Here is a 54,135-nt window from a genome sequence, read left to right as displayed (position 1 = left end):
GACGATGAGCTTCTCGCGGGAGCGGGCGAACGGCGAGTAGAGGGCCTTGAGCAGTTCGGCGGTGCGCACGTTCTCCGTGCCCACGATGACCCGGTCGGGTTTCATGAAGTCCGTGACCGCGTCGCCCTCCTTGAGGAATTCGGGGTTGGAGACCACGTCGAACTCCAGCCCCACGCCCCGCTCGTCCAGGGCCTTGCGGATGATTCCGCGTACGCGGTCCGCCGTGCCCACGGGAACCGTGGATTTGTCCACGACGATCTTGTAGTCGGTCATCCTCCGGCCGATCTCCTCGGCCACGGCGTCCACGTAGCAGAGATCGCAGGAACCGTCCGGACGGGAGGGCGTGCCGACCGTGATGAACACGAAAAGCGCGTTCTCAAGTCCCTCGCCGAGGTCCGTGGTGAAGGACAGCCTGCCCTCGGCCACGTTGCGCCGGACGAGTTCCTCCAGGCCGGGCTCGAAAATATGGACTTTCCCGGCCCGCAGCGTTTCCACGACCTGGGGATTCACGTCCACGCAGATCACATCGTTGCCCATTTCCGCGAAACAGGCCGCGCTGACAAGGCCCACGTATCCGGTGCCTACGATACAGACATTCATCTGATTGGATTCTCCATCTCTTCGGGTTGCTGCTTGCATGCCAACGCATAGAAAAAATACGGTTCGGGAAAAAAGTCAAGGCCGGGAGCGATTCTCCGCGGCTCCGAAACGCTCCGGGCAAACCCCGCCTTCCGCCCCGACGCGCAGAGCCCGCCTTGCAATGCACCGCGAACAAGCGTAGAAAACTCCTCTTCGAAATCCACCTCCGGAGGACCGCAATGCCCGTACTCTGCGTCAATATCGACCACGTCGCCACGCTTCGCAACGCCCGCATGGGCATCGAGCCCGAACCCGTCACCGCCGCGGCCATCTGCGAGCTCGCCGGAGCCGACGGCATCATCGTCCACCTGCGCGAGGACCGCCGCCACATCCGCGACCGCGACGTGCGCGTGCTGCGCGAGACGCTGAACACCCGGCTGCACCTGGAAATGGCCGCCACCGCCGAAATGCAGGCCATTGCCCTGGAAACCGAACCGGACATGGTCTGCCTCGTTCCGGAAAAGCGCCAGGAGCTGACCACGGAAGGCGGGCTCAATTGCATCGGCCGCGAAAAGGAACTGGCCGACTATCTCGCTCCTCTGCATGCGGCGGGCATCCGCTCCAGCCTGTTCGTGGACGCCGACCCCGCCCAGATCGCCGCGGCCCATGCCGCCGGAACGGAATTCATCGAAATCCACACCGGCCACTATGCCGACGCGAAAAAACACGCCGAACGCCAGGCCGAGCTGGACAAGATCCTCATGGGCATTGAAATGGCCCAGGATCTGGGGCTCAAGGTCAACCTCGGCCACGGGCTGAACTACACCAACACCCTGGCCTTCGCCTGCGTGCCAGGCATCTACGAATATTCCATCGGCCACGCCATCATGGCGCGGGCCATCTTCGTGGGTCTGGACACCGCCGTCCGGGACATGGCCGCGGTCGTGGCCTCCTTCGACGACTGAGGAACCCGGCATGGTGCGCGGACTCGGCATCGACCTCGTGGAACTCGACCGCATCCGCGCGTCCCACGCCCGATTCGGCGAACGCTTCGTGAAGCGCATCCTCACGAAACGCGAGGCCGTTCGCCTGGAAGGCAGGAGCGATCCCGCGCCCTACCTCGCGGCCCTGTTCGCGGGCAAGGAAGCGGCGGTCAAGGCGCTCGGAACGGGATTCGCCCAGGGGGTGACCCTGCACAACGTGGAAATCCTGCACCTGCCTTCCGGAAAGCCGGAGCTGCACCTGAGCGGACGAGCCCTTGAAGTGGCCAAAGCTCTTGGGGTAAGCTCCATGCACGTCTCCCTCACGCATGCGCGCGATACCGCCGGAGCCGTGGTCGTCCTCGAAGGCTGATTTCGCCCCACCCGAACCAAGGAGCCCGCCATGTTCGAGCCGCTGCCCACCCCCGTGGAAATGGCCCAATGGGACCGCGCCGCCATCGAAGGCGTGGGCATCCGTGGCGAAATCCTGATGGAGAACGCCGGGCGCGAGGCCCTGAACGTTCTCCGCGAGGCCTGCGGCCCGCTGGCGGAGGCCCGCGTGCTGGTGCTGGCCGGGCCGGGCAACAACGGCGGCGACGCCTTCGTTCTCGCGCGGCATCTTCACGATCTCGGCGCCGAGGTGCTGACGCTGCACGCCAAGCCGCGCCGCGAATACCGCGGCCACGCCGGGTACCACCTGCGGCTGGCCGCACGCACGGGCGTGCCCCTGAAACGCCTGACCCGCCTCTCCCTGGCCCGGTTCGCGGAGCCGGACCGCCAGCCGGACATCCTGGTGGACGGGCTGCTCGGCACCGGCTTCCAGGGCGAGCTGCGATCCGATTTTCACCAGTTCGTCGAGGGCGCCAACCGCATCGGCGAATCCGCCTTCGTGCTGGCCCTGGACATTCCCTCCGGCCTCAACGGCGAAACCGGCGAACCGCAACCCCTGGCGATCCGCGCCGACGCCACCGCGACCTTCGGCGCGGTCAAGCTCGGCCTGGCCCTGCCTCCGGCCGCGGCCTTCACCGGAATCGTCGCCCCCTGCGACATCGGCATCCCCAGCTCCTGCATCCAGGCCGCCATTCCTTCCCACTACCGCATCGCCCCGGAAATCATGGAACTCGTACCGCTCCCCGGTCCGGACATGCACAAGGGGCAGGCGGGCCATCTGCTCGTGGTCGGCGGCAGCCCGGGCCTTACGGGCGCGCCGCATCTCGCGGCCCTGGGCGCGCTGCGCGGCGGCTGCGGGCTCGTCACCCTGGCGGCCCCGGCGGCCCTCTGCGCCGAGGCCAAGGCGGGCCGACCGGAAATCATGACGCTGCCCCTGGGGCACGGCGAGGGCTGGACCCCGGCCCTGGCCGACGAACTGGCCGCTCTCCTCGCCGCCTCCCCGCGCCGCTTCGACGCCGTGGCCCTCGGTCCCGGCCTCGGACGCGACGACGGCGCCCGCGACTTCCTGCGTGTGCTGGGACCGAACCTGCTTTTGCCTCTGGTCTGCGATGCGGACGCGCTCTTCCACCTCTCCGGCTCGCCGGAGTTTCTGCCCGAAGGCGCGGTGATCACCCCCCACCCCGGTGAAGCCGCGCGCCTGCTCGGCAAATCCACTGCGGAAATCCAGTCCTCCCGCATCGCCTCGGCCCGGACCCTGGCCCGCCGCCACGAGGCCGTGACGGTTCTCAAGGGCGCGGGCAGCATCGTGGCCGACCCGGAAGGCCGCGCGCACCTTTGCCCGCTTTCCGCTCCGGCCCTGGCCGTGGCCGGTTCCGGCGACGTGCTCACGGGGCTGATCGGTTCCCTGCTCGCCCGCGGCCTTTCCCCGTTGCGCGCCGCCTGCCTGGGTGTATACTGGCATGGACTGGCGGGCATTCTGCTCGGCGACACATTTCCAGGGCGCGGCTGCCTTGCGGGCGAAATCGCCGACGCCCTGCCCCGTTCCCTTCACCATGACGACAAGGAGTACCCATGCTGACCGCCAAGGATATCATGACCACCAACGCCGTGACGCTCCGGCCTGAATCGGACGTGAGCGAAGCCGTCCGACTGATGCTGGAAAACAAGATCAACGGCCTGCCCGTGGTGGACGCGGACGGACGCCTCGTGGGCGTCATCTGCCAGAGCGACCTCATTGCCCAGCAGAAGAAGATCGCGCTGCCCTCCTTCTTCACCCTGCTCGACGGCCTTTTTCCCATCTCGGCCACGGAGCAGCTGGACAAGGAAGTCAGCAAGATGACCGCCCTGACCGTGGAAAAGGCCATGACCAGCGACCCTGTTTCCGTGGAAGCGTCCACTCCCCTGGATGAGATCGCCACGCTCATGGTCGAGAAGAAGCTCTATACCCTGCCCGTGCTTGAAAATGGGCGAGTCGTGGGCGTCGTGGGCAAGGAAGACGTGCTCCGCACGCTTTTCTAGAACATGACGCGATCCGGTCCCATGACGCTGCACGTCGAACTGGAGGATCTCGCCTCGACCCTGGCCTTCGGCAGGAAGCTGGCCTCGGCCTTCGCCGGCCGGTCCCGGCCTCCCGCGCTGCTGCTCACGGGGGGCCTCGGAGCGGGCAAGACCACGCTGATCCGCGCCCTGGTCGAGTCGCTGCCCGGAGCGGACCAGGCCGAAGTCACCAGCCCCAGCTTCAATATCGTAAACATCTATCCCACCAATCCGCCGGTTGCGCATTTCGACCTTTACAGACTGGCGGATGGCTGCTCCGACGACGACATATTCGAGCTTTTGGAATCGGAAACGACCTGGAACGTGGTGGAATGGGCAGATCGGCTCGCCCCGCAAGACGAGCCGCAACGCGCCGTGCACATTGCGCTCCGGCCTTCGGGCACTGGACGAACGGCCCAAATAAAGGCAAAGGAAAAAGCGGACGAGGCAACCCTCCGCTCCATCCTCGAAGTAAAAGAAGGGTAGATCATGAGCTTAGTGGTACAGAAGTTCGGCGGAACCTCCGTGGCCAACCTGGAGTGCATGCGGCAGGTTCTGGCCAAGGTCAAACGTCCGCTCTCCCAGGGCGACAAGGTCGTCGTGGTGCTCTCGGCCATGTCCGGCGAGACCAACCGCCTGCTCGCCCTGGCCAAGGAGTGGGCCTCCAATCCGGATCCCGCCGAAATGGACAGCCTGGTTTCCACCGGCGAACAGGTCTCGGTGGCGCTTTTCTCCATTCTCCTCAAATCACAGGGCATCCGCGCCCGCTCCGTGCTCGGCTTCCAGGTTCCCATCCGCACCAACTGCGCATTCGGCAAAGCCCGCATCGTGGACATCGACGGCGACAAGCTGCACGAAATGCTTGAGGATCTGGACGTGCTCGTGGTGGCCGGCTTCCAGGGCTGCGACGAACAAAACCGCATCACCACCCTGGGACGGGGAGGCTCGGACACCTCGGCGGTGGCCCTGGCCGCCGCGCTCAAGGCTGATGTCTGCGAAATCTATACTGATGTTCCGGGCGTGTTCACCACGGACCCGAACATCTGCTCCACCGCCCGCAAGATCGACCGCGTCGCCTACGACGAGATGCTGGAAATGGCCAGCATGGGAGCCAAGGTGCTCCAGATCCGGTCCGTGGAGTTCGCCAAGAAATACAACGTCGTCGTACACGTCCGGTCCACGTTCTGTGACGAGCCGGGCACCATCGTCTGTCAGGAGGATCAAATGGAAGCCGTGCTCGTATCCGGTATCGCCTACGACAAGGATCAGGCCCGCATCACGCTCGTGCACGTCGAGGACCGTCCCGGCGTCTCGGCCGAGGTCTTTTCCGCCATCGCCGAAAAGAAGATCCTCGTGGACATGATCGTCCAGAATCCGAGCAAGGACGGCAAGACCGACCTGACCTTCACCGTTCCCCGCGCCGACCTGGACCAGACGCTGCGCGTGCTGGAAGGGCTCAAATACGAGGTCGGATTCAAGGAACTGCGCTACGACAAGCACGCCGCCAAGGTTTCCGCCATCGGCGTGGGCATGCGCAACCATTCGGGCGTCGCGTCCAAGGCTTTCCGCGCCTTGGCCGAGGAAGGCATCAACATCCTGATGATCTCCACCTCCGAGATCAAGGTCACCTGCCTGATCGAGGAGAAATACACGGAACTCGCCGTGCGCACCATGCACAAAGCCTTTGGCCTGGACTCCGAAACCAATGCGCAAAGCTGCAAGAGCGCATGAACAGGGTCAAGATCTACGACACCACCCTGCGCGACGGAACGCAGGCCGAGGAACTCAACCTGACCACCGAGGACAAGATCCGGGTGGCCCGGAAGCTTGATGAACTCGGCGTGCACTACATCGAAGGCGGCTGGCCCGGCTCCAACCCGACGGACAAGAGCTTCTTCAAGGAAATCCGCAAGGAAAACTTCTCCACGGCGCGGGTGGCCGCCTTCGGCAGCACGCACTACCCCCGGACCACGGCGGACAAGGATCCCAACCTCGCGGCCCTGCTCGAAGCGGAAACCCCGGTGCTGACCATCTTCGGCAAGACCTGGGATCTGCACGCGGAAACCGCCCTCGGCGTCAGCCTTGAGCGCAACCTCGAACTGATCCGCGACAGTCTCGCCTATCTGCGGCCCCATGTGGACGAGCTGTTTTTCGACGCCGAACACTTCTTCGACGGCTTCAAGGCCAACCCGGATTTCACCCTGAACTGTCTGCGGGCGGCCTTCGAGGCCGGGGCCGACGTGCTCGTGCTCTGCGACACCAACGGCGGCACCCTGACCCATGAACTGGCCGCCATCATGACCGAGGTGCGCAAGGCCCTGCCGGACGCGCGGCTCGGCATCCACCCGCACAACGACTCGGAACTGGCCGTGGCCAATGCCCTGGAAGGAGTTCGCCAGGGCGCCGTCCAGGTCCAGGGCACCATCAACGGCTACGGCGAACGCTGCGGCAACGCCAACCTCTGCTCCATCATTCCCAACCTGGAGCTGAAGATGGGGCTGGAGTGCATCGGCGCGGACCGCCTGACGCTGCTGCGCGAAACCTCCAACTACATCGCGGAAGTGGCCAACCTGCGCCCCTTCCTGCGCCAGCCCTTCGTGGGCGGCTCGGCCTTCGCGCACAAGGGCGGCATCCATGTCTCCGCAGTGCTCAAGAATTCCGAAACATACGAGCACATCCACCCGGAAGCCGTGGGCAACCACCAGCGCGTGCTGCTCTCCGACCTCGCGGGCAAGTCGAACATCATCTTCAAGGCCCGGCAGTACGGCTACGAGCTGGACAAGAACGATCCGCGCCTGGGTGCCCTGCTCGGCTGCATCAAGGAACGCGAGTCCATCGGCTTCGAATACTCCGTGGCCGACGCCAGCTTCGAACTGCTGCTGCGCGAATTCCTGGGCGATTCCAAGGACTACTTCACCTTCCACAACTTCTTCGTGGTGGACTCCAAGCGCGAGGAGGACAACCAGCCTCTGTCCGAGGCCACGGTCATCGTCTCCGTGCAGGGCCAGAAGGAACACACCGCGGCATCGGGCAACGGCCCGGTCAACGCCTTGGACGGCGCGGTGCGCAAGGCCCTGGAACGCTTCTATCCGCGCCTCAAGGAAGTCTCCCTGAAGGACTTCAAGGTCCGCGTGGTTTCAGGGCTCATCCGCGACACCGGGGGCACGGGCTCCTTCGTGCGCGTGCTCATCGAATCCAGCGACCGCAAGAACCGCTGGACCACGGTGGGCGTATCCCACAACATCATCGAGGCTTCCTGGCAGGCCGTGGTGGACTCCATCGTCTACAAGCTCTACCTGGACGAACGCGAAGCGGCCAAAAATCTCGGCGACGCGGGCATCCCCTAGCCGAAAAGAGAAGCGGAACGGCATGCGCACGCGGTTGACCTTTCTTTGCGACAACGAGGCCGCGCCGGGCCTGGGCTCCGAATGGGGCCTGAGCGTCGCGGTGAAAACGATAGACGGATCGCTCTGGCTCTGGGACACGGGCCAGAGCGATCTTTTTCTGCGCAATGCGCAAGCTCTCGGAGTGGACCCGGCCCTGGCGACGGGACTCGCCCTTTCCCACGGCCATTACGACCACACGGGAGGGCTTCGCGCACTGCTTGCCGCCGGATTCAAGGGCCGCATCCTGGCCCATCCCGAAGCGGGAAGACCGCGCTACAACCACGGCAAGTCCGTCAGGGACATCGGCCCGCCCGCGCCCCTGCCCGACTTCGAAGCCGTGGCCGACACGCGTGAGCTTTCGCCCGGGCTGCGCATGTTCACGAACATTCCGCGAAGGCCGGACCTCTTTCAGGCGGTACGGGGGTTCAGCTACGACCCGGAAGGAAAACTGCCGGACCCGGTGCCGGACGATGCGTTCCTGCTTTTGGAAACGCGTTCCGGTCCGGTGCTGCTGCTGGGCTGCTGCCATTCCGGGCTGGAAAACAGCCTTCTGCACCTGCGGGACATGCTCGGGCTGGACAGGCTGCACGCCGTTGTAGGCGGACTGCATCTCTTCAACGCGGACTCGGCGGAGTGGGAGCGTGTCGCTGCAACGCTTGAGGATTTCGGAGTGCGGCGGCTGGCCGTGGGCCATTGCACCGGGAGCAAGGCCGCCGACTACCTCGAAGAAAGGCTTGATTGCGAAGTGCTGCGCACCCGTGCGGGATTGCGAATCGAATTCGACTGAACCCCGGATCGGCCATTCAACGCCGAATGCTCACGGCCTCGGCCAGAGCCGCATCGACCCGGTGCAGCCCCTGCTCCCAGACGTAGTTCTGCACGCCCCAAAGGTCGAGCTGAAGCCCCGCCTTTTTGCAGCGGGCAAGCATCTCCAGCAATTCTCCCTTGTCCATGCTCCCGCTGGACAGCCGGTCGAACATTTCCCGTCCGAAGCGCTGCTCCAGCCAGGTCCGCGCGGGATGATGCGCTCCCACCTCTCTCAGATAGTTCACGAAGTCGGGGATATCCGCGCCGATCCCCTGCCAGGCCAGGGCAACGACGAGCGCGGGCCAGCGCGCCGCCCACAAGGGCGCGAGTTGCGGCGTGTTCTGGTGCGCGCGATATTCCAAAAAGAGGCGCGCCTCCCGGGTCTGGCTCTCCAAAAGGGCGCGATCCTTCCTGCCCATGCGCTCCAAGGCCTCGAGAACGGTTTCCTGGCGCATCTTCCAGTGCAGTTCGCGCGGCCGCACGGTTTCCTCGCCCTGACCGCAGTCCACGGCCAATTCCCCCGCGAAGAAGTCCTGCATGTCTGCGTCGCGCCATCGCCAAAGGCAACGCCTGGCCTCGCCCGGAACCATTCCTGCATGGCGGAAGCGCACCAGCGCGGTTCCGGCCAATTCCGCGTTCGGCTCCTCCCTGCCCCTGCCGGATCGGGCCACGGACACCTGCGCGCCGATCCATTGGGTCACGGCCTCGCCGCCCGGCTCCGGCAACTCCCCCTTGGCCCGCAGCTGCATCAGTCCCAAGGCCACGAGCCGGGCAGGAGTCTGACGCCGGGAACGCACCTCGCGTCCGTACAGATCCACCCCATCCACGTACCGTTCGTCGTTGGGTCTGGCCTGGCGCAAATGTTCCAGCAACAACGGCTCAAGGTCCGGCCCGCCGGCGTTGCGGCAACATTCCATCGCACGCAAACAAAACGCCAGGGCATTGCGCGGCTCCACGCGTGCGAGATCGTCGAAGAACCAGGCGCAGCTCGCGAACATGGCAAGGCCGAACCGCTGCATTTCCAGCAAGTTCCAGCATATTTCAACTTTCTCCAGAGAAAGTCCCGCATTGAACTGCTGGCGCTGAAACTCTTGTGATTCCACGCCGTGAGCCAAAAAAAGGCCATAGGCCAGCAGGGCCTTTTCCGGTTCTCGAAACAGTGCCGCGCCCGCCTCGTAATAGTGACGGTCCAGCTCGGACTTGATCGCGTTCAAGCCGTCCCGCAACGGTCCCCGCCAGCGCTGGTTGTAGCCGGGGTGGCCGCCGTCCGTGCACCCGCAATCCGATCGCCAGCGCTCAACGCCGTGAGCGCAGCTCCAGGAGGTGGCCTCGCGCAGGCGCACGCGCTGCGCCGGAGGATTCGCCGCGAGATAGGCCGAATAGTTGGTCAGGCTCCAGCCCTCCCGCCCGTTGCGGGCTTGTTCCAGAACATAGGCCAGGGCCATTTCCCCGAAGCGGAAATGATGGCCGTACGTTTCGCCGTCCGTGCCCAGGCTGAGCAGCCCGCCCGCCCCCTGGCTGGAGAGGCGGTTCCAGAAACGCTCGCCGTCCGCGAGCAGACCTTCGAAGGCCACGGCCTGCGACAGCGGACCGTTGTAGAAGAAAACCGAAATATCCCGGCCAGAAGGAAGCTCGACCCTGTACGGCCGCCGCACGTCCACGCCGCCCTCGTTCACGGCGCGCCACTCCCCTCCCGGCTCGGCAACGGCCTCGGCCTGGTGCGGAGCGAGAATCGTGAAGCGCAGGCCCATCTCGGCCATGATTTCCAAAGTGGAGGTATCGACGGCGGCTTCGGACAGCCACAGGCCTTCGGCCCTCCGGCGGAATCGCGCCTCGAAGTCATCGAGAGCCCAGGCGATTTCCAATCGACGGTCCTGATTCGAAGCCAGAGGGAGAATGGCGTGGTGATACACCTGGGCCATGGCGTTGCCGTGGCCCCAACGCTCCAGCGAACGGCGGTCCGCTTCCAGCATGCGCGCATAGACCTGGGGAGCCCGGCGTTCAAGCCAGGAGAGCAGCGTGGGGCCGACATTGAAATTCATCCACTCGTAACAGTTGACGATTTCCATGATCCGGCCCTGATCGTCCAGCCGTCTCGCAAAGGCCAGCGGCGCGTAGGACTCGTCGAGTATGCGCCGGTTCCAGTTCACGGCGGGCGCTGCGGTTCCTTCCGGTAAAATGCACTGCAACCAGGGGTCTTCACGGGGCGGCTGATAAAAATGACCATGAATGCAAAGAAGTCCGCTCATGCAGGTCTCCGGTTGCGGGGTTGGCGTCGAGGCTGTCTGAAATCTGCCTCAAAGCTCTCGGCAAGTCCACTCCCTCCGGCAAAATGCAAGCCCGGCCATGGCCGAAGCCATGACCGGGCTGAATGAATCCCGGCACCTCGGGACAACGAATCGATTACGACGGCGGAGCCGAAGTCAAAGACTCGGAAACGTCCCGCGAAGCCGGGAACGCCCTTGCGAGCCGAGAATCAGACGACGCTCAAACGCTGGCACCCGGCCGGAAGATCTTGACCGCCCTCTCCGCAGAGGAGCTTTCGGGAACGAGCCGATATCCCAATTGCTTGGCGATGAAGGCCAACGGCCTCGGATCCCTGGTCACGCGCATGATCTCCATGAGGGTCTCGACCCCCAGCTTGGCGCGCATGTCAAAGGGATTGAGCTCCCTGAGCAGCGTGGAATAAGGTTTGCCGAGACGCTCGGCGATTTCCTTGGCTTGCATTTCGCCGCCCAGCACCGTGTCCTGCACGACCTTGGTCACATCCTTGGGATACATCTGGTCTTCCCCCCTAGGGTTTACGGTTCTAGGTGAGAAATTATCAGAGATTGCGTTTCTGCGTCAACAAGATCGGATCTTTTTTAGGTCATAAAAAAACCCGCCGGAACCACTCCGGCGGGTTGTATGACTTTTTTACGGATAAAAAAGTTTAGATCATGCCCCCGACCTTGCGCATCAGGCGCAGAAGCTGGTTCGTAAAGCCCGCCTCGTTGTCGTACCAGACAATGAGTTTGAGCTGCGTGCCGCCGAACACGGCGGTCAGCGGAGCGTCCACGACGCCGCCGTAGGTGGAGCCCATGAAGTCCATTGAGACGAGGGCTTCCTCGGTGTAGCCCATGTGTTCGTTGGCCGCGGCCTTGAGCACGGCGTTGACCTCTTCGACGGTGGTCGGCCGCTCCAGCTCGACAACGAGGTCCACCAGGGAGACGTTGGGCGTGGGCACGCGCACGGAGAGGCCGCCAAGCTTGCCGTTCAGCTCCGGGATGACCAGGCCCACGGCCTTGGCCGCGCCGGTGCTGGTGGGGACCATGTTCACGGCGCAGGCGCGGGCGCGACGGATGTCCTTGTGCGAGCCGTCCAGAATGCGCTGGCTCATGGTGTAGGAATGGACCGTGGTCATCTGGCCGTGGCGGATGCCGAAGGTGTCGTTGATGACCTTGGCCACCGGAGCCAGGCAGTTGGTCGTGCAGGAAGCGTTGGAGACGATCTTGTGCTCGGCCTTGAGGTCCGCGTCGTTCACGCCCATGACGATGGTCTGGTCGGCGTTCTTGCCGGGTGCGGAAATGACGACCTTCTTGGCCCCGCAGGCGAGATGCTTCTCGCAGCTCTCGCGGTCGGTGAACTTGCCGGTGCTCTCCACCACGAGGTCGCAGCCGAGGTCGCCCCAGGCCCATTCGCCCGGAGCGTTCCGGGTGACCTTGATCTCGCGTCCCTTGACCTTGAAACCGGCCTCCGTGGGCTCCACGTCCATGAAGCGGCCGTGCACGGAATCATATTTGAGAAGATGGGCGAGCTGCTCGTTGCTCGCGCGGGCGTTGACGGCCACCAGTTCCAGGCCGGTCTCCTCAGCCATAAGGCGGGTCAGGTAGCGCCCGATGCGGCCAAAGCCGTTCAATCCAACCTTAACAGCCATTTCCACTCTCCTTTACCCTATGGGATCATACGCTGATAGCGGAACATCGCCCGCGCGACATTCCCGCTTTGTATTGCATGTTCCTGCGCCGCTCGCGACCAGGAATCCTGTCCGATCATATCTATATGCCGCCCCCGGCGCCGCGTCAACGCCCTGAGCGTCCGTGCATGCGCTCGCCGAGCAAAGCCAGGGTGTCCCTGTCGTTGAAATCGAAATGCAGCGGCGTCAGGGTCACATACCCCTCGCTGAGCAGCGCGCGGTCTCTGTCCGGGCTGATGGAATCCTGCGGAATCTCCCCCTCCAGCCAGTAGTAGGGATTGCCGCGAGGGTCCGTGCGCTCCACGTACCAGTCGTTGTAGGCGGCGCGGGTGTGCAGGCAAAGGCGCAGGCCCTTGTGCTCGGCAAAGGGGCAAGCCGGGAAGTTCAGGTTCAGGAGCGTCTTGGCGGGAATCTCGCTCCAGGGGACTTCCGGAAGCAGTCCCACGGCGAAGCGGGCCTGCTCGCGCAAATCCCTGACCTTGAAATCGTCCATGGACACTGCCATGGCGGGCAACGACATCAGCGCCGCCTCGGTTGCGGCCGAGACCGTTCCGGAGTAGACGATGTCCACGCCTACGTTGGCCCCCTTGTTGATGCCGGAAAGCACGAGGTCCACCGGCTCCCGGACCAGGGTGGTCAGGCCCAGCTTGACGCAGTCCGCCGGGGTGCCGTGCACGCCCAGCCCTGAAAAGCCGTCCTCGCGAAATTCGTGCACCCGCAGCGGGGTGTGGAAGGTGATGGCGTGGCCCACCGCGGATTGCTCCGCCACGGGAGCCACCACCCGAACCTCGTGGCCCGCCTCGACAAGAGCCGCATACAGGGCGCGCAGCCCGTGAGCCTGAATGCCGTCGTCGTTGGTCAGCAAAATCCGCATGCGCACCTCTTCGGCTTTCGGGTCCGGTCCGGCCGAAACCCTCATTGATCCCGGCATGGTTTGCACCCTGCGGGGAAATCGCGTACATCATCCTGGCGGCGAAACGCCGCCCCGCACCAGCGGCGTACTGCATCACCGTTCCAATGGCAAGAGAGAGCATGGAAAAGAACATATATGTCCGCGACCTTTGCCCCGGAGACACGATCCGGGACGTTTTTCTTCTGGCCGAGGCGCAGCGCGCCCAGGCACGCAACGGGCCTTACTGGCGACTGGTTCTTCAGGATTCGAGCGGCCGCGTGGACGCCATGATCTGGAGTCCCTTGAGCGAACACTACGATCGCCTTGAGCCCGGCATGTTCGCCGAGGTCGGGGGGCAGGTCGGCAGCTTCAAGGACAAGCTCCAGGTCAAGGTGGAGGCCCTGGCCCTGCTCAACGGAGAATCACCGGACCTGGGCGACTTCCTGCCGCGCAGCCAGACCCCGCCGGACGAACTGCTGGAGGCGCTTGAAGACCTCGTGCTCGAGCACATCACGCACAAGCCGCTCAAGGCCTTTGTGCGCCGAGTGCTCAAGGACGACGAAATCCGCCCCAGGCTGCTGAACGGCATGGGCGCCAAAGTGGTCCACCACGCCTACGTGGGCGGCCTTCTGGAGCATACCCTGGGCGTGGCCCGGCTGTGCATGTCCTCCTGCGACCTCTATCCCCGGCTCGACCGGCAGATACTGCTCGCAGGGGCCATTTTCCACGATCTCGGCAAGGCCTGGGAAATGACGGGCGGACCGGAAAACGGCTATACCGATGCGGGACAGCTCCTGGGACACATCGAACTCGGCCTGGAAATCCTGGGCCCGTTCTTCGCCAAGGCCCGCGACCTGGAGCCGGAACTGATCCTGCACCTCAAGCATCTCATTCTCAGCCACCACGGCGAGCACGAGTACGGCGCTCCGGTCCGGCCCAAAAGCGCCGAAGCCTTCGTCCTGCACCTCGCGGACATGATGGACTCGAAACTGAACATCATCAGCGGGGCCGTGGACCAGCTCGAACAGACCGAAGGCCCGGCCTGGACCCCGTACCAGCGTTTCCTCGAACGCGCCGTGTTCCTCCCCGTGCCCACGCCGGACACCAACAACCAGCGCAAGAGCGACAGCCCGGAGAACCAATGTTTCTTACCTTTGAAGGGATAGAAGGCACCGGCAAGTCCACCCAGATCCGCATGCTCGTCAACTACCTGGAGCAACGCGGCAAGGAACACCTCGTGACGCTGGAACCGGGCGGCAGCCGCATCGGGCGGGAGCTGCGGCGCATGCTCCTGCACCTGGAGAGCCGGGACATCACCCCGGAGACGGAACTGTTCCTCTACCTGGCGGACAGGGCCCAACACGTGGCCCAGGTCATCCGCCCGGCCCTGGCGCGCGGCAAGGTGGTCATCTCGGACCGCTTCGCGGACTCCACCGTGGTCTACCAGGGCTACGGTCGCGGCCTGGAACCCCGGCTCCTGCACCAGCTCAACGAGGTGGCCGTGGCCGGTTGCTGGCCCCACGCCACCATTCTCCTGGACATCGAACCGGAAAGCGGCCTGAACCGCGCCATGGCCCGCAACCTGCGCGAGGGCAAGGCCGTGGAAGAAGGCCGGTTCGAGGCGGAAAGCCTGGAATTTCACCGCCGCGTGCGCGAAGGATATCTGACATGGGCCTCGCTGCACCAGCAGCGCATCCACGTGGTGGACGCGGCTCCGGGACCGGACGAAGTCTTCGAATCCATCCGAACTATAGTGGACCGCCTCCTGGCCCGCCCCTAGGAAAGCCGAACCGCATGAAGGCAGTTACCTTTCAGTAACTGCCTTTTTCTTTTTATTCTTTGGTTTTTTCCTGCCGCTATGCTATTGGCTGTTCGTAGGGCGGCAGCCGATATCGGCTCAATCCGCCGCCCACCCGACATCTATGAACAACGCCACCTCCAGATTGATGCAGCGCGGCAAGCGAGCCGCCCTCGTCGACCTGGGCAAGTTTCTTGTCCTCGTCGCGCTGCTGGCTTGGTTCGTGGCGCGCGGAACCGAACAGCTCGGCTACAACTGGCAATGGTACCGTATTCCCCGCTTCCTGTATTATTTCGAAAACGGCTCGCTCCATGCGGGCCTGCTGCTCCAGGGGCTGGAAGTCACGCTGCGCATCACCGGGGCCGCCTTTGTCCTCGCCTTCGTCTTCGGGCTGGTCACGGCCATGTTCCGGCTCTCCTCCTCGTTCATGGCCAATGTCCTGGCCCGCTTCTACCTGGAGACCATCCGCAACACCCCCCTGTTGATCCAGCTCTTCTTCGCCTATTTCGTCGTCGGCCCCATCCTCGGCATGAGCGGCTTCTGGGCCTCGGTCCTGGCGCTTTCGCTGTTCGAGGGAGCCTACGCCTCGGAGATCTTCCGGGCGGGCATCGCCTCCATCGACGACGGGCAATGGGAAGCGGCCGAAAGCCTCGGCGGCGGCACCTGGTTCACCTACCGGGAAGTCATCCTGCCCCAGGCCGTGCCGCGCATCGTCCCCCCCCTGGCGAGCCAGGCCGTGTCGCTGGTCAAGGACTCCGCCCTGGTCAGCACCGTCGCCGTCTACGACCTGACCATGCAGGGCCAGTCCATCGTCTCGGACACCTTTCTCACTTTCGAGGTCTGGTTCACCGTCGCGGCCATCTACCTCGTCCTGACCCTCGGATTGAGCGGCCTGATCTCCCTCATCGACAAACGCCTCAAAGGCGATTGGAACCATTCCGTCTGAACGTCCAACAAATCCAAGGAGGATGAACATGACACTGTGGCAGACCACCCGAATGGGCCTTACGGCCCTGATCGTCATTCTGGGACTCGCCAGCGCCGTGTGGGCCGGAGATGCCCGGCAGGAACTGGCAAAGACCAGCACCCTTGAGCAGGTCATGCAGCGCGGCGTGCTCAAGGTCGGCTTCTCCACCTTCGTGCCCTGGGCCATGAAGGATAAAAACGGCGATTTCGTCGGCTTCGAAATCGACGTGGCCCGCCGCCTCGCGGACGACATGGGCGTCAAGGTCCAGTTCGTGCCCACCAAGTGGGACGGCATCATCCCCGCCCTGCTTTCCGGCAAGTTCGACATCATCATCGGCGGCATGGGCATCACTCCCAGCCGCAATCTGAAGGTCAATTTTTCCAGCCCGTATGAATTCACGGGCATGTCCGTCGTGGCCAGCCGACAGGCGGCCCCCGGCAAGAGCTCCCTGGCCGACTTCAACTCGCCCGACGTGACGGTGGCCGTCCGCCTGGGCACCACGGCGGAAAAGGCGGCCAAGAACTTCCTGCCCAAGGCCCAGCTCCGCCAGTTCAGCGACGAGGCGGCCTCCATCCAGGAACTCCTCAACGGCAAGGCCCAGTGCCTGGTGGCTTCCAATCCCCTGCCCCGCAACCTGGCCGCCAAGTATCCGGACCAGCTCTACCTGCCCATGCAGGAGGACTTCACCCGCGAGCCCATCGGCTTCGCCGTCCGCAAGGGCGATCCCGACTTCCTCAACTATCTGAACAACTGGATTCGCGTCGCCAACGCCGAAGGCTGGCTCGACGCCCGCTTCACCTACTGGTTCAACGGGGAAGAGTGGAAGTCCCTGGTGGAATAGGGACGGTCCCGCATTGCGCAATCGCAAACTCAGGGTGACGCCCCTGGATGCGGCGGTCCTGCTGCTGCTGACGGGGGCGGCCCTCGCTTTCGGCTATCGCGTGGCCGGAGACCTGAACTACCGCTGGGACTGGTCGTCCATGCCGCACTACCTGCTGCGCTGGGACGCCAAGGAGCAAACCTGGCGCGCGGGACTGCTGCTCCAGGGCCTGTTCGTGACCCTGCGCCTGAGCGTGCTTTCCGGACTGCTGGCGACGCTCTTCGGCATGGTCATGGGGCTGTTCCGGACCAGCCGCAGCCCGCTGCGGCAGATGATCGGCGGGGCCTACGTGGGACTCGTCCGCAACACCCCGCCCCTGGTCCTGGTCTTCGTCTTCTATTACTTCCTCGGCGACCAGATCATGGCGGCCCTGGGCGTGAACGACCTCGTCTACACCCTGCCGAAACACGTCCAGAGCGCACTCGAATTCGCGCTCGGCCCTGTGGAGCAGATTCCCGCGTTTCTCTCCGCCGTGCTGACGCTGGCGCTCTTCGAAGGTGCCTACATCACGGAAATCGTCCGGGCCGGAGTGGAATCCGTGGAAAAAGGGCAGTGGGAAGCCTCCGCCGCGCTGGGGTTCAGCCGCTGGGGAAGGCTGCGCCACGTGATCCTGCCCCAGGCCCTGGTGCGCATGATTCCGGCCCTGGCCGGGCAGTTCATCTCCACCATCAAGGACTCGGCCATCGTCTCCATCATTTCCATCCAGGAACTGACGTTCGCGGGCCAGGAACTCATGGCCGCCACCTACCGGACCTTCGAAATCTGGACCCTGGTGCTCGCCCTCTACTTCGCCATGACCTTCCCGCTTTCCCTGGGAGTGCGCGCCCTGGAAGGACGCATGAACAAATTCAGAAACGGGCTTTGACTTTTTTCAACAAAATATCCATGCTGTAAAAAAGCGAGAACAATCGGAGGTTCCATGCCGAACAAAATCGAATTCTACGGCCTCTCCACTTGCATCCACTGCAAGAAGGCCCTGCAATACCTGGAAGAATGCAATGTTGCCTGTGACCCCGTGTTCGTGGACAAGCTCGAAGGCGAGGAACGCAAGGAAACCATCGCCAAGGTCAAGGAACACAATCCTTCCGTGTCCTTCCCCACCCTGGTCATCAACGGCAAGGTCGTGGTGGGCTTCAACAAGGACAAGATCGACGACGCTCTCGAAAAATAGCCGCGAGGAGACTCATGGACGCCAGGCAACTTTACGAAGCCCTGAAAAAGATTCAGGAACCCAAGGGCTATTACTTCAACGAAGACATGAGCATGACCATGCCGCTCATGGAGAGCCTGTTGGCCAACAAGCAGCGGTACGGCTACATGGCCTGCCCCTGCCGACTGGCCAACGGCGAGTTCGAGGACGACAAGGACATCGTCTGTCCCTGCGTCTACCGCGAGCCGGACGTGGAGGAATTCGGAGCCTGCTTCTGCGGCCTGTACGTCTCCAAGGACTGGAACGAAGGAAAGATCGAACGGAAGGTCGTGCCCGAACGCAGGCCGCCCGAAAAGATCAAGTGGTAGCCGAGCCGCGCATCGACGCGAAAAAGGGCCGCTCCCGTTCGGGAGCGGCCCTTTTTCGCGTCGGGAAACCTGGAAAGCCTCAGGCCTGCCAGCGTGCCCAAAGCGAGCGCGGCAGAATCTTGGGACCGGAAGTGTGGCGCAGGGCCAGTTCGCCGATGCTCAGCCGCCCGCCCTTGCCTTCCAGGGCGTCGGTGAGCAGGTTGTTGAGCATCAGGGCCGAGGCGTCCGTGTTGTACATGGTCAGGATCAACAGCCGGGCACGGTCCGAGAGCAGCTGCGCGCAATCGGCCAGCAGCTCGGCCACCTGGGCCTCCACCTTCCAAAGCTCCTTGCGCGGGCCGCGCCCGAAAGCGGGCGGATCCAGCAGGATGGCCTCGTAGCGGTTGCCCCGACGCACCTCGCGTTTGACGAACTTGAGCGCATCGTCGAGCAGATAGCGGATATTCACGTCTCCCAGCCCGGAAATCTCATGGTTGCGGCGCGCCCAGGCCACGGTGGGCTTGGAGGCGTCCACATGCGTGGCGTCGAACCCGGCCCGCGCGGCGCAGAGCGTGGCCACGCCCGTATAGCCGAACAGGTTCAGCAGCTTGGGCTTGCCGTCCTTTTCCGGCTGTCCGAACTCGCGCAGGCTCCGCCAATGGGGCCACTGCTCCGGAAACACGCCCACATGCTTGGACGTTTCCGAGAAGCGGCAGAGGATCTCCATCCCGTCCAAATCCAGAGTCCACTCTCTGGGTGCGCCGGGCTTGAAGCTCCAGGACCGATCATCGTGCACGGCCACGGCCTTCGCCCACTCCCGTTCCGGCAGTTCCGGCTTCCACCAGGCGCGGGGTTCCCCGCGCACCAGCAGCACGTCGCCGAAACGCTCCAGCTTGCGCTGGTCCCCGGAATCCAGCAATTCGTACTGGTCCCACTCGCTGAACAAGACTTGAATCTGCACTCTGTCCTCCGGGCCAGAACATGGCCCAGGTCGCGTTCAAAAGCAATCTCCGGCTGCCGGCCGGACAAGAAACGGCGGGAGGGTCCGAAAACCGCTCCCGCCGGAAACGACACGATGGCGGACGCCGTTGGTCCGGCTCTATTGCCCGGCCTTGAGCATGTGCCAATACTTCTCGTAGACGAGAATGGCCTCGCCCACGTCGTTCTGGAACTCGGACCGGGCCACGACCTCGTCCGGCGGGAAAATCAGCGGGCTTTCGCGCAGCTCCGCAGACAGCAGCTTGACGGCCGCCTTGTTCGGCGTGGCGTAGCCGTATTCCACGCAGCACTGGGCCGCGATGTCCGGGCGCAGCATGAAGTTGATGAAGGCGTGAGCGTTGTCCACGTTCTTGGCGTTCTTGGGAATGACGAAGTTGTCCATCCAAAGCAGGCCGCCCTCCTTGGCCCAGACGAACTTGAGCGTGTCCATCTCGCCCAGGGCCTGGTAGGCTTCGCCGTTCCAGATCATGCCTCCGGCCACCTCGCCGCCCAGGTAGGCGGACTTGGGGTTGTCCGAATTGTAGACCAGCACGTTCGGAGCCAGGGTCTTGATGACCTCGTAGGCCTCGCGGATGTGCTCCGGATCGGTTTCGTTGACGGAGTATCCCTTGAGCAGCAGGCCGATGCCCAGCACGTCGCGCAGGTCGTCCTGGAGCAGCAGCTTGCCCTTGAGCTGGGGGCTCCAGAGCCAGCGCCAGGAGTCCATGCCCTCGGCGGAAACCATCTCGGTGTTGGCGATGATGCCGGAGCCGCCCCAAAGATACGGGACGGAATACTCGTTGTCCGGGTCATACGGCTTGTTCAGGAACTTCGTGTCCAGGTTCGCGAAACTCGGGAGCTTGGAGCGGTCCAGCGGCAGGAGCAGTCCTTCGCGGCGCATCTTGTTCACGAAATATGTGGAGGGCACGACCACGTCGTAGCCTTCGCCGCCCAGGAGCTTGACCTTGGCGTACATGGCCTCGTTGCTGTCGTAGGTGGTGTATATGACCTTGATGCCCGTCTCTTCGGTGAACTGGTTCAGAACCGCCTCGGGCACGTATTCGGTCCAGTTGTAGACGTAGACCTCTCCTCCGGCCGAGGCGAGGCCGGGCAGCAGGGCCAGGCAAAGCGCCAAAAGCAGTTTCTTCATTTCTTTCTCCTCAAGAGCAGTTGCGAGGTGAAAACGACCACGACCGTCAGGCCGAACATGATCGCGGACAAGGCGTTCACGTCCGGCTTCACGCCCAGGCGCACCATGGAATAGACGCGCAGGGGCAGAATGTCGAAATCCGGTCCGGTGACGAAAAAGCTGATGATCACGTCATCCATGGACAGGGTGAAGGAGAGCAGCCAGCCCGCGAGCACGGCCGGAGCGAGCATGGGCAGCAGCACGTGCCGGAAGGCCCGGAACTCGCCCGCGCCCAGATCCTGGGCCGCCTCGATGAGATGGTTGTCGAAGCCCGCCAGCCGCGAATGCACGGTCACGGTGACGAAGGGCAGGCAAAAGGTGGTATGCGCGAGGAAGAGCGTCAGAAAGCCGGGCTTCAGCCCCATGCACATGAACAGCACGAGAAAGGCAACGCCCATGACGATGTCCGGGGAGACCATGACCACGAAGAGCGCGGACTGGAGCAGGCGCTTGCCCTGGAAGCGGTAGCGATAGAGGGCCACGGCGGCGAGCAGGCCCAGGGCCGTGGCTGCGGTGGCCGAAAGGAAGGCCACGGTGAAGGTATGGACCGCGGCGTCCATGAGCTGGCCGTTGGCCAGGAGCTTGCCGAACCACTTCCAGGTGAAGCCCTTCCAGGTCACCGAATACTTGGAATCGTTGAACGCGAAGACCACCAGCACCACGATGGGCAGGTAGAGAAAGACGTAGACGGGCAGCAGCCGCACAAGTCTCCAGAGCGCGCTCATGCCTCGCCCCCCTCGAACCCGTTGCTCCTGCCGTTGCGGCGGATGCGCTTCGCGCTGAGATGGTAGGCCAGCAGCAGCGCGGCCATGAGCAGGGTCAGCACCACGCTGGCCGCCGCGCCCACGGGCCAGTCGCGCGCCACGAGGAACTGGTCCTTGATGAAGTTGCCCGCGATGACGTGCTTGCCGCCGCCGAGCAGGTCCGGAATGTAGAACATGCCCAGGGCGGGCAGGAAGACCATCATGGACCCGGCGATGATGCCCGGCGTGGTCAGGGGCACGGTCACCCGGATGAATCCCTGGAACCTGTTCGCGCCGAGATCCCTGGCCGCCTCCAGCAGGCTGTTGTCCAGCTTCTCCATGGAGGCGTAGAGCGGCAGGATCATGAACGGCAGCAGGGTGTAGACAAGGCCGATGAAGATGGCGGCTTCGGTGTAGAGCAGCGACACGGGCTCGCTCGACAGCCCCAGAGCCATGAGCGTCATGGACACCAGCCCGTTGGCCTTGAGCATGAAGACCAGGGCGTAGGTGCGCAGCAGCGAGTTGGTCCAGAAGGGAATGATCACGAGCAGCAGCAGGAAATTCTTGGCGCGCGAGCGCATCCGCGCCAGGGCGTAGGCGAACGGATAGCCCACCAGGAGGCAGAGCAGGGTCGCGCCGGAGGCGAGATAGACCGACTGCCAGAGCACGTCCAGGAAGACCGGCCCGGCGATGCCCGCGTAGCCGTCCAGGGACGGCTGGAGCGCCACGAAGGATGCCTCGTCCCGCGTCAGAAAGCTGGTCGCGAAGATCAGCAGAAAGGGCAGCACCGCAAAGACGCCCAGCCAGAGGGCGGCTCCGCCGATGGAGATGCGCCTAAACAGGTTCGTCGTCCTCATGGGGCAGAACCACCTCCCATCCGTCGAACCAACTGACGAAAACCCGCTCCCCGGCCTGGAAATTCATCTTGTCCGCGTCCTCGTCGAAGAACTCGGTCACAAGCAGCTCGTTGCCGCTGTCCAGGCGCACGATCATGTCCCAGGTGGACCCCTTGTACACGGTTTCGGATATGAGTCCGGGCAGCCAGAGCTGGTCGTCCCCCTCCGGCGCGACCCGCTCCACGAGCAGATCCTCCGGCCGCAGCAGGACGCGGATGCGGTCGCCGGGCTTGAAGCCCCGGTCCGAAGCCAGGTCGCACTTGCGGCCCTCCACCAGCGCGTGCAGGGTTCCGCCCTCGCTCTGCCCGGCGAATCCCTCGAAGATGTTCGTCTCGCCCACGAAACGGGCCACGAACATGTTCACGGGCTGTTCGTAGACCTCCACGGGCGCGCCGACCTGCTCCACCCTGCCCTGGTTCATGACCACCACGCGGTCGGCCATGGAAAAGGCTTCTTCCTGGTCATGGGTCACGAAGACGAAGGTGATGCCGAGATCGCGCCGGAGCTGCTTGAGTTCCATGCGCATCTGGGTGCGCAGCTTGTAGTCGAGCGCGCTCAGCGGTTCGTCGAGCAGGAGCACCAGCGGCCGGTTGACCGAGGCGCGGGCGATGGCCACGCGCTGCTGCTGGCCGCCGGAAAGGCTGCTCGGCCGACGCTGGGCCATGCCCACGAGACCGACCATGCGCAGGGCCTGGGCCACGCGCTCCTCGATCTCCGCGGGCGGCGTCTTGGCCATGCGCAGCCCGAAGGCCACGTTCTCGAACACGGTCATGTGCGGAAAGAGCGCGTAGCTCTGAAAAACGGTGTTGACCTTGCGCCGGTTCGCGGGGACGCCGTTCATGGAACGGCCGTCGATGAAAACGTCCCCCTGGTCCGGGGATTCGAACCCGGCGATGAGCCTGAGCAGCGTGGTCTTGCCGCAGCCGCTCGGCCCAAGGATGGTCAGGAATTCTCCGTTATGGATGTCGAGAGAGACATCCTGGAGGACGGTTTCACCATCAAAGGTCTTGGAGACGTGCTCCAGGCGGATCAAAGGCCGTTCTTTCGACATGGCCCCTCCCCTCGCGATGAAGTCCGCCCGTGCGCGTGCGCAATCGATGGCGTCGGGGTTTCGTCTACAATCTATCGGCATAAAAGAAAACCCCGCCGGAAGCCGCGGGCCGCAAAAAGGCGCAAAAAATATCTCGCACCCTCAGGGCAAAATCCGCAACCGGCGGGATCAACAGAACTTTCACATTTCCGCAATCAAGCGGTCCGCAGACGCCAATCCGCGAAAGCCTCCTGGCCCCGCTTGGCGTACAGCTCCTTGCGCATCTTCTTGGGCGCTTTCTTGTTCAGGGCGGGCATCAGGCCGAAATGCACGTTGGAGGGCTGAAACCGCTTGGCCGGAGGAGCGGCCAGATGCGCCAGCAGGCCGCCGAGCGCGGTCTCCGGCGGCGGGGCGGGAAGCTCCGTTCCGTTCAGCTTCGCGGCCAGCTTGAGTCCCAGCCAGAGGCCGCAGGCCGCGGATTCCACATAGCCCTCCACGCCCGTGATCTGCCCGGCGAGCCAGACGCCGCGCCGCGCCTTGAGTTCCAGGCCGTCGAGGACTTCGGGAGCATCCACGTACGTATTGCGGTGGATGGAGCCGAGCCGCAGGAATTCGGCCTGCTCCAGGCCGGGGATCATGCGGAAGACGCGCTTCTGCTCCGGATAGGTCAGCTTGGTCTGGAAACCGACGAGGTTGAAGGCGGTTTTCTCGCGGTTCTCCGCGCGCAGCTGGACCACGGCAAAGGGCTGTTCCCCAGTGCGCGGGTCGGTCAGGCCCACGGGCTTGAGCGGACCGAAGGCCAGGGTCATCTCCCCGCGCTCGGCCATTTCCTCCACGGGCAGGCAGCCCTCGAAATGAATATGCTGCTCGAATTCGTGCGGCTTGACCTTTTCTCCGGCGACCATGGCCGCCACCAAAGCCTTGTACTCGTCCTCGGTCAGGGGGCAGTTCAGGTAGTCCGAATCTTCCAGCCGATAGCGCGAGCCCCAGAAGGCCTTGTCCATATCGATGGAATCAAAGGACACGATGGGAGCGATCGCATCGTAGAAATACAGCTTCTGCCCGCCCACGAGGGCAAGGAGGTCGTCGGCGAGGGGCTTCGAGGCCAGCGGTCCGGCGGCCACGACCACGGCGGCCGCTCCGGCGAGCCGCCCGTCGTCCAGGCGCTCGATCTCCTCGCGCACCAGCTCTATGTTCGGATGGTTTTCGATGATCTCCGTCATGCGCGCGGAAAACACCGCCCGGTCCACGGCCAGGGCCTTTCCGGCAGCGACCCGCGCCGCCTCGGCCACGTCCATGACCAGGCTGCCCAGGGCGCGCATTTCCTGCTTGAGCAGGCCCACGCCCGTGGCGGGCTCCTCGGACCGCAGGGAGTTGGAACAGACCAGCTCGGCCAGTCCGGGATTCTCATGCGCTTCGGAAAAACGCTTCGGCTTCATTTCGTACAGGCGGACCTTTTCTCCGGCCTGGGCCAGGGCATGGGCGCATTCGCACCCGGCAAGCCCCCCGCCGATCACCGCCACCCAACGTTCGTGCATTGTCGTCTCCGGCTTTTTTCCGTATATACCCGCAAATGCAGGACAGCACCAATGGCTGATACGATTCTCGACATTCGCGGGCTGACCACCCGCTTCGCCACGCCGCGCGGCGTGGCCAAGGCGGTTGATACAGTGAACCTCGCCGTGGGGCAAGGGGACGCCCTGGCCCTCGTGGGGGAGTCCGGCTGCGGCAAGACCGTGCTGGCCCTGTCCGTGCTGGGCCTCGTGCCCGACCCGCCCGGCCGGGTCACGGACGGCCAGGCCCTGTTTCAGGGCCGCGACCTGCTGGCCATGTCCGAAACGGAACTCCGGAGCGTGCGCGGCAACAAGATTTCCATGATCTTCCAGGAACCCATGACTTCCCTGAACCCGGTTTTCCGGGTCGGACGACAGATCGCCGAGCCCCTGATGCTGCACCGGGGCATGAGCGAACGCCAGGCCCTGGAGCGCGCGGAAGACCTGCTCGCCCAAGTGGGCATCCCCAATCCGCGCGTACGCGCCCGGGCATTTCCGCACGAGCTTTCCGGCGGCATGCGCCAGCGCGTGATGATCGCCATGGCCCTGGCCTGCGAGCCGGACCTGCTCTTCGCGGACGAGCCGACCACGGCCCTCGACGTGACCATCCAGGCTCAGATCATGGACCTGCTGGCCGAGGTGCGCGAACGCACCTGCGCTTCGGGCGTGCTCATCTCCCACGACCTCGGCGTGGTGGCCGGGTTCTGCAACCGCGTGGCCGTGATGTACGCGGGCCGCGTGGTGGAGGAAGCCGCGACAACGGACCTCTATGCCGAGCCGCTGCACCCCTACACCCAGGGGCTCTTCCGCTCCCTTCCCCGCCCGCCGGGACCGGACGAGCGCCGCGCAAAGCGGCTCGAACCCATTCCCGGCACGGTGCCGGGCATTTTCGACCGCCCCGGCGGCTGCACTTTTCACCCCCGCTGCGACAAGGCTTTCGACAGATGCCCCCTGGAAGAACCCCCTTTGTTCGACCTCGGCTCCGGGCGCAAGGCCCGCTGCTGGCTGCATGAATGACCCGGAGGACGGCTTGCTGCTCGATGTCCGCGACCTGAAGAAGCATTACCCGGTGCGCGGGGGCCTGCTCGGCACCCGCCAGGGCCTGGTGCGCGCCGTGGACGGCGTGAACCTGACCCTGCACGCGGGCGAGACCGTCGGCCTCGTCGGCGAATCCGGCTGCGGCAAGTCCACTCTGGCGCGCCTGATCCTCGGCCTGGAACGGCCAACGTCCGGGGATATCCTGCTCAAGGACAGGCCCCTGGACGAATGGGACCGCAAGGAACTGCGCCGCACGGTGCAGATGATCTTCCAGGATCCCTACTCCTCGCTGAATCCCCGCTGGAAGGTGGGGTCCATCGTGCGCGAGCCACTGGACATCCACGGAATCGGCGATGCCGGGGAGCGCCGCGCCAAGGTCGCCGAGACCCTGCGCCGCGTGGGACTGAACGAGGACGATGCGGGACGCTACCCGCACGAGTTCTCCGGAGGCCAGCGCCAGCGCGTGGCCATCGCCCGCGCCCTGCCCCTGGAGCCCGATCTCGTGGTCTGCGACGAGCCGGTTTCCGCCCTGGACGTGTCCATCCGCGCCCAGGTGCTCAACCTGCTGGCGGACCTGCAACAGGAATTCGGACTGACCTACCTGTTCATCTCCCATGATCTTTCCGTGATCGGCCACCTCTGCGACCGGGTGGCGGTCATGTATCTGGGCCGCATCGTGGAGCAGGCCCCGCGCGGCGCATTTTTCGCGCAGCCCCTGCACCCCTACGCCCAGGCACTGCTCACGGCGGTTCCCGTGCCCGACCCCGCAGCCGAACGACGCGCCGCGAGCCTCACCGGCGACCTGCCGAGCCCGCTGAACCCGCCGTCCGGCTGCCCGTTCCATCCGCGCTGCCCCCGCGCCATGGACGTCTGCTCCCGGAAGGAACCCGAATTCCGGGAAATCGAACCCGGACGGCACGCGGCCTGCTGGCTCTACTGACACCTCAGCATCACCAAAGGAGTGCGCATGATTTCCCGCGAAGAAGCCCTCGAACTGGTCACGACCCACAGCGCCGACCCGCACCTCGTTCCCCACGCCCTTGAAACCGAGGCGGTTCTCCGCGCCCTGGCGGTTCGCCTGGACCAGGATCCGCAGCTCTGGAGCCTGACCGGACTGCTCCACGACCTGGACTACTCGGCGACCAAGGACACCCCGGAAAAGCACGGCCTCGTCACTTGCGAGATGCTCGCGGACCGGTTGCCCGAAGAAGCGCTGAAGGCCATCCGCGCCCACAACGGAGAGTGCACCGGCACCGCGCCGGAATCCCTGTTCGACTACGCCTTGCGCTGCGGGGAAACCGTCACCGGGCTGATCCACGCCAACGCCCTGGTGCGGCCCGAAGGCATGGACGGCATGAAGCCGAAAAGCCTGAAGAAGAAGATGAAGGAAAAGGCGTTCGCCGCGAACATCAACCGCGACAACATCCGCGAGTGCGAAAAGATCGGCCTGGACCAGGGAGAGTTCTTTCAAATCGCCATCGACGCCATCGCGCCTTTGGCCCCGGAAGTGGGCCTCGTGAAGTAGCGCCCCGCGCGGATCGTCCGGTTGCACGAATTCGTGCGATGTGGCACAGTCCGCCGGACGCGGCTTCCAGGCATGGCCGCGCGCAACCTCAGCCGGGACAAACACTTGAGCGCCATTGAAGAACCTTTTGCCCAGGGCGATTCCGCCCTGCACCGCCGCGATCCCGGCCTGAAGATCCTCTCCGCAGTGGCTTTCAGTCTTCCGGCGGCCATGGTCCAGGGGCTGCCGGCTTCCGGCGCCTGCCTTGCCCTGGGCGCACTGCTGGCGCTGCTGGCGCGGCTGCCGCTCCTTCCGCTGCTGCGGCGGCTCTGCGTGGTCGGGCTTTTCGTAGGGTTTCTCTGGCTTTTCCTGCCCTTTTCCCTGCCGGGCGAGGCGGTCTTCAGCCTGGGACCGCTCACGGCCACGCGCGAGGGCCTCCGGCTCTGCCTGCTGCTCACGGGCAAAAGCTTCGGAATAGTGCTCGCGCTCACGGCCCTCCTGGCGACCATGCCCATCACCGCCCTGGGCCAGGCGCTGCAACGGCTCGGCCTGCCGGAAAAATTCTGCCTCCTGCTGCTCTTCACCTGGCGCTACATCGCGGTCATCCGGCAGGAATACCTGCGCCAGCACCGCTGCGTGCGGGCGCGCGGCTTCAAGCCCCGGACCAGCCTGCACACCTACCGGACCTACGCCTGGCTGGTGGGCATGCTTCTGGTGCGCAGCTGGGACCGGGCCGAGCGGGTGCACCAGGCCATGCGCTGCCGCGGATTTTCCGGCCGCTTCCACAGCATCGTCCGCTTTTCGCGCAGCAGCGCGGACTGGTGGCTCCTGATCTCCAGCCTCTGCGCCGGAGCGGGGCTTCTCGCTCTCGACATCGCATCCCGCCGGGGAGGAATATGAACCCGATCATCGAGCTGAAGAACGTGACCAGCGGCCATCCCGGCCGGGAATCCATTCTCGACGGCCTGGACTTCCGCCTGGGGCGGGGCGAGCGCGTGGGGCTCATCGGCCCCAACGGCTGCGGGAAAAGCACCCTGCTGCACACGATCATGGGGCTGGTCCCCCTGCGCGGGGGCGAGGTGCGCCTATTCGGCGAGCGGACAGCCACGGAAGCGGAATTTCACAAAGCCCGGCTGCGGCTTGGCTTTCTCTTCCAGCACGCCGACGACCAGCTCTTCAGCCCCAGCGTGCTCGAAGACGTGGCCTTCGGACCGCTGAACCAGGGCCTGCCCCGCGAGGAAGCTCTGGCCGTGGCCCAGACGACCCTGGACGAACTGGGGCTGCGCGGATTCGAAGACCGCGTGCCCTACAAGCTTTCCGGCGGAGAAAAAAAACTGGCGGCCCTGGCCACGATCCTGGCCATGAAGCCGGAAGCCCTGCTGCTGGACGAACCCACGACAGGGCTGGACAAACGGACCAAAAGCAGGATCCTGGAGATACTCAAGAGCCTGGAAATCGCCTTTCTCGTGGTTTCCCACGAACCGGATTTCCTGACCGAGGTCACGGATACGCTGGTCAACCTGCGGGACGGCAAGGTGCATGCCGTCGACGCGACCCCGCACGTGCATGTGCACGTGCATCTGGGCGGCGAAGAGCCGCATCGGCACGACTGAGTCGAAGCGCGCCCCCGCGATCAGATCTTCGGACGCAGCTCTTCGGGGAACAGCTCGGCTGCCCGCCTGCGGGCGAAGTCCTCGACCTCCTTTTGCCAGCGTTGCCAGGACTCCAGAATCTGTCTGCCGAACGGAGTCAGACTGTAGCCTTTTCGCCCTCGGACATGCTCCACGAGGCTTCTGCCGATGCGTTCCTCGGCCTCGCGCAGCCTGCCCCAGGCCCGGCGGTAGGACATGCCCAATTCCGCGGCAGCCTTGTTCAGCGAGCCGAGTTCGTCGATGAGCTGCAACATATGCATGGTTCCGGGGCCGAACAGGGCGCCTTCTCCCTTCTGCTCCAGCCACATGCGCATCTTCAATGAGGTTTTTCCGTCGTTCATTTCGCCTCCCGGTAGCGCACAGACTACCCCGAAACCGGGACTGGCGCAACGATGTGAATTGTATTACGGCTTCGCCCCTTGGCAAATCGCCATGAGTTGCTATGATATGCTTCGGCCCGAAAAACACCGGAGCCGGAAGCCAGAGGAAGCCCATGCCCCCGCAGATTGACGACGAACTCGAACGACACCCCTACCGTGTGATCTGGCACCTGGCCTGGCCCCAGGTGTTGATGATGCTGTTCCATTTTCTGATCGGCGCGGTGGACGTGAAGGTGGCGGGCATGATCAACGCCGAGGTCCAGGCGGCCCTCGGCATGATGACCCAGCTTCTGGTCTTCTTCCTGGTGGTGGCCATCGCCATGTCCAACGGAGCGGTGGCGGCCATCAGCCAGTCGGGCGGCGCGGGCAAGACCCTGCGGGTGCAGCGCTACACGGGCCTGTGCGTGCTGGCGGCCCTGGCCCTGGGGTTGGCGCTGCTGGCGGCGAGCTTCCCCCTGCGCGGGCTGCTGCTGGACGTGCTTCAGGTCCGCCCCGGCATGGAGGCCACGACGCGCTTCTTCCTCGAAGTCTACCTGCTCTCCGTGCCGAGCTACTACCTGTTGACCATCACCAACGCCATCTTCCGCGCACAAAAGCGGGTCATGTTCCCGCTCTATACGATGATGCTGATCACCGCGCTCAACGCGCTGGGCGATCTGGCCTTCGGCCTGGGCATGTTCGGCTTTCCGGCCCTGGGCTACCGGGGTCTGGCCTGGGCCACGCTCGGCGCTGTCAGCTTCGGCGCGCTGCTCAACCTCTTCATGCTTGGCCGTCTCGGCCTGCTCAAGGCCCGCAGCTTCGCGCCCTGGCGCTGGGTGCGCCGCGCCTTTCCGTACCTCGTCAAGGTGGCCGTGCCGAGCGGCATGCTCTCCGCGGTCTGGAACACGGGCTACCTGATCCTCTTCGCCCTGACCTCGAGCCTGCCCGTGGGGTCCGACGGCGCGCGCAACGCCCTGGCCGGCCTGACCGTGGGCAACCGCATCGAGGCGCTGCTCTTCATGCCCGCCATGGCCTTCAACATGACGGCGGGCATTCTCGTGGGCCATTACCTCGGCGCGGGACGGGCCGACCTAGCCAAGCGCTACGGCTACCGGGTTCTGGCCATCGGCATGATTTCCGTGTCTCTCGTGACCCTGCTGCTCTGGCAGTTCATCGGCCCGGTCACGCAATATTTCGCAGCGGACGCGGGCGTGCAGTCCGAAGCCGTGAATTACCTGATGTGGAACATGCTCGCCATCCCCTTCACGCTGGTGGCCATGATCATGACCGGAGCGCTGAACGGAGCCGGAGCGTCCCTGTACACCTTCATGGTCATGGGCGGCTCCATCTGGCTGATCCGCCTGCCCCTGGCCTGGCTGCTCGGCCACCACCTGCTGGAAGGCCCGACGGGCATCTGGATCGCCATGCTCGCGTCCCAGGCCGCCGCCGCTCTGGCCGTGCTCTGGGTCTACGCCCGCAAGGACTGGCCGCGCTTCAGCATGATCAAACCTCAACCCCGCAGAGTACCCAATGGAACTCCATTTCGACAAACCACGCATTGAACAAGCCGATGAGTACAACCGGATTCTGGCGACCTGTCCCCAGATTCCGACTTCGGACTACGCCTTCGCCAACATCTTCGGCTGGGCGGAAAAATACGGCCTGGAACTGGCCATGAGCAACGGGCTGGCCTGGATTCGCCAGACCCTGCCCGAAACCGTCTACTGGGCTCCGCTCGGCGCGTGGGAAAACTACGAGTGGACCAAGTGCTGCATCGTGCCCGAACTCGGCCGCTTCACCCGCGTGCCCGAATACCTCGCCCTGCTCTGGGAAGAGAAGTTCGCCGGAGCCATCGAAACCAAAGAATGCCGCGAGCATTGGGATTACATCTACAACGTGCCGGAGCTCATCGAGCTGCGCGGCAACCGCTTCCATAAAAAGAAGAACTTGCTCAAGCAGTTCGTGAAGCTCTACGACTACGAATACTCCCCCCTCGGCCCGGAATGCGTGGAGGAGGTGCTGGAAATGCAGGAGGAATGGCTGCGCTGGTTCGAGGAGCACAATCCCTCGGACGCGCTCAAGGCCGAAAACGTGGCCATCACCCGCGTGCTCCAGCAATTCGACCAGATCAAGGGCCTCACCGGCGGAGCCATCCGCGTGGACGGCAAGGTCGTGGCCTATACCGTGGCGGAGCCCGTGTCCGACGAATCCATCGTCATCCATTTCGAGAAGGGCAACACCGCCTACAAGGGCGTGTATCAGGCCATCAACCAGATGTTCCTGGAAGCCCAGGCCAGCGGGTATCTCTACGTCAACCGGGAACAGGATCTCGGCGAGGAGGGGCTGCGCAAGGCCAAGCTTTCCTACAACCCCGCCTTCATGCTCAAGAAGTACGAAGCGGTGTTCCCGGCGGGAGGGGCGGCCTAGGCATGGCCGAACGCCCCCGGCTGCTGCTTCTCGGCCTGGACGGGCTGCCCCTGGACCTTGCCCGGCGTCTTGCGGCGGAACTGCCGAACCTGGGGCGCATCGTTCCGGACGCCGTCACGGTCGAGGCCGAACTGCCGGAGCTGTCCCCCGTGAACTGGACGTCCCTTGCCACAGGCAAGGGACCGGAAGAACACGGGATATTCGGCTTTTCCAGACTCGACCCGCAGACGTTCCGCATCGGCGTGGCCAGCGCCGCGGACGTGGCCTGCCCGACCATCTTCGACAGGCTGGGAGAGCGCGGACTGGTCAGCCGGGTCGTGAACCTGCCCAACACCTACCCGGCCCGGCCCCTGCGCGGCATGCTCGTGGCGGGATTCGTGGCCGAGCAATGGGAGCGGGCCGTGTACCCGCCTTTTCTGGCCTCGGCTCTCGAGGGCTACAAGCTGGAGGCGGACACCAGCCGGGGCAGCGCGGACCCGGCCTTCCTGCTGGACGAGCTGCGGGCCACCCTGGCCTCGCGGCGCCGCGCCCTGGCCCTGCTCTGGCCCGACCTCGACTGGGATCTCTTCGTCTTCGTGCTCACGGAAACGGACCGGCTGTTCCACTTCCTCTTTCCGGCGCTGACCGATCCCGCGCACCCCTGGCGCGGTCCCTGCCTCGAGCTGCTGCGCGAGTGGGATCTGCTCATCGGCGAGACGCTGGACCGCTGGGAAGCGCTGCCCGGTTCCAAGCGGCTCATGGTCGTGGCGGACCACGGCTTCACCGCCCTGCGCACCGAGGTGGACCTCAACGCCTGGCTCCGGCAGCAGGGCCTGCTGCGGCTCGCAGGCGCGCCCGCCGACGAATGGGACGCTTCCGTGGTGACCCCCGATTCCGCGGCCTTCGCCCTGGATCCGGGCCGCATCTACCTGAACACGGCGCAGCGCTTTCCGCGAGGCACCCTGCGCTCCGAGCAGGCCCGAAAGCTGCTGCCCGTCGTCAGAAGCGGACTCGAGAACTTGACCTTCAAGGGGGAGCGGGTCATGGAAAGGGTGTTCACCGGCGAGGAGCTTTACCCCGGCCCAAGGCTCGACCGCGCCCCGGATCTCGTCTGCCTCGCCCGGCCCGGTTTCGACTGCAAGGCCAAGTTCGACCGCGAGGACGTCTTCGGAACCTTCGGACGCACGGGAGCGCACACTGCGCACGGAGCCATCTTTTTCGACAGCGAAGGCTTCCGGCCCGCGCGCATGCGCGACGCCGGAGCGGAAATACTTCGTCATTTCGGGCTGCATACAGACCGGCCCGGCACGCGACCCGACGCCTTCTTGATCTGAACGCCGCAACCAGGATGAACGCGAAATCCCCATGTCCATCGATTTCCAGAAAGAACTGAACCCGGCCCAGCTGGAAGCCGTCATGCACCAGGGCAGCCCGGCCCTGGTCATCGCAGGGGCAGGTTCCGGCAAGACCCGCACCATCGTCTACCGCCTGGCCAGGCTCGTGCAGGAAGGCGTCGCCCCGGAAAACATCCTCCTGCTGACCTTCACCCGCAAGGCCGCCCAGGAAATGCTCCAGCGCGCGGGCGGCATCCTCGGGCGCAACCTTTCCGGCACCAGCGGCGGCACGTTCCATTCCTTCGCCTATGGAGTGCTGCGCCGCCACGCCCATGTGCTCGGATTCGAAAACGGCTTCACCCTGCTCGACCGGGCCGACTCGGAAAACGTGGCCAAGGAGGTCAAGGACAGCCTGGAGCTGGGCAAGGGCGACCGTTCCTACCCCAAGAAGGCCACCCTGCTGGACATGATCACCAAGTCCCGCAACAAGGAACTCGGCATTTCGAGCATCGTCGAGAACGAAGCCTTCCACCTTTCGGCCTACGCCGAGGACTTCCAGGCGGTGTCCAACGGCTATGCGCGGTTCAAGCAGGAACACGCGCTCATGGACTACGACGACCTGCTCTTCCGCTTCGAGGAGCTGCTCCTGGCCGACCCGCTCCTGCTGGAGGAGCTTCGCCGGCGCTACCGCCACATCATGGTGGACGAGTACCAGGACACCAACAAGGTCCAGGCCCGGCTGGTCCGGCTGCTGTCCGGCGAACGCGGCGACATCATCGCCGTGGGCGACGACGCCCAGTCCATCTACGCCTTTCGGGGTGCGGACGTGGCCAACATCCTCGACTTCCCGAAAATCTTCACGGGCGCAAAGCTCATCCGGCTGGAAAAGAACTACCGTTCCACCCAGCCCATCCTGAACATGACCAACCACATCCTGGCCGGGGCGCGCAGCAAGTTCGACAAAAAGCTCTACACCGACCGCACGGACGGTCCCCTGCCGCGCATCGTGCATCCCCTCAGCGACCAGACGCAGGCCAACCAGGTCGTGGAAGAAATCATCAAGCTGGCCAAGAAGTATCCCCTGCACGACATCGCCGTCCTCTTCCGGGCCGGGTACCAGTCCTATCCCCTGGAAGTGGCCCTGAGCCGCGTGGGCATCGGCTACCAGAAATACGGCGGACTTCGCTTCCAGGAAGCCGCGCACATCAAGGACGCCCTCTCCTACCTGCGCCTGACCCGCAACCCGGCGGACCTCATAGCCTGGAGACGCGCGCTGGAACCGCTCAAGGGCGTGGGCGCCAAGACCGCGGACCGCATCGCCAAGGCGCGGCTCTCCGGCGACGACAAATACATGGCCAAGGCCCTGAAGCGCTTCCCGGCGCTCAAGGAGCTGCTCGCCCATCTGGACACCCTGCGCCAGGCCACGCGTCCCGGCCAGGCTCTGGAATTGATCTCGACCTTCTACCAGCCCCTGCTGGTGGAACTCTACCCGGACGATTACCCCAAGCGCCAGGCCGGGCTGGATCAGCTGGCCCAGATCGCAGCCAACTACGCGAGCATCGACGATTTCCTCGGCGACCTGACCCTGGACGGGGACCAGGAGGAGGACAAGCGCAAGGAAAACGCGCTGGTGCTCTCCACGGTCCATTCCTCCAAGGGCCTGGAATGGAGCGCGGTGCTGATCATCGATCTCGTGGAAGACCGCTTCCCCTCCAAGAAAGCCCTGGCCCGGCCAGAAGACCTGGACGAGGAACGCCGCCTGCTCTACGTGGCCTGCACGCGCGCCCGCGATTCCCTCACGCTTTTCGTGCCCGCCACCATCTACAACCGCTACAACGCGGTTTCCGAACCGGCCACTCCGAGTCCCTTCCTCGCGGAGCTGCCCGCGAGCTGCGCCGAAATCTGGCGGGAGGGCTACTCCTCCGGCCTGAGCCGCTTCAAGAGCGACGGAACCGGCAACGCCGCCAGCGCCCCGCGCCCCTTTGCGGACGACGCGCCCACAAAGGACACGACGCCCGCGCCGCCGCTGCGCGACCCCTCCCAGCTCGGCTTCTGCCGCCATAAGATCTTCGGGCAGGGAAAAATCGTGGCCGAAATTCCGCCGAACAAATACCGGGTCAACTTCCCCGGTTTCGGTCTCAAGGTCATCGTGGCCGATTACCTTGAATTGCTATAGGAACGCTTTTCGCGCTATGCTCCCCGCAATATCAACCGCATTGAGGGGATGAATCCATGCCCACCAACTGGAAGTTGAGCGCGGCCTTTCTGCTGCTTCTGCTGATCTCCTTCGCCGCCTGGCGCGTTTTCGTGGACAGTCCGGATTCGCCCTGCCAGGACCGCTACGAACAGCTCCAGGACCGGATGGTTTCCAGCGGCTTTCCCAAGGACGGCATCCCCGCCATCGACAGCCCGCGCTTTGTCCCGGCGGACCAGGCCGCCCTGCCCGATTCGGAATGGGTTCTCGGCTTGGATCTCCCCGGTTTGACGGCGGCCTTCCCGCGCTGCATTCTGGACTGGCACGAAATCGTCAATCTGAATCTGGACGGCGAGCCGCTCGCCGTGACCTATTGCTCTCTCAGCCGGAGCGGGGTTGCATTTCGCGGCCTTCGTCTCGGTGTTTCCGGCAGGCTCCTGAACTCCAACCTCGTGGCCTACGATCGCGACACGGGTTCGCTCCTGCCGCAGATTTCCGGGATTTTCATCAGCGGTCCGCTTTGCGGCGAACGTGCGGAACGCCTTCCGCTCACCGCCTGCACCTGGGCGGATTGGCGCGCCGCCCACCCCAAGACCCTGGCGCTTTCCCGCAACACCGGGTATACGCGCGACTATTCCAGCGAATCGCCGCAAGCGCCCTACGCCGAATTCAATGTCGGCGACGAGTCCCCTTTCCCCCTCGCGGCCCGGAGCGACGCCCTTGCACCGAAGACCGTGGTGCTCGTCTTCGAGCGCGGAGGCGAATTTCTCGCCGTTCCCAAGCAAGGCTTTGCGGAACGCCATCCGCAGGAACTCGCGCTTCGGCTCGGCGGCTCCCTGCTCCTCTTGCACTGGGACGCCGCCCTGAAAACCGTCGCGGCCCAAAGCGGCCCCCAGGGCATGGAGGTTTTCTGGTTCGCATGGTATGCGGCGCACCCGGAGACACGGCTTGAAATGTAAGGAGACTCACGTGCCCCCGCACTCCGAAGAAGACTTCCTCGAACTCATCGACCGATATTTCCCCAATGTTCCGGACACGGTGCTGCTGGGACGCGGCGATGACTGCTGCATCATTCCGCGCGGTTCGGACATCTGCCTGTCCACCGACCTCTTTCTGGACACCGTGCATTTCCGGCGCAGCTATTTCCAGCCCGAAGAAATCGGATACAAGGCTCTGGCCGTCAACGTCAGCGATATCGCCGGCATGGGCGCAGCCCCCAGGGGGTTCACCCTGGAATTGATGATCCCGGACGGCCTTCCCGCAGATTTTTGGCCCCGTTTTTTCAGCGGCATGAGCGAGCTGGCCGCCGAGCACGAACTAGCCCTGGTCGGCGGAGATTTGAGCCGTTCCCCGTTCCTGGGCATCGGCATGACCATCTGGGGCGAACCAGGCCGCAGCGGACGGCTGCTGACGCGCGGCAATGCCCGGCCGGGCGACCTGATTTTCGTTGTCGGGGAAATCGGCATGGCGCGCGTGGGCCTGAGCGTCCTGGAATCGCTTGGCCACGTCGCCCGCGAAGAGTGGCCCCAATCGGTGGGCGCGCATCTTCGCCCCCGGCCTCGGGTCGCCGAGGGTCTTGCCCTGGCGGACCTGCCCGAAGTTCGCGGCTGCATGGACATTTCCGACGGACTTGCCCGCGACCTGCCCCGGTTCCTGGCCCTGAGCCAAGGATATGGAGCGGATCTCGACCTCCACGCGTACCGCTATGAGCCGGAACTGCTCCGGCTCGCGCTGCAACTCGGCGAGATTCCGGCCATGACCGTGCTGCTCGGCGGCGAGGATTACGGCCTGCTCGGCGCGTGCGCCCCCGAAGGCAAGGACGCGCTGCTGAACGCCGTGCCCGGCGTGGCCATCGTGGGCGTGGTTTCCGAGGAACCCGGCATTCGGCTCGACCACGAACCTCTGACGGCAAAGGGCTTCGATCACTTCAGCGGCTGACGGGTCAATGCCCGCGCAGGAGGCCAAGATGAACATGATCCTGAAACCTGTCGGGAGCGTCCGCTCCCCACTCAAGGACAGGAAGCAGGCCCCGAAACAAGGCAGCGAGGGTGCTCCCGCCGCCGACATCGAAATGCTGCCGGAATATGCGGACGCGCTGCTCGGCCTTCAGGCCGGGGCGCAGCTGGTCTTGCTGACATGGCTTGACCGTTCCGACCGGACCGCGCTCCAGGTACATCCCCGCGGCGACGAAACCCGCGCCCGGCGCGGCGTGTTCGCCACCCGCTCGCCCGACCGCCCCAATCCCGTGGGGCTGCATGAGGTCAGGCTCGTTTCCATTCATGGCCTGCGCCTTCGCGTGGAACCGCTGGAAGCCCTCGACGGCACTCCGGTCATCGACATCAAGCCGCTGATCTAGCATCGCAACCGCGCCTGCTTCCTCTTCCGCGTTCTTCCCCTTTTTTCACTGCCCCCCGCAGGGACGGCAAACGGGTGTCCGCATTCCTTGCCCCCACAAAAGCGGGCACCCGCTTTACAACTCCCGCGTGTTGCCGTATCCATCTTGAAATTCAGCCGATCCCCTGGAGGTCAAGATGTCGAGAAATCGTTGGCGCTGCCTTTCCCGCCTGTTGGTCGCCGCGACCGCCCTCTTGTTTTCGGTGTCGATGTCCCATTCCACGGCCTTCGCAGCCGAACGCGCCGGCGTGACGCTTCCCGACGCCGCCGATGCGCACGGCGCGCCGCTGGTCCTCAACGGAACGGCGCTGCGCTCGGTCTTCGTCTTCGACGTCTACGTGGCGGGTCTGTATCTTCCGCAGCGCACTTCGGACGCCGAGGCAATCCTGGCAGCCGACACCCCACGGCGCATGGTCATGCATTTCGTGCGGGATGTGGACAGGCAAGACCTCTGCAAGGGGTGGCGGAAAGGCCTGAAGAAGAACGTCCCTGATGCGGACGAGATGCTCAGGAAGGATTTCGAGAAGCTGTGCGGTGCGATGTCCGACATCAAGGACGGCCAGGATTTGACGTTCACCTACCTGCCGCAGCAGGGCACGACGATTCAGTTTGGTGGAGAAGTCCGGGATACGATTCCCGGCAAGGATTTCGCCGATGCGCTTTGGAGCTGCTGGATCGGCCCTGACCCAGATCCGGGGAAAGGCTTCAAGCGCGAACTGCTCGGACAGGATTGACCGGCCCACCCCGCAGACCAAGCGGAATTCTGCGATGCGGGGGCTTCCGTGCCTGACCGCCCGGCAGGCTCCCCGCGAAAACCGCGCTTACGGTTCCTGGTTGGTCTTCGGCAACTCCGCAGAGGCCACGGCGTCATACCCGTCGTAGCTCGCCTTCCAGCGTGCGCAGTCCTGCAACGGATCGGAATGCGAAATCCGCAGGAGGCAGCAAAACACAGCGTGTCCGTGGGGAACATTGCCCAGCCAGCCCTTTTGCCGCGCCCGCAGCGTGGTGACTCCGTAATCACAGGTCCAACACGTGCGGTGCAGTTTTTCCAGGTGTTCCATCCTCTTCCCCTGTGAAGTCGGTTTCTTATTCCAAATATTCTATAGCAACCATCCGTTACAAGATCAATAATACTTTCTTGCGCATGGTTTCACCCCTTTGCATCGGCGGGTGCCCAGGCCGCAGCGCATCGATACCATCCGCGCACAAAAAAGCCGCCCCCTTTCGGGAGCGGCTGAATGAACGAGCGGTGCGGACCAACTATTTCTTGAGCCAGCTCATCATCTTGCGGAGCTTGCCGCCGACGACCTCAAGCAGGTTCTCGGAGGCCATGCGCCGTTCGGCGTTCATGCGCGGGTAGCCTGCCTGGGATTCCAGGATGAAGTCCTTGGCAAACGTGCCGTCCTGGATCTCGGTCAAGATCTGGCGCATCTCCCAACGGGTCTCGTCGGTGATGATCCGCTTGCCGGTGCGGTAGTCGCCGTACTCGGCGGTGTCGGAGATGGAGTCGCGCATCTTGGCCAAGCCGCCCTCGTACATCAGGTCCACGATGAGCTTGATCTCATGCAGGCACTCGAAGTAGGCGACTTCCGGCTGATATCCGGCCTCGACCAGCGTTTCGAAACCGGCCTTGCACAGCTCGGTCAGACCGCCGCAAAGCACGACCTGCTCGCCGAAAAGGTCGGTTTCGGTCTCTTCGCGGAAGGTGGTCTGAATGACGCCGGAACGGGTCGCCCCGATGCCGCGGGCATAGGCCAGAGCGATGTCCATGGCCTTGCCGGAAGCGTCCTGCTCGACGGCCACCAGAGCGGGAACGGCGCCGCCTTCGGTGAAGGTGCGGCGAACCAGGTGTCCCGGTCCCTTGGGGGCGATCATGACCACGTCAACGCCCTTGGGGGGCTTGATGCGGCCGAAATGGATGTTGAAACCGTGGCCGAAGGCCAGGATGTTGCCGTCCACGAGACCGGGAGCGATGTCGTTCTTGTAGACATCGCCCTGGACCTGGTCGGGCAGCAGGATCATGATCATGTCGGCCTTGGCGGCGGCCTCTTTGGCGCTGACAGGCTCGAAGCCGTGCTCCTTGGCAAGTTCGTAGTTCTTGCCGCCGGGGCGCTGGCCGATGATCACATTCACGCCGCTGTCGCGAAGGTTCTGGGCGTGGGCGTGGCCCTGGCTGCCGTAGCCGATGACGGCAACGGTCTTGTCCTTCAGAAACTTCAGATCAGCGTCGCTTTCGTAAAAAACTTTCATTTCCATCTCCTTATTCTTTGGGAATCATCGGCGTCCAAAAGGAAACCCCTCCCTGGAAGCACGGCTCGACGGCGGATCGCCGTGGGCTCGCCTGCCTCCCAGGGGATAGGCTCCGGCAAGGACGCCGCGAGACATCCTTGCCGGCACGCCGGACCTTGTCGCTATTGTTTGGCGCGCTTGAGCGCGGTGGCCCCGGTACGGGCGATTTCCTTGATGCCGAAGCGGGTGAGCAGGTCGATGATCGCCTCGATCTTCCCGGCGTCGCCGGTGCATTCGATGGTCACTTCGTCCAGGCTGACGTCCACGACCTTGCAGCGAAAGATGTCAACGATTCGTAGGATTTCTGCGCGTTTGCCCTCTTCGGCATTCACCTTCACGAGGACCATTTCGCGCGCAACCGCCTTGAGTTCGGTCAGATCCCGGACCTTGATCACGGTCACGAGCTTTCTGAGTTGCTTGACGATCTGTTCGATAATCTGTTCATCGCCCTCGGTGGTGATGGTCATGCGGGAGACGCCCGGCTCCAGCGTGGGGCCGACGTTGAGGGACTCGATGTTGAACCCGCGCCCGCTGAACAGTCCGGCCACCCTGGAGAGCACGCCCGGTTCGTTTTCCACCGTGACGGAAAGCGTATGTTTCATGGTCGTATCTCCTAGACGAGCAGCATCTCGGCGAGGGAGGCCCCAGCCGGAACCATGGGGTAAACGTTCTCCTCCCTTTCCACACGCACATCAACGATGACGGGCTTCGGGGAAGCAAAGGCCTCGCGCAGCACCGACTCCACATCCTTCGAATCGGTGATGCGGTATCCTTCGGCGCCATAGGCCTCGGCCAGCTTCACGAAGTCGGGCTGGGCGTCCATGCAGGTCTGGCAGTAGTTCTTGCCGTAGAACAGCTCCTGCCACTGCCGAACCATTCCGAGATAGCCGTTGTTCAGGATAACGATCTTGACCGGCAGGTTGTTGCAGACCACGGTGGCCATTTCCTGGATGCACATCTGGATGGATCCGTCGCCCGCGATGTCGATGACCAGCTTATCCGGAAAGGCCTTCTGCGCGCCCATGGCCGCGGGAAACCCGTAGCCCATGGTGCCGAGGCCGCCGGAGGAGAGGAAGGTATTCGGCGACTTGAAACGATAGAACTGGGCCGCCCACATCTGGTTCTGGCCCACCTCCGTGGCGATGATCGCGTCGCCCTTGGTGATCTCGTAAATCTTTTCAACCACGTACTGCGGCTTGATGGCCCCTGTGGTGCTGGCGTTGTAGGTCAGGGGATGCTCGCTCGCCCAGGAGCGGACCTGCCCGACCCAGTCCGCGTGCTTGGCCTGCCAGGCGGGCACGTCCAGGTCGGGTTCCAGCTCTTCCTTGAGCGCGGCAAGCGCGCTTTTGCAGTCGGCCACAAGCGGCACGTGCACGGCCACGTTCTTCTGGATCGACGTGGGATCGATGTCCACGTGCACGATGGTGGCCTTCGGCGCAAAGGTGTTGACCTTGCCGGTGACGCGGTCGTCGAAGCGCGCGCCGATGGCCAGCAGCAGGTCGCAGTTGTTCACGGCCATGTTGGCCGCGTAGGTGCCGTGCATGCCGAGCATGCCGAGCCAGAGGTCGTCGTCGCCGGGAAAAGCGCCGAGCCCCATGAGCGTCGAGGTCACGGGCACGTTCAGCCGCCGGGCCAGCCAGACCAGCTCGCGGTGCGCGCGGGCGCTGATCACTCCGCCGCCGGAATAGATCAGCGGGCGCTTGGCGTCGCGCAGCAGCTTGGCCACCTTGCGGGTCTGGCCGACATGGGGCTTGAGATTGGGATTGTAGCTCCGCAGGCGCACGTTGCGGGGATAGTCGAAATCGCACTTGGCCTGGAGCACATCCTTGGGCAGGTCGACAAGGACCGGCCCGGGCCTGCCGGAGCGGGCCAGATAAAAGGCCTGCTTCACGACCCGGGCCAAGTCCTTGACATCCTTGACTAGATAATTGTGCTTGGTACAGGGGCGGGTAATCCCGACGATGTCCACTTCCTGGAAGGCGTCATTGCCGATGAGCGGGGTGGGAACCTGCCCGGTGAAAATGACCACCGGGATGGAATCCATGTAGGCGGTGGCGATGCCGGTGACGGCGTTGGTCGCCCCCGGTCCCGACGTCAGCAGGCATACGCCCACGTCGCCGGTGGCGCGGGCATATCCGTCCGCCGCATGAATCGCACCCTGCTCATGTCGCACCAGAATGTGCTCGACGGGAAAATTGGGCAGTTCGTCATAAATGTCGATCACTGCCCCGCCAGGAAAACCGAAGATGGTCTTGACCCCTTCCTTTTCCAGGCATTTCAGCAAAGCCTGAGCCCCTGTCAGCTCCATATCAATCCTCCGATCCTCGATACTTTTGCAGAACCTGCTGAAGCTTGGTCTTGCCCGCGAGCTTCTTCTTCTTGAGCTGCTTGATTTCCTGTCCCTGCGTGGGGCTCAGGTACGGACGCCCTTCATACTTCAGCAGAATGCGCTCGAATTCCTGATGTTGTTCCCAAAGGGCCCTGAGTTCGGAATCCTGCTCCTGGTAACGCTCGATCAAAATGAGATCAGCCTGTTCCATGAGCCTCTCCTTGGTTGAGGTTATTGGTTACTCGCGTCGGCGGGGACCATGGTCTCCCAACGCGGTTCATGTTCCGATTCAATGAGCAGGGTTTTCTGGCGGCTGGCGTGCCCGTCCTTGAGGCTCACCTGTCGTTGCTTGAGGGCCAGGGACGCGGCCACGAAGCGCAAAAGCGCCTTGTTGGCCTTGTTGTCCACTGCGGGCGCGCCGAGCCGGATCTTCAGGCAGCCTTGGTAGATGCCGGCCACCTCGCTCTTCTTCGCGCCGGGCTGGGCCCAGACCTTCAGCAGCCAGGAACCATCGCCCGCAAGGCGCACGGGTTCAGGCAGCCCCATGCCCTACTCCGCCTTTTTCAAAAAACTGACCTTGGACTCCAGCTCCTCCAGACGGCTCTGCTGGGGATCGCTGCTCTCCAGGAGTTCCAGATGGGCCTGCACCAGCCCTTTGAGCTGGATCTTGAACTGGTTGCGCTGGCGCTTCATGCTCTCGATCTCCTCGTGCAGCTGGGCGAGACGCTCGTGGCCGCGCTGCACGATCTCCCTCGCCTTGGCATTGGCCTCGCCGAGGATGATCTCCGCCTCGCGCCCGGCCGCGACCTTGAGCTCGTCCACCATGCGCTGGGTGCTCATGAGCGTGTCGCGCAGGGTTTCGTCCCGCTGCATGTACTCCTGGAGCTGGGCCTCGAGCCGCTTGGCCTTGCGCGCCAGCTCGCGCTGGCGGTCAGCGGCCTCGCCCAGCACCTCGGCCACTTCCACGAGCAGCAGGTCCACCTCTTTCGGCGCGTAGCCGAAAGCCGTGCGGGAAAACTTCTTGTTGAGCAGGTCGATCTTGGACAGATTCATGATGCCCCTTTGGCAGCGCCTAGAAATACATGGCCAGTCGCGCGATGTTGGCGGGAATCACGAAGTCCAGGAAGCCCAGGGCGAGAATGACGACCACGGGAGAGGGTCGATGCCGCCCATGTTCACGAACGGAAGCCAGCGCCGCACCCGGTAGAACACCGGTTCGGTGAGAGTCCGCAGAGTCCGGACGATGGGATTGTAGGGATCGGGATTCACCCAGGTGATCAGCGCGGCCACGATGACCACGAGCTGGTATCCGAAGAGGACGAAATGGACGAGCTGTGCCAGCCCGGTAATGACGAGGTCCATGGGAGTTGCTCCTCGGACGGCGTCTTATGCCGTCAATACTGCGAAATGAAGGTTCGCACACTGTACATCACAAATCAAGCCCCGACGACGAGGAAACATCTCCCTCACCACGTGAATTCGTAGTTGCGGCGTAAAAATCCCAGGAGCGTCCAGTAGTCGGGAATCATCAGTTCCGCATGCAGGTTGGGGTTCTTGAAGGACCAGAAACGCACGTCCGCGGCCAGGGCGTTGACCTCGTCCACGCGGGAGTCGCCGATGTAGACGACGTCCTCGGGGCGCATGCGCCAGGCCTCCAGGATCGCGTGCACGCCTTCGGGGTGCGGCTTGGGCCGCGCCACCTTGAAGGAGGTGATCGCGGGATGGAAATACTCGGTCAGCCCGAAATGCTCCAGCACGAGGTCCAGGGTGTCCGTCCGGCTGGTGTTGATGCCCAGGCGCAGCCCGGCGGACCGCATCCAGTTGAGCACCTCGCGCAGCCCGCTCTCCATGACGATGTGCGGCAGGACGCGCCGATAGTCGAAGTCGAGCTTGTACTGCCAGGCTTCGTCGAATCGATCCTCCGGCACGAGCCTGCGGATGGATTCCCAAATATTGTGGCTGTGGGTGTAGTCCCGCAGTTCCTCGTCCATCTCCGGCAAGCCGAAATGGGCGCGGAACGTATTGTAGTACCAGGTGTTGGCGGCCAGGGAGTCGATCAAGACCCCGTCGCAGTCGAAAATGATGCCGCTGACGCCGTCGAAGAGGTCTTCGCGGATCAGGCTGTTCAGATAAAGCAAAACCAGCTCCTCGTTAGTCCGTTTTCACAGGTGCGGCGGCCATCCGCATCGTCCGCGCCATGAGCGGGCGTTTTTCGGGTTCCTTGGCCAGTCCGGCCATGCGCCAGGCTGGGGCTTCGGCCACGCGCGCGCCTTCCGGCAGTCCGAGTTCCGCCGGAGCCGGAGCGAACTCAAGCCCGGCGTCGTCCAGAGCGGCCACGATTTCCGGGTCGCGGACGACCAAAACCGCCCCCTTCGGGACGAAAGCGCAAACCGCCTCCAAAAGCAACGGCCAGGGCAGGGAAGGCACTGCCGAATCCGGGGCCTGCATGTTCGAAATCAGGCTGTCCAGCTTGAACTCCGCCTCGTCCAGGGCGTCGTCGCCCTCCACGCCGAGGGTGGAGCCGAATCGGTTCCAGGCCTGTTCCATGCCGAGACTGAGCTTGCGCAGCTCGATGACGCGCTCTTCCAGGCTCCAGGCCAGCAAAAGCAGGAACTGCGCGCGCGCCGCCTGCGGATCGCCGCTTTGCGGCTGCGCGGCAGCGCCCTGGCCGAGTCGGCGCTTCAATTCCGATTCGAGCACGGAGACACTCTCGCCCCGGTCCGCCTGCGCAGGCTGCGCGCCGAAAAATGCCATTTCCTTGGGATTGGCGAACTGCTCGCCGAAGCGGATGCAGTCGTCGAGCAGGTGGCGGGCGTCCGAGGGATCAAGGGGCAATCCATCCGGACGAAAGCGCTCCTCTCCGGAAGCCTCCTCCAGGCCGGGATCCAGAAACAGGACGCCGGGCAGCGGCCCGCCGGGAACGCATTCGGGATGCAAATTGGGAAAGTGCAGCAGCATGGCCTCAGCTCTCCTTGTCGGTATCGTGTTGTTCGGGATCATGTTCGGGTCGGGGCAGCTCGAAATGCCGGCACCGCCCGGAGCAAAACGGCAGAGCCAGCAGACAGACGTCGCCGCAGCCGTTCACGCAGCCCTGGTCGCCCCCGTTTTCGCAGGGGTGGTAATCCCCGCAGCCCTTTCCGCTTTGCTGCAACCGCTCGAAACGGCGGTCCCACAGGGCCGCCAGTTCCTGTTGGTCCAGAGCGAATGCCTCGGCCCTGTCCAAAAAGGAGTCGAACTCCTTTTCCCACAAGGCCAGGAACCGACAGCGCAACGATTCGTCGTAGCCGGGATTGAGCCGCTCGGTGTAAAGGCATCGCCCGGCAGCGTAGTAGCGGCAAGCGCTGCCGGGCATTCTGCGGACATTGGGCATAGTGTTTCAAGGGGGGCGTCTCGCCCTTGGACCTTTTTTACACGTTTCCACCCCGCTCGTCGAGAGATGGAAAGCTCCTTTCCCAGGGAGACGACAGGGAAAATCGCGCCCGCACATTTTTCCGCGCCGCCCGCCAGGCATCCTTGACCTTGCAAATCGCCGCGTGTATTGTCCGAAATCACTTCACAACTGGAGGACGCTCATGTTTGGACTCGGTGTTTGGGAACTCGTCCTGATTCTGCTCATTGTGGTGCTGATTTTCGGTGCCAACAAGCTCCCCGAAGTTGGTTCCGGCATCGGCAAGGCCATCCAAAACTTCAAGCGTGCCACGGGCGAACCCGAAGAAATCGACGTGACCCCGGACAAAAGCAAGGTCGAGGACAAGAAGAAAGAGAGCTGATCTCTTCTATTCTCGATATTAAAAAGCCCGAACCTGATGGTCCGGGCTTTTTGCTTTCTTTCGAGCCGAATCGCCGACTCCAGACGGCTTCCGCCGCAGAAGTCGGGTCAGCCGATCAATCCACGGTCAACATCACGCTGCTGGCCTTGACCATGGCGTTGACCTTGGAGCCGGGCTTGAGTCCGAGCCGCTCCACGGACGACAGCGTAATGACTGAAACGACCTCCACTCCGGGAGCCACTTCAACGACCACCTCGCAATTGACAGCGCCCTTGACGATATTCTTGACCGTTCCGGGCAGAAGATTGCGTGCGCTTACCTTCATGATCTTGCTCCTTTGCTCTGATTCATACTGCTTATTATTCCCATTTCTTCATAATACAGCAGCAGGGCGAAAAGTCCACAGCATTCGGCAAGAAAAAGCCCGGCGCCAGTCGCTGGACCGGGCCGGGCTTTTCGGGAAAACCATTTCCCTCTACGGCTTCGGGGCTTGCGCCTCGCCGCCGGACAAGCGGTAGCTCAAGCCGCGCGGGGGAAGATACTCCTCCAGCTTGGCGTTCAGCGACGCGCCGTCCGCCACCCCGATCTCCCAGCGGGCGGAAACGCCTTCCGTGGCGATGTCCATGTCGATCAAGCGCACGTCGCGCAACACGCCGTCCCAGCTCCGCAATACATTGTCGAATTCCGCGGCTCCGTCCGGGGTGAACCAGCCCGCGACGGAAAGGACTTCGGAATGCCCTCCGGTCACGCCCATGTCGCTGCTGGCGAAATACCGTTCCCAAAGCCGAAACCAGACCGTACGGATATCGGTGTCCAGGGCGGACCAACTCCCGACCGTGGAATGGAGCACTCCCCGCACGGGTCCGCTCGCTTCGCGGCCGATGCGCAGCTCGGGATACGGCGCCGCCGACGGCGAGACGCCCGTCAGCACCCTCAGCTTGCCAAGGGTTTCGAGATCCTGCTGCGTCAGGCTGGGCTCGGCGATGATGTTCGCCTGCACCGGAGAATTCAACGTGCGGAACAGCCCCATCTTTACAAGGGTCTCGCGCAGGGTCCGCCGATCCACGTCAACGTTCACGACCATGTTCAGCCCGTCTGCGGCGGGAGTGATGGCCACTTCCTTGTAGCCAAGCACGTAGCGGGCGGCGTCGGGAGCGAGATGTTCGCGAAGCAGCGCGGAACGCTCCTCGGAAAGAGGCGCGGGCAGCAGCTTGAGCGCGGCCTGGAAAACCCCTTCCTCAAAGCCGAGTTCCAGCGTTTTCTGGCGCTGTTCGCTGGGATTCAGACCCTCCTCTCTGGGGTGGAAGACCCGCACCTCCGCAGCCTGGGCCGCGACGACCAGGAGCAGGGTCAGCAGCAGTGCGCGCAGAAGCGCCACCCCCAGGCGGGGCATCGCCCCCGATCCCGTGCAAGGCGAAATATCGATCCGATCGGACATGTGCATCCCTTTTCAGAACCGCCCGCGCCGATGTGAACGACGGACGGCGTCAGTATTGCTCAAGATTCCCTGTCGCGCCTCAGTCCATGACGATGACCGCGGGACAGCGGTCGGCCATGCCCTCGGAGCGGAACAACATGCGCACAAGCTCGGCGTCCGCCGCGGAGATGACCAGGTCGGCCCGCTGCGGACCGGAAACGGCCAAAACCCTGACCACGAGCGGAGTTCCTCCCGCCCGGCTCCTGGCTGCGGCGTCCTGGGGCGAATGCGCGTACACGGCGAGCCCCTGCTCCAAAACCAGCGACCTCGGCGCGAGAAACGGCCCGAAGGCGGCCTTGCCGTCCGGTCCGGCCACCACGGGCAACAAGGCCGGAGCGGCGTCGAATCCGCGCGCATCCACGACCAGCCCCGTGAAAGCTCCCAGCTCGGCCATGGACTGGCGATATTCCAACTGGTCCACGTCCGTGGCCCCGGCACCGGAGACATCGGTCGTGAGATCGATGGTCGGGGGAATGCGGCTCTGGAACGCCACGGAGGGCGGGATAAGCGCCTCGGCCATGGCCCCCCGCAGAGACACCTCGGCCTGGACCTCGATGCGGGCTCCGCCCGCGCCGTCCGGCTCGGTTTGCCTGGAGATGGGCGAATTCTGAAGTTTTCCAAGAAGTTCCGTGCGCTGCTGCGCCGTGAGTTCCTCGCCCACCAGATGCCGCCCGTCCAGGGCCAGCCCGAAAACAGCGTCCTGCAATTGCTTGCGCGCCTGGAGCGTGGCCTTGCGAATGGCCAACGCTTCCGCCCTTGCGGGATTCAGGTCGGCGCCGGAAATTTCGGAAACGCCGAAACTCGTGATTTTGCCCGCGCCCCAGTCCACCTGGGCCAGATCCGCCTCGCGGGTCAGACCGGACTGCTGCCTCGGCTCAGGCACCGCCACGGTTCCGTTCTGGTCGGCCGCATCCACGTTCCGGCTGATCCAATTCTCGACCTGATCCAACGCGCTGGGCTGCCCCAGAGGCTGGGGGCCGGCCTGTTCCGCCGTCGCCTGTTTGGGCGCGACCGCATCCTGGGCCAGACAGACCGCCGGCGCGGACACGTCGGCAACCCAGGACGCGACCAGCAGGGCCGACAACGCAAGAAGCCTGCACTTCATTCCGAACTCCTTGGAGCGTTTCTCTTTTCTAAAACTCATCGCTTCCGCGTGATGGATGTATCCCGCCCTGAAAAGATAGGCAAGCCGTACCGCCCCGCCGAACAACCGCACGGGCTGCCGGGCGAGTTGCCGCTGCGGTCCGCGAATGCTAGTACTGGCGGAAGGAGCGTCGAACATGATCAGAATCCATTTGATGCGCAGCGGAGAAGCCCTGCCCGAAGGCAGCGCGCCGAATCCCGGCCTCGGTCCCGTGGGACGCGAACGCCTGGAGCGCTCGGCCCGCACCCTGCTCGGCCTGGGACTCTGGTTCGACCTGGCGCTCTTTCCGCCGGACTCGGTGCCGATGCAGTCCGCCCAGGCCGTGCTCTCGGTCCTGGCCGACTCCCAATGCAGAGCCGTCATGGATAAACGCGCGCGGGCCTCGGCCTCGACGGAAGCGCTGCTGGACCTTTTGCGGCAGGAACAGGCGCGCTCCATCCTCATCGTCAGCGATGTCCCGCTTGTGACGCGGATCGCCAGCCGGATGCTCTGCGGCGAAAACCGCTCCACTCCCCTGGTGGACATCGCCCTGGAACACGGGGGGCTGCTCTGCCTCGAAACCGAGGCCGCACTGGACCGCAAAGCCAAGCTGCTTTGGAGCCTGCCGCCCATCGTGCTCGACGGGCAGGCCTCTCGCCGCACCTAGGAATTCAGCCAGCGCTCCACCTCGGCGGCAATGCCCTTGAAATCTCCCGCATCGAAGAGCGAAAGGTTCCGCTCCTTGCGGCACCAGGTCATCTGCCGCTTGGCATAGGCTCTGGTGTTGCGCAGCCAGAGATCCCGGGCCTCCGCCAGGGACGTCTCGCCCCGCAGCCAGGCCAGAAGCTCCGCGCAGCCGATCCCGCTCCAGCCCGGCGCCGAGGGATCGGAGCATTTTTGATACGTCCGCCGGGCCTCTTCCAAGGCCCCGTGCTCGATCATTTCGTCGATGCGCGCGGCCAGTCTCGGCGTCAATTCCTCCAGGTCCGCGACGATGCCGATGCGCAGGGCCTCGACGGGATGGGCGGGCACGGCCTGGGCATGCCACCAGCTCATGTTCCGGCCCGTGGCCAGCCAGACCTCCTGGGCTCTGGCATTGCGCTGGCTGTCGTTGGGATGGATGACTTCGGCGTAGTCCGGATCGATGTCCAGCAGTTCCGCGTGCATCCGTTGCGGGCCTTCGCGCTCCAGCCGGGCGAGCACGGCGGAGCGGACCTCGCCGGGAATTTCGGGTATGGGCGCGATGCCCTGGAGCAGCACGCGCAGATACAGCCCCGTGCCGCCCACGAGCACGGGCAGATTGCCTCGCGCGGCAGCCGCCTGGGCCGCCTCTGCGGCCAGATCGGCCATGCGGGCCGCGTTCATGGCCTCGGTGGTGGGCAGAAATCCATACAGATGGTGCGGGGCCTGGGCGCGTTCGTCGGCACTGGGCTGGGCCGTGATGATCGGGAAGTCCTCGTAGACCTGCCGGGAGTCGAAATTGACCACCTCCACGCCCCGGCCCAGGGACAGCGCGGCCCTGGTCTTGCCCGTGCCGGTCGGGCCGAGAATGCAGACCGCGCGCAGCGGCTCCTTCGCCCTGTCCATGCCCTCGCCCATGTCCTAGTCCCCGGCCTGCCGCCGCCGTTCCTCGCAACGCTTGTACAGCGGCGTGACCACGCAGTCCGGCACCAGTCCCTTGACCGAACCGCCGTGGCAGGCCACGTCCTTGACGATGGTGGACGAAAGGTACATCCACTTGAAGTCCGTCATCAGAAACACGGTCTCGATGTCCCGCTTGAGCTTGCGGTTCATCAGCGCCATCTGGAATTCGTACTCGAAGTCCGAAACCGCGCGCAGACCGCGCAGAATGGCCCCCGCCCCACGGCGTTCGACATAATCCACCAGCAGGCCGTCAAAGGGTTCCACGAGAATGCCCCGTTCGTTGGCGAGCGCTTCGCGCGCCATGAGCACGCGCTCGTCCAGCGTGAAAAGCGTCCGCTTCGAGGTGCTCTTGGCCACGGCCAGAACCACGGTGTCGAATATTTTGGCCCCGCGCTTGATGAGGCTCACATGGCCGTTGGTCAGGGGGTCGAAGGTTCCGGGGTAGATGGCGAGCCGAGGGTTGTGCGATGCCATAATACTATCCTTGTCTGACCGTAGGTTCGGTCGGTGATGCGTTCCAGCCCTGCCGGGTCGTCGGGCTCCAGGGCGGCCTCCACCTCGGCGAGCAGGAAACCGCCCTGCGCGAGCCACTCGCGGGCCTGGACCGCTTCCAGGGCAGGAACGAGAAGATCCTTCCCATAAGGAGGATCGATGAATATCAGATCATAGGGCTTGTCCGTGCCCTTGCGCAAGAGCTGGACCACGTCGGAGACGGCGACCCGGAACCGGGAGGTCGATGCTCCCAGCTCCTTGAGATTGGCGCGGATCAATTGGGCGGCCTTGGGGGCCTTCTCGACGAAGAGGGCGAAGTCCGCCCCCCGGCTGAGCGCCTCCATGGCCAAGCTGCCGCTCCCCGCAAAGAGGTCGGCGGCGCGCAGCCCCGGCCACTCCAGTCCGCGCGCCTCCAGCATGGAGAAGATGGACTGGCGCACCTTGGAGGTGGCGGGCCGGTAGCCCGGCCCTTCGGCGGTGCGGATGACCCGCCCGCCGTATTGTCCGCTGATGATGCGCATTCTCTTTGCCGTACTCGACGTATCCGCTTCCGGGCCGCGGCGCGGCCCCCGCTACATTTCGGAAATCAGCTCCACCATAAGCCGGTTCACGGTCATCAGGCGGTCGCGGATTTCCGTCTGCTCCACCCAGGGCCGTTCCTTGACCTTGTCCACGCGGTTCCTGAGCTCCTCGAAAAGCCTTCCCGAATCCTGAAGCAGGAAATCCCAATCCACGCTGGGGCGCGCCAGTTCCGTGTGCTGCACGGCTTCCAGGATGCGGCCCGGCTCCAGCGTGACCTCTTCCAGATAATCGGGGATGTGCACGTCCAGCTTGAAGTCCGTGCGCAGCAGCTCGGCAAAGACCTTCTGCGCGACCGGCTCGCCATGAATGAGGAAGACCTTCATGTCCTGCGCGCGGAAGCGGCTGACCCAGCCGAGCAGTTCGTCCTGGCCCGCGTGGCCCGAGAAGCCGTTGATGGTGAAGATCCTGGCCTTGACGGCCACATCCTCTCCGAACAGACGGATCTTGCTCACTCCGCCCACGATCTTGCGGCCCGGCGTGCCCACGCCCTGGTAGCCGACGAAAACCACGCTTGCGCCCGGACGCCAGAGGTTGTGCTTGAGATGATGCTTGATGCGTCCGGCAGTGGCCATGCCGCTGGCGGAAATGATCACGGCTGGCCCGGCCGTGCTGTTGATGGCCTGGGATTCCGCCGTGCTCAGGGTGAACTTCAGGTTCGGCAGCATCAGGGGATCCTCGCCGTTCTTGATCAGATCCTGGGTCTGCCGATCGAAATATTCAGGGTGCTTGCGGAAGACCTCCGTGGCGCGGATGGCCATGGGGCTGTCCAGAAAAACGGGCATGTCCGCAGGCAGTCGGCCCTGCTTGTAGAGCAGGAACAGCGAGTAGATGATCTGCTGGGAACGCTCCACGGCAAAAGCCGGAATGACGACCTTCTCGCCCTTGCCGTAGCTGTAGGCGATGGCTTCGGCCAGCTCGTCCAGGCTGTTGCTTTCGTCCTTGTGCACGCGGTTGCCGTAGGTGGACTCCAGAAACAGGTAGTCCGGGGTCACGGCGATGGCCGGGTCGTTGACGAGCAGCTGCGCGGGGCGGCCGAGGTCGCCGGAGAACAGCAGCGAGGTGGGCTTGTCCCCATGCTCGTATTCGATGCGGATGAAGGCCGAGCCGAGAATGTGTCCGGCGTCGCGGAAACGGATCTTCAGGCCCGGCTTGGGCTCGAAGGCCTCGTCGTACTTGACCGTCTGGATCAGCGGCAGGGTCTTTTCCACGTCCGCCTGGGTGTAGAGCGGCTCCACGTCGCCGCCGCCGCGCCGGTTGCGCTTGCGGTTCACGTATTCGGCTTCCATCTCCTGGATGTGCGCCGAATCGAGCAGCATGATCTCCAGCAGGTCGCGCGTCGGTTCGGAGGTATAAATCGTGCCGCGAAAGCCCTGCTTGACCAGGCGCGGCAGCAGGCCGCTGTGGTCGATGTGCGCGTGCGTCACGAGAATGAAGTCGAGCTTCTTCGGATCATGGCGATCCGTGTCGAAATTCCGCTTCTCGATTTCCTTGTTGCCCTGAAACATGCCCGCATCCACGAGAAACTTGATGCCGTTGCATTCGAGCTTGTAGCTGGAACCCGTGACGGTCTGGGCAGCGCCCAGGAAGGTGACTTTCATCGATCCTCCGAGAAAGTAGACGGTGCGGCCTTGCGGCCCGGTTTCGCTTCCGGTCTTTCATGGACGCGGGGAAGCGTGTATTCTGCATGAAAAACGCGGACCAGTCCGCGCATCGCGTTTCATGCACCATCGGGCCGTGTTTTGGCAAGTGGCCGAAGCATTGGCCCATTCAGGAGGAACCCATGCCCCGCTCCATGCAGTACCTGATAGACGACCTCAGCACCGCGGAATCCTGGCGCCTTTTCAAGATCATGGCCGAAATCGTGGAAGGATTCGAAACCCTGGGGGAACAGGGGCCGGCGGTTTCCATCTTCGGATCGGCCCGCGCGCGGGAAAGCGCCCCGCTCTATCGGCGAACCCGCGACCTGGCCCGCAAGCTCGCGGAGGCGGGCTTCGCCGTCATCACGGGAGGCGGTCCGGGCCTCATGGCCGCGGCCAACCAGGGCTGCCGCGACGCGGGAGGACGCTCCGTGGGCCTGCACATCCACCTGCCCCTGGAGCAGGAGGCCAACCCCTACCTCAGCGTGCGCTGCGACTTCCGCTATTTCTTCGTGCGCAAGCTGATGTTCGTGAAATACGCCTCGGCCTACGTGGGCATGCCCGGCGGATTCGGCACCCTGGACGAGCTTTCCGAAGCCCTGCTGCTGATCCAGACCCGGCGCATCAAGCCCTTCCCCATCGTGCTCATGGACAAGGCGCACTGGGGCGGGCTGCTCGATTGGTTCCAGAAAAAACTCCTCGCCGACGGCTACATCGGCGAGGAGGATCTCGGACTGTTTCTGCTCACGGACGACACGGACGAAGCCGTGGAGCACATCCGCAAGCACGCGCCGTCCATGGCCTAAAGGAAGTCCGGGTCGATGCCCGCCTTTCCCCCGGCCATCATCAGGCGCAGATAGCGAACCGCCTTCTCGTCCACGGGCACGATGGGAAAGTTCTTGCGGCAGGCGTCGCACTGGGCCATGGCGGGCCTGGTCGGCGCTATCAGCGGCACCTCCCGCGTGCAGTAGGGACAGGCGTAAAGGTAAATGATCTCCATGCCCGAAGGCTTGACCGGAGTCACCGGCTTGCCGGAAACACTCATGACCGCTCCTTGGCGACGAGATTCTCCCCGGTCATTCCCTGGGGAGGGGTGACGCCCCAAAGGCCGAGCAGCGTCGGCGCGATGTCGCCGAGCTTGCCGGGCCGGAGCGTGCGCGTTTCCGCTCCCTCTTCCATGAGCACCAGGGGCACGGGATTCTTGGAATGGGCGGTCTGCGGATCGCCGTCCTGGTCGAGCATCTCCTCGGCGTTGCCGTGGTCGGCGGTGAGCAGCACCCGGCCGCCCCGCGCGAGCATGGCGTCCACGAGCTTGCCCGCGCAGGCGTCCACGGTTTCCACGGCGCGCAGCGTG

General features: G+C 64.3%; 63 protein-coding genes (2 of these 63 running past the window's edge). 31 read left to right on the top strand and 32 right to left on the bottom strand.

Features of this window, described 5'->3' with window-relative positions; all coding sequences use genetic code 11:
• On the bottom strand, positions 1–600 hold the 5' end (the start) of the coding sequence (locus tag G452_RS0113375; RefSeq protein ID WP_022662765.1) for a UDP-glucose dehydrogenase family protein. The gene continues 741 nt to the left of window position 1, outside the view; the window shows 600 of its 1,341 coding nt (coding positions 1–600); the start codon lies at positions 598–600; the stop codon falls past the left edge of the window.
• Between the two features lie 218 nt (positions 601–818).
• On the opposite strand from G452_RS0113375, the gene G452_RS0113370 reads away from it, so the two are divergent.
• From G452_RS0113370 to G452_RS0113335, 8 genes are read left to right on the top strand one after another with little or no spacing between them, the layout of a single operon-like run.
• Positions 819–1,544 (top strand): pyridoxine 5'-phosphate synthase, encoded by a 726-nt coding sequence (locus G452_RS0113370; protein ID WP_022662764.1) that lies wholly within the window; start codon positions 819–821, stop codon positions 1,542–1,544.
• 10 nt (positions 1,545–1,554) lie between these two features.
• Complete coding sequence (locus G452_RS0113365; RefSeq protein WP_022662763.1) at positions 1,555–1,932, top strand: holo-[acyl-carrier-protein] synthase; 378 nt, start codon at positions 1,555–1,557, stop codon at positions 1,930–1,932.
• Positions 1,933–1,962: 30 nt separating this feature from the next.
• Positions 1,963–3,528, top strand: coding sequence for a bifunctional ADP-dependent NAD(P)H-hydrate dehydratase/NAD(P)H-hydrate epimerase (locus G452_RS0113360; protein ID WP_022662762.1), 1,566 nt, complete (start codon positions 1,963–1,965; stop codon positions 3,526–3,528).
• Positions 3,522–3,968 carry a CBS domain-containing protein gene (locus G452_RS0113355; RefSeq protein WP_022662761.1) on the top strand — a complete coding sequence of 149 codons (447 nt, stop codon included), beginning with the start codon at positions 3,522–3,524 and terminating at the stop codon, positions 3,966–3,968. The genes G452_RS0113360 and G452_RS0113355 overlap by 7 nt, the downstream gene beginning before the upstream one ends.
• Before the next feature lie 21 nt (positions 3,969–3,989).
• A complete protein-coding gene (gene tsaE, locus G452_RS0113350; RefSeq protein WP_027189253.1) occupies positions 3,990–4,472 on the top strand; it encodes a tRNA (adenosine(37)-N6)-threonylcarbamoyltransferase complex ATPase subunit type 1 TsaE in 483 nt (160 codons plus the stop codon).
• 3 nt (positions 4,473–4,475) lie between these two features.
• Entirely contained in the window at positions 4,476–5,717 is a 1,242-nt protein-coding gene (locus G452_RS0113345) for an aspartate kinase (RefSeq protein ID WP_022662759.1), read from the top strand.
• The gene (gene cimA, locus G452_RS0113340) at positions 5,714–7,333 is read left to right on the top strand and encodes a citramalate synthase (RefSeq protein ID WP_022662758.1); all 1,620 of its coding nucleotides are present in this window, start codon (positions 5,714–5,716) and stop codon (positions 7,331–7,333) included. Before G452_RS0113345 ends, cimA begins: the two co-directional genes overlap by 4 nt.
• A gap of 22 nt (positions 7,334–7,355) precedes the next feature.
• The gene (locus G452_RS0113335; RefSeq protein ID WP_022662757.1) at positions 7,356–8,159 is read left to right on the top strand and encodes an MBL fold metallo-hydrolase; all 804 of its coding nucleotides are present in this window, start codon (positions 7,356–7,358) and stop codon (positions 8,157–8,159) included.
• A 16-nt stretch (positions 8,160–8,175) separates the two neighbouring features.
• Here G452_RS0113335 and G452_RS0113330 read toward each other — a convergent pair whose 3' ends face one another.
• The 4 genes from G452_RS0113330 to surE all read right to left on the bottom strand — a co-directional run bounded on the left by G452_RS0113330 (position 8,176) and on the right by surE (position 13,008).
• Positions 8,176–10,428, bottom strand: a complete 2,253-nt coding sequence (locus tag G452_RS0113330) for a DUF3536 domain-containing protein (protein ID WP_022662756.1) — start codon at positions 10,426–10,428, stop codon at positions 8,176–8,178.
• 238 nt (positions 10,429–10,666) lie between these two features.
• Entirely contained in the window at positions 10,667–10,960 is a 294-nt protein-coding gene (locus G452_RS0113325; RefSeq protein ID WP_022662755.1) for a phage regulatory CII family protein, read from the bottom strand.
• Positions 10,961–11,111: 151 nt separating this feature from the next.
• Entirely contained in the window at positions 11,112–12,095 is a 984-nt protein-coding gene (gene gap, locus G452_RS0113320; protein ID WP_022662754.1) for a type I glyceraldehyde-3-phosphate dehydrogenase, read from the bottom strand.
• Positions 12,096–12,240: 145 nt separating this feature from the next.
• On the bottom strand, positions 12,241–13,008 hold the full coding sequence (gene surE / locus G452_RS0113315) for a 5'/3'-nucleotidase SurE (RefSeq protein ID WP_022662753.1): 768 nt from the start codon (positions 13,006–13,008) through the stop codon (positions 12,241–12,243).
• A gap of 158 nt (positions 13,009–13,166) precedes the next feature.
• Between surE and G452_RS0113310 the strand changes: the two genes are divergently transcribed.
• The 7 genes from G452_RS0113310 to G452_RS0113280 all read left to right on the top strand — a co-directional run bounded on the left by G452_RS0113310 (position 13,167) and on the right by G452_RS0113280 (position 18,189).
• Entirely contained in the window at positions 13,167–14,192 is a 1,026-nt protein-coding gene (locus G452_RS0113310; protein WP_022662752.1) for a 3'-5' exoribonuclease YhaM family protein, read from the top strand.
• Positions 14,168–14,806, top strand: a complete 639-nt coding sequence (gene tmk, locus G452_RS0113305; RefSeq protein ID WP_022662751.1) for a dTMP kinase — start codon at positions 14,168–14,170, stop codon at positions 14,804–14,806. The genes G452_RS0113310 and tmk overlap by 25 nt, the downstream gene beginning before the upstream one ends.
• Before the next feature lie 142 nt (positions 14,807–14,948).
• Positions 14,949–15,770: an amino acid ABC transporter permease gene (locus G452_RS0113300; protein WP_027189250.1), complete on the top strand. Its 822-nt coding sequence runs from the start codon at positions 14,949–14,951 to the stop codon at positions 15,768–15,770.
• Positions 15,771–15,798: 28 nt separating this feature from the next.
• On the top strand, positions 15,799–16,632 hold the full coding sequence (locus tag G452_RS0113295) for a transporter substrate-binding domain-containing protein (protein ID WP_027189249.1): 834 nt from the start codon (positions 15,799–15,801) through the stop codon (positions 16,630–16,632).
• Positions 16,633–16,645: 13 nt separating this feature from the next.
• Positions 16,646–17,536 (top strand): amino acid ABC transporter permease, encoded by an 891-nt coding sequence (locus tag G452_RS0113290; protein ID WP_022662748.1) that lies wholly within the window; start codon positions 16,646–16,648, stop codon positions 17,534–17,536.
• Positions 17,537–17,590: 54 nt separating this feature from the next.
• Positions 17,591–17,842 (top strand): glutaredoxin family protein, encoded by a 252-nt coding sequence (locus G452_RS0113285; RefSeq protein WP_022662747.1) that lies wholly within the window; start codon positions 17,591–17,593, stop codon positions 17,840–17,842.
• Positions 17,843–17,856: 14 nt separating this feature from the next.
• A complete protein-coding gene (locus G452_RS0113280; protein WP_022662746.1) occupies positions 17,857–18,189 on the top strand; it encodes a ferredoxin-thioredoxin reductase catalytic domain-containing protein in 333 nt (110 codons plus the stop codon).
• A 79-nt stretch (positions 18,190–18,268) separates the two neighbouring features.
• Here G452_RS0113280 and G452_RS0113275 read toward each other — a convergent pair whose 3' ends face one another.
• The 6 genes from G452_RS0113275 to trmFO all read right to left on the bottom strand — a co-directional run bounded on the left by G452_RS0113275 (position 18,269) and on the right by trmFO (position 24,542).
• On the bottom strand, positions 18,269–19,129 hold the full coding sequence (locus tag G452_RS0113275; protein WP_022662745.1) for a class I SAM-dependent methyltransferase: 861 nt from the start codon (positions 19,127–19,129) through the stop codon (positions 18,269–18,271).
• A gap of 138 nt (positions 19,130–19,267) precedes the next feature.
• A complete protein-coding gene (locus G452_RS0113270; RefSeq protein ID WP_022662744.1) occupies positions 19,268–20,296 on the bottom strand; it encodes an extracellular solute-binding protein in 1,029 nt (342 codons plus the stop codon).
• A complete protein-coding gene (potC, locus tag G452_RS0113265; protein WP_022662743.1) occupies positions 20,293–21,060 on the bottom strand; it encodes a spermidine/putrescine ABC transporter permease PotC in 768 nt (255 codons plus the stop codon). Before potC ends, G452_RS0113270 begins: the two co-directional genes overlap by 4 nt.
• Positions 21,057–21,935, bottom strand: coding sequence for a spermidine/putrescine ABC transporter permease PotB (potB, locus tag G452_RS0113260; RefSeq protein WP_022662742.1), 879 nt, complete (start codon positions 21,933–21,935; stop codon positions 21,057–21,059). Before potB ends, potC begins: the two co-directional genes overlap by 4 nt.
• Positions 21,913–23,025, bottom strand: coding sequence for a spermidine/putrescine ABC transporter ATP-binding protein PotA (gene potA, locus G452_RS0113255; RefSeq protein WP_027189247.1), 1,113 nt, complete (start codon positions 23,023–23,025; stop codon positions 21,913–21,915). Before potA ends, potB begins: the two co-directional genes overlap by 23 nt.
• Positions 23,026–23,219: 194 nt before the next feature.
• The gene (trmFO, locus tag G452_RS0113250; RefSeq protein WP_022662740.1) at positions 23,220–24,542 is read right to left on the bottom strand and encodes a methylenetetrahydrofolate--tRNA-(uracil(54)-C(5))-methyltransferase (FADH(2)-oxidizing) TrmFO; all 1,323 of its coding nucleotides are present in this window, start codon (positions 24,540–24,542) and stop codon (positions 23,220–23,222) included.
• A 51-nt stretch (positions 24,543–24,593) separates the two neighbouring features.
• Here trmFO and G452_RS0113245 point away from each other — a divergent pair, with 51 nt between their 5' ends.
• The 5 genes from G452_RS0113245 (at position 24,594) to G452_RS0113225 (ending at position 28,712) form a co-directional block, all read left to right on the top strand.
• Positions 24,594–25,574, top strand: coding sequence for an ABC transporter ATP-binding protein (locus G452_RS0113245; RefSeq protein ID WP_022662739.1), 981 nt, complete (start codon positions 24,594–24,596; stop codon positions 25,572–25,574).
• Positions 25,567–26,535: an ABC transporter ATP-binding protein gene (locus G452_RS0113240; RefSeq protein ID WP_027189246.1), complete on the top strand. Its 969-nt coding sequence runs from the start codon at positions 25,567–25,569 to the stop codon at positions 26,533–26,535. Before G452_RS0113245 ends, G452_RS0113240 begins: the two co-directional genes overlap by 8 nt.
• A 27-nt stretch (positions 26,536–26,562) precedes the next feature.
• The gene (locus G452_RS0113235) at positions 26,563–27,120 is read left to right on the top strand and encodes an HD domain-containing protein (RefSeq protein ID WP_022662737.1); all 558 of its coding nucleotides are present in this window, start codon (positions 26,563–26,565) and stop codon (positions 27,118–27,120) included.
• Between the two features lie 105 nt (positions 27,121–27,225).
• On the top strand, positions 27,226–27,999 hold the full coding sequence (cbiQ, locus tag G452_RS0113230; protein ID WP_027189245.1) for a cobalt ECF transporter T component CbiQ: 774 nt from the start codon (positions 27,226–27,228) through the stop codon (positions 27,997–27,999).
• A complete protein-coding gene (locus G452_RS0113225; protein ID WP_022662735.1) occupies positions 27,996–28,712 on the top strand; it encodes an energy-coupling factor ABC transporter ATP-binding protein in 717 nt (238 codons plus the stop codon). The genes cbiQ and G452_RS0113225 overlap by 4 nt, the downstream gene beginning before the upstream one ends.
• A gap of 20 nt (positions 28,713–28,732) precedes the next feature.
• Here G452_RS0113225 and G452_RS0113220 read toward each other — a convergent pair whose 3' ends face one another.
• Positions 28,733–29,092, bottom strand: a complete 360-nt coding sequence (locus G452_RS0113220; RefSeq protein WP_022662734.1) for a winged helix-turn-helix domain-containing protein — start codon at positions 29,090–29,092, stop codon at positions 28,733–28,735.
• A 152-nt stretch (positions 29,093–29,244) separates the two neighbouring features.
• Between G452_RS0113220 and G452_RS0113215 the strand changes: the two genes are divergently transcribed.
• The 8 genes from G452_RS0113215 (at position 29,245) to G452_RS0113180 (ending at position 38,172) form a co-directional block, all read left to right on the top strand.
• On the top strand, positions 29,245–30,672 hold the full coding sequence (locus G452_RS0113215; RefSeq protein ID WP_051142066.1) for an MATE family efflux transporter: 1,428 nt from the start codon (positions 29,245–29,247) through the stop codon (positions 30,670–30,672).
• Positions 30,641–31,537 (top strand): DUF2156 domain-containing protein, encoded by an 897-nt coding sequence (locus G452_RS0113210; protein WP_022662732.1) that lies wholly within the window; start codon positions 30,641–30,643, stop codon positions 31,535–31,537. Before G452_RS0113215 ends, G452_RS0113210 begins: the two co-directional genes overlap by 32 nt.
• Before the next feature lie 2 nt (positions 31,538–31,539).
• Positions 31,540–32,850, top strand: coding sequence for an alkaline phosphatase family protein (locus G452_RS19560; protein WP_022662731.1), 1,311 nt, complete (start codon positions 31,540–31,542; stop codon positions 32,848–32,850).
• Positions 32,851–32,881: 31 nt separating this feature from the next.
• Positions 32,882–35,026 carry an ATP-dependent helicase gene (locus G452_RS0113200; protein ID WP_022662730.1) on the top strand — a complete coding sequence of 715 codons (2,145 nt, stop codon included), beginning with the start codon at positions 32,882–32,884 and terminating at the stop codon, positions 35,024–35,026.
• A 56-nt stretch (positions 35,027–35,082) separates the two neighbouring features.
• On the top strand, positions 35,083–36,003 hold the full coding sequence (locus G452_RS20740) for a DUF3179 domain-containing (seleno)protein (protein ID WP_051142056.1): 921 nt from the start codon (positions 35,083–35,085) through the stop codon (positions 36,001–36,003).
• Positions 36,004–36,013: 10 nt separating this feature from the next.
• Complete coding sequence (gene thiL, locus G452_RS0113190) at positions 36,014–36,982, top strand: thiamine-phosphate kinase (RefSeq protein WP_022662729.1); 969 nt, start codon at positions 36,014–36,016, stop codon at positions 36,980–36,982.
• A 28-nt stretch (positions 36,983–37,010) separates the two neighbouring features.
• Positions 37,011–37,400 carry a tRNA (N6-threonylcarbamoyladenosine(37)-N6)-methyltransferase TrmO gene (gene tsaA / locus G452_RS0113185; RefSeq protein ID WP_022662728.1) on the top strand — a complete coding sequence of 130 codons (390 nt, stop codon included), beginning with the start codon at positions 37,011–37,013 and terminating at the stop codon, positions 37,398–37,400.
• A gap of 175 nt (positions 37,401–37,575) precedes the next feature.
• The gene (locus G452_RS0113180; RefSeq protein WP_022662727.1) at positions 37,576–38,172 is read left to right on the top strand and encodes a chalcone isomerase family protein; all 597 of its coding nucleotides are present in this window, start codon (positions 37,576–37,578) and stop codon (positions 38,170–38,172) included.
• An 87-nt stretch (positions 38,173–38,259) separates the two neighbouring features.
• Here G452_RS0113180 and G452_RS0113175 read toward each other — a convergent pair whose 3' ends face one another.
• From G452_RS0113175 to G452_RS19540, 11 genes are all read right to left on the bottom strand, one after another.
• Positions 38,260–38,499 carry a hypothetical protein gene (locus G452_RS0113175; RefSeq protein ID WP_022662726.1) on the bottom strand — a complete coding sequence of 80 codons (240 nt, stop codon included), beginning with the start codon at positions 38,497–38,499 and terminating at the stop codon, positions 38,260–38,262.
• A gap of 199 nt (positions 38,500–38,698) precedes the next feature.
• A complete protein-coding gene (gene ilvC, locus G452_RS0113170) occupies positions 38,699–39,688 on the bottom strand; it encodes a ketol-acid reductoisomerase (protein WP_022662725.1) in 990 nt (329 codons plus the stop codon).
• 161 nt (positions 39,689–39,849) lie between these two features.
• Positions 39,850–40,329, bottom strand: coding sequence for an acetolactate synthase small subunit (ilvN, locus tag G452_RS0113165; RefSeq protein WP_022662724.1), 480 nt, complete (start codon positions 40,327–40,329; stop codon positions 39,850–39,852).
• A gap of 11 nt (positions 40,330–40,340) precedes the next feature.
• Positions 40,341–42,035 (bottom strand): biosynthetic-type acetolactate synthase large subunit, encoded by a 1,695-nt coding sequence (ilvB, locus tag G452_RS0113160; protein WP_022662723.1) that lies wholly within the window; start codon positions 42,033–42,035, stop codon positions 40,341–40,343.
• 1 nt (position 42,036) lies between these two features.
• Complete coding sequence (locus tag G452_RS0113155; protein ID WP_022662722.1) at positions 42,037–42,267, bottom strand: DUF465 domain-containing protein; 231 nt, start codon at positions 42,265–42,267, stop codon at positions 42,037–42,039.
• Positions 42,268–42,287: 20 nt separating this feature from the next.
• Positions 42,288–42,602 carry a DUF167 domain-containing protein gene (locus G452_RS0113150; protein WP_022662721.1) on the bottom strand — a complete coding sequence of 105 codons (315 nt, stop codon included), beginning with the start codon at positions 42,600–42,602 and terminating at the stop codon, positions 42,288–42,290.
• A 3-nt stretch (positions 42,603–42,605) separates the two neighbouring features.
• Positions 42,606–43,109: a DivIVA domain-containing protein gene (locus G452_RS0113145; RefSeq protein WP_022662720.1), complete on the bottom strand. Its 504-nt coding sequence runs from the start codon at positions 43,107–43,109 to the stop codon at positions 42,606–42,608.
• A 57-nt stretch (positions 43,110–43,166) separates the two neighbouring features.
• The gene (locus G452_RS19550; protein ID WP_327077712.1) at positions 43,167–43,418 is read right to left on the bottom strand and encodes a YggT family protein; all 252 of its coding nucleotides are present in this window, start codon (positions 43,416–43,418) and stop codon (positions 43,167–43,169) included.
• 104 nt (positions 43,419–43,522) lie between these two features.
• The gene (locus G452_RS0113135) at positions 43,523–44,194 is read right to left on the bottom strand and encodes an HAD family hydrolase (protein WP_022662719.1); all 672 of its coding nucleotides are present in this window, start codon (positions 44,192–44,194) and stop codon (positions 43,523–43,525) included.
• Between the two features lie 13 nt (positions 44,195–44,207).
• Entirely contained in the window at positions 44,208–45,014 is an 807-nt protein-coding gene (locus tag G452_RS19545) for a hypothetical protein (protein WP_022662718.1), read from the bottom strand.
• A gap of 4 nt (positions 45,015–45,018) precedes the next feature.
• Positions 45,019–45,426, bottom strand: coding sequence for a hypothetical protein (locus tag G452_RS19540; protein ID WP_022662717.1), 408 nt, complete (start codon positions 45,424–45,426; stop codon positions 45,019–45,021).
• A gap of 202 nt (positions 45,427–45,628) precedes the next feature.
• Between G452_RS19540 and G452_RS0113120 the strand changes: the two genes are divergently transcribed.
• Positions 45,629–45,826 (top strand): twin-arginine translocase TatA/TatE family subunit, encoded by a 198-nt coding sequence (locus G452_RS0113120; protein ID WP_022662716.1) that lies wholly within the window; start codon positions 45,629–45,631, stop codon positions 45,824–45,826.
• Positions 45,827–45,941: 115 nt separating this feature from the next.
• On the opposite strand, the gene G452_RS0113115 is transcribed toward G452_RS0113120, so the two are convergent.
• The 3 genes from G452_RS0113115 to G452_RS0113105 all read right to left on the bottom strand — a co-directional run bounded on the left by G452_RS0113115 (position 45,942) and on the right by G452_RS0113105 (position 48,408).
• Entirely contained in the window at positions 45,942–46,151 is a 210-nt protein-coding gene (locus tag G452_RS0113115) for a TOBE domain-containing protein (RefSeq protein WP_022662715.1), read from the bottom strand.
• Between the two features lie 150 nt (positions 46,152–46,301).
• Positions 46,302–47,219 carry a hypothetical protein gene (locus tag G452_RS0113110; RefSeq protein ID WP_022662714.1) on the bottom strand — a complete coding sequence of 306 codons (918 nt, stop codon included), beginning with the start codon at positions 47,217–47,219 and terminating at the stop codon, positions 46,302–46,304.
• A 124-nt stretch (positions 47,220–47,343) separates the two neighbouring features.
• A complete protein-coding gene (locus G452_RS0113105) occupies positions 47,344–48,408 on the bottom strand; it encodes a hypothetical protein (protein ID WP_022662713.1) in 1,065 nt (354 codons plus the stop codon).
• Between the two features lie 175 nt (positions 48,409–48,583).
• On the opposite strand from G452_RS0113105, the gene G452_RS0113100 reads away from it, so the two are divergent.
• Positions 48,584–49,093: a histidine phosphatase family protein gene (locus G452_RS0113100; RefSeq protein ID WP_022662712.1), complete on the top strand. Its 510-nt coding sequence runs from the start codon at positions 48,584–48,586 to the stop codon at positions 49,091–49,093.
• On the opposite strand, the gene miaA is transcribed toward G452_RS0113100, so the two are convergent.
• From miaA to G452_RS0113080, 4 genes are read right to left on the bottom strand one after another with little or no spacing between them, the layout of a single operon-like run.
• Positions 49,090–50,013, bottom strand: a complete 924-nt coding sequence (miaA, locus tag G452_RS0113095) for a tRNA (adenosine(37)-N6)-dimethylallyltransferase MiaA (RefSeq protein WP_027189241.1) — start codon at positions 50,011–50,013, stop codon at positions 49,090–49,092. The two genes, G452_RS0113100 and miaA, sit on opposite strands and share 4 nt — an antisense overlap.
• Positions 50,014–50,028: 15 nt before the next feature.
• The gene (gene coaD / locus G452_RS0113090; RefSeq protein ID WP_027189240.1) at positions 50,029–50,544 is read right to left on the bottom strand and encodes a pantetheine-phosphate adenylyltransferase; all 516 of its coding nucleotides are present in this window, start codon (positions 50,542–50,544) and stop codon (positions 50,029–50,031) included.
• Positions 50,490–51,083 (bottom strand): 16S rRNA (guanine(966)-N(2))-methyltransferase RsmD, encoded by a 594-nt coding sequence (gene rsmD / locus G452_RS0113085; RefSeq protein WP_022662711.1) that lies wholly within the window; start codon positions 51,081–51,083, stop codon positions 50,490–50,492. Before rsmD ends, coaD begins: the two co-directional genes overlap by 55 nt.
• A gap of 51 nt (positions 51,084–51,134) precedes the next feature.
• A complete protein-coding gene (locus G452_RS0113080; RefSeq protein WP_022662710.1) occupies positions 51,135–52,742 on the bottom strand; it encodes an MBL fold metallo-hydrolase RNA specificity domain-containing protein in 1,608 nt (535 codons plus the stop codon).
• Between the two features lie 182 nt (positions 52,743–52,924).
• Here G452_RS0113080 and G452_RS0113075 point away from each other — a divergent pair, with 182 nt between their 5' ends.
• Positions 52,925–53,587, top strand: a complete 663-nt coding sequence (locus G452_RS0113075; RefSeq protein WP_022662709.1) for an LOG family protein — start codon at positions 52,925–52,927, stop codon at positions 53,585–53,587.
• Here G452_RS0113075 and G452_RS0113070 read toward each other — a convergent pair.
• Complete coding sequence (locus tag G452_RS0113070; RefSeq protein WP_022662708.1) at positions 53,584–53,826, bottom strand: hypothetical protein; 243 nt, start codon at positions 53,824–53,826, stop codon at positions 53,584–53,586. The two genes, G452_RS0113075 and G452_RS0113070, sit on opposite strands and share 4 nt — an antisense overlap.
• Positions 53,823–54,135 carry the final stretch of a 2,3-bisphosphoglycerate-independent phosphoglycerate mutase gene (gpmI, locus tag G452_RS0113065; protein ID WP_022662707.1) on the bottom strand. The gene runs 1,223 nt beyond the window's last position, so the window shows 313 of its 1,536 coding nt (coding positions 1,224–1,536); its start codon lies off the right edge, out of view; its stop codon occupies positions 53,823–53,825. The genes G452_RS0113070 and gpmI overlap by 4 nt, the downstream gene beginning before the upstream one ends.

It is taken from the genome of Paucidesulfovibrio longus DSM 6739 (genome assembly GCF_000420485.1).
Lineage (GTDB): Bacteria > Desulfobacterota > Desulfovibrionia > Desulfovibrionales > Desulfovibrionaceae > Paucidesulfovibrio > Paucidesulfovibrio longus.
Note: the sequence above shows the minus strand (reverse complement) of the source record. Positions and strands in the feature narration are given on the sequence as shown.

Coding starts and splice junctions, on each gene's coding strand:
- G452_RS0113325 (WP_022662755.1), bottom strand. CDS start 10,960: ATGTATCCCAAGGATGTGACCAAGGTCGTGCAGGACACGGTGCTGGGC.
- ilvC (WP_022662725.1), bottom strand. CDS start 39,688: ATGAAAGTTTTTTACGAAAGCGACGCTGATCTGAAGTTTCTGAAGGAC.
- G452_RS0113215 (WP_051142066.1), top strand. CDS start 29,245: ATGCCCCCGCAGATTGACGACGAACTCGAACGACACCCCTACCGTGTG.
- G452_RS19540 (WP_022662717.1), bottom strand. CDS start 45,426: ATGCCCAATGTCCGCAGAATGCCCGGCAGCGCTTGCCGCTACTACGCT.
- G452_RS0113300 (WP_027189250.1), top strand. CDS start 14,949: ATGAACAACGCCACCTCCAGATTGATGCAGCGCGGCAAGCGAGCCGCC.
- G452_RS0113310 (WP_022662752.1), top strand. CDS start 13,167: ATGGAAAAGAACATATATGTCCGCGACCTTTGCCCCGGAGACACGATC.
- G452_RS0113155 (WP_022662722.1), bottom strand. CDS start 42,267: ATGGAACAGGCTGATCTCATTTTGATCGAGCGTTACCAGGAGCAGGAT.
- G452_RS0113235 (WP_022662737.1), top strand. CDS start 26,563: ATGATTTCCCGCGAAGAAGCCCTCGAACTGGTCACGACCCACAGCGCC.
- G452_RS0113245 (WP_022662739.1), top strand. CDS start 24,594: ATGGCTGATACGATTCTCGACATTCGCGGGCTGACCACCCGCTTCGCC.
- rsmD (WP_022662711.1), bottom strand. CDS start 51,083: ATGCGCATCATCAGCGGACAATACGGCGGGCGGGTCATCCGCACCGCC.
- G452_RS0113330 (WP_022662756.1), bottom strand. CDS start 10,428: ATGAGCGGACTTCTTTGCATTCATGGTCATTTTTATCAGCCGCCCCGT.
- G452_RS0113175 (WP_022662726.1), bottom strand. CDS start 38,499: ATGGAACACCTGGAAAAACTGCACCGCACGTGTTGGACCTGTGATTAC.
- ilvN (WP_022662724.1), bottom strand. CDS start 40,329: ATGAAACATACGCTTTCCGTCACGGTGGAAAACGAACCGGGCGTGCTC.
- G452_RS0113270 (WP_022662744.1), bottom strand. CDS start 20,296: ATGAAGAAACTGCTTTTGGCGCTTTGCCTGGCCCTGCTGCCCGGCCTC.
- G452_RS0113210 (WP_022662732.1), top strand. CDS start 30,641: ATGGAACTCCATTTCGACAAACCACGCATTGAACAAGCCGATGAGTAC.
- surE (WP_022662753.1), bottom strand. CDS start 13,008: ATGCGGATTTTGCTGACCAACGACGACGGCATTCAGGCTCACGGGCTG.
- G452_RS0113105 (WP_022662713.1), bottom strand. CDS start 48,408: ATGAAGTGCAGGCTTCTTGCGTTGTCGGCCCTGCTGGTCGCGTCCTGG.
- G452_RS0113355 (WP_022662761.1), top strand. CDS start 3,522: ATGCTGACCGCCAAGGATATCATGACCACCAACGCCGTGACGCTCCGG.
- cimA (WP_022662758.1), top strand. CDS start 5,714: ATGAACAGGGTCAAGATCTACGACACCACCCTGCGCGACGGAACGCAG.
- G452_RS0113240 (WP_027189246.1), top strand. CDS start 25,567: ATGAATGACCCGGAGGACGGCTTGCTGCTCGATGTCCGCGACCTGAAG.
- G452_RS0113080 (WP_022662710.1), bottom strand. CDS start 52,742: ATGAAAGTCACCTTCCTGGGCGCTGCCCAGACCGTCACGGGTTCCAGC.
- G452_RS0113285 (WP_022662747.1), top strand. CDS start 17,591: ATGCCGAACAAAATCGAATTCTACGGCCTCTCCACTTGCATCCACTGC.
- G452_RS0113365 (WP_022662763.1), top strand. CDS start 1,555: ATGGTGCGCGGACTCGGCATCGACCTCGTGGAACTCGACCGCATCCGC.
- tmk (WP_022662751.1), top strand. CDS start 14,168: ATGTTTCTTACCTTTGAAGGGATAGAAGGCACCGGCAAGTCCACCCAG.
- G452_RS0113115 (WP_022662715.1), bottom strand. CDS start 46,151: ATGAAGGTAAGCGCACGCAATCTTCTGCCCGGAACGGTCAAGAATATC.
- G452_RS0113075 (WP_022662709.1), top strand. CDS start 52,925: ATGCCCCGCTCCATGCAGTACCTGATAGACGACCTCAGCACCGCGGAA.
- G452_RS0113360 (WP_022662762.1), top strand. CDS start 1,963: ATGTTCGAGCCGCTGCCCACCCCCGTGGAAATGGCCCAATGGGACCGC.
- tsaA (WP_022662728.1), top strand. CDS start 37,011: ATGAACATGATCCTGAAACCTGTCGGGAGCGTCCGCTCCCCACTCAAG.
- G452_RS0113280 (WP_022662746.1), top strand. CDS start 17,857: ATGGACGCCAGGCAACTTTACGAAGCCCTGAAAAAGATTCAGGAACCC.
- G452_RS0113070 (WP_022662708.1), bottom strand. CDS start 53,826: ATGAGTGTTTCCGGCAAGCCGGTGACTCCGGTCAAGCCTTCGGGCATG.
- potC (WP_022662743.1), bottom strand. CDS start 21,060: ATGAGCGCGCTCTGGAGACTTGTGCGGCTGCTGCCCGTCTACGTCTTT.
- G452_RS0113100 (WP_022662712.1), top strand. CDS start 48,584: ATGATCAGAATCCATTTGATGCGCAGCGGAGAAGCCCTGCCCGAAGGC.
- G452_RS20740 (WP_051142056.1), top strand. CDS start 35,083: ATGCCCACCAACTGGAAGTTGAGCGCGGCCTTTCTGCTGCTTCTGCTG.
- G452_RS0113110 (WP_022662714.1), bottom strand. CDS start 47,219: ATGCCCCGCCTGGGGGTGGCGCTTCTGCGCGCACTGCTGCTGACCCTG.
- tsaE (WP_027189253.1), top strand. CDS start 3,990: ATGACGCTGCACGTCGAACTGGAGGATCTCGCCTCGACCCTGGCCTTC.
- G452_RS0113120 (WP_022662716.1), top strand. CDS start 45,629: ATGTTTGGACTCGGTGTTTGGGAACTCGTCCTGATTCTGCTCATTGTG.
- gap (WP_022662754.1), bottom strand. CDS start 12,095: ATGGCTGTTAAGGTTGGATTGAACGGCTTTGGCCGCATCGGGCGCTAC.
- coaD (WP_027189240.1), bottom strand. CDS start 50,544: ATGGCATCGCACAACCCTCGGCTCGCCATCTACCCCGGAACCTTCGAC.
- G452_RS0113345 (WP_022662759.1), top strand. CDS start 4,476: ATGAGCTTAGTGGTACAGAAGTTCGGCGGAACCTCCGTGGCCAACCTG.
- G452_RS0113295 (WP_027189249.1), top strand. CDS start 15,799: ATGACACTGTGGCAGACCACCCGAATGGGCCTTACGGCCCTGATCGTC.
- G452_RS0113145 (WP_022662720.1), bottom strand. CDS start 43,109: ATGAATCTGTCCAAGATCGACCTGCTCAACAAGAAGTTTTCCCGCACG.
- G452_RS0113370 (WP_022662764.1), top strand. CDS start 819: ATGCCCGTACTCTGCGTCAATATCGACCACGTCGCCACGCTTCGCAAC.
- potB (WP_022662742.1), bottom strand. CDS start 21,935: ATGAGGACGACGAACCTGTTTAGGCGCATCTCCATCGGCGGAGCCGCC.
- ilvB (WP_022662723.1), bottom strand. CDS start 42,035: ATGGAGCTGACAGGGGCTCAGGCTTTGCTGAAATGCCTGGAAAAGGAA.
- G452_RS0113180 (WP_022662727.1), top strand. CDS start 37,576: ATGTCGAGAAATCGTTGGCGCTGCCTTTCCCGCCTGTTGGTCGCCGCG.
- trmFO (WP_022662740.1), bottom strand. CDS start 24,542: ATGCACGAACGTTGGGTGGCGGTGATCGGCGGGGGGCTTGCCGGGTGC.
- G452_RS19545 (WP_022662718.1), bottom strand. CDS start 45,014: ATGCTGCTGCACTTTCCCAATTTGCATCCCGAATGCGTTCCCGGCGGG.
- G452_RS19560 (WP_022662731.1), top strand. CDS start 31,540: ATGGCCGAACGCCCCCGGCTGCTGCTTCTCGGCCTGGACGGGCTGCCC.
- G452_RS0113335 (WP_022662757.1), top strand. CDS start 7,356: ATGCGCACGCGGTTGACCTTTCTTTGCGACAACGAGGCCGCGCCGGGC.
- G452_RS0113150 (WP_022662721.1), bottom strand. CDS start 42,602: ATGGGGCTGCCTGAACCCGTGCGCCTTGCGGGCGATGGTTCCTGGCTG.
- potA (WP_027189247.1), bottom strand. CDS start 23,025: ATGTCGAAAGAACGGCCTTTGATCCGCCTGGAGCACGTCTCCAAGACC.
- miaA (WP_027189241.1), bottom strand. CDS start 50,013: ATGGACAGGGCGAAGGAGCCGCTGCGCGCGGTCTGCATTCTCGGCCCG.
- G452_RS0113200 (WP_022662730.1), top strand. CDS start 32,882: ATGTCCATCGATTTCCAGAAAGAACTGAACCCGGCCCAGCTGGAAGCC.
- G452_RS0113225 (WP_022662735.1), top strand. CDS start 27,996: ATGAACCCGATCATCGAGCTGAAGAACGTGACCAGCGGCCATCCCGGC.
- G452_RS19550 (WP_327077712.1), bottom strand. CDS start 43,418: ATGGACCTCGTCATTACCGGGCTGGCACAGCTCGTCCATTTCGTCCTC.
- G452_RS0113220 (WP_022662734.1), bottom strand. CDS start 29,092: ATGAACGACGGAAAAACCTCATTGAAGATGCGCATGTGGCTGGAGCAG.